This window comes from Streptococcus oralis, from assembly GCF_002386345.1.
In the GTDB taxonomy this organism is placed as follows: domain Bacteria; phylum Bacillota; class Bacilli; order Lactobacillales; family Streptococcaceae; genus Streptococcus; species Streptococcus oralis_S.
This window is the reverse complement of the sequence record NZ_CP023507.1, coordinates 57,672-114,431: the sequence shown is the minus strand read 5'-3', so window position 1 is coordinate 114,431 and position 56,760 is coordinate 57,672. Positions and strand designations below refer to the sequence as shown.

Genomic DNA, 56,760 nt, shown 5'->3' with positions numbered 1-56,760 from the left:
TATCTGTTTATTATCGGTAAATTTTGTTAAAATGCGAAGTGATTTTTGGACTTTTTCCTTTTCAAGGTAGTTCGTTGCGGTTGTAACATTTTGTTGATTTATAATATTCACTTGGCATATACTATCTTTTTTCATAATATTTTCTCCTAGCCTAATATAGTCCATAGTATGTCAAAACTGTTATTTTCAATCAGGATATATATCCCCAATCCTAAATAAACAACGGCAATAAACCATCTGCTATATTTTTCCAAAATTTCTCCAACAGAAGAGACTTGTGCCAATTTTTGGGCAGAAAAAACCAAGAGATAAATCATGACTAGAAAGGTAAGTAAAGCTACTATCAAATTTGCTAAATTTAAGGTAGTAAAATATGGAACAAAGACACCAATATTGTCAGCACCACAACTTGCAAAAGTAATCATAGCGACTAGAAATATCAGGTTTTTATTATCTTTGCGCAAACCTTCTTTGGCAATAGCTTCTCCATCAGAATCTCCTAAAAGCAAAACTTTGAGACCTAGGAAAATTGGAATCAAACCGAGTAAACCTAAAATCTCTTTACTAGGAATATAATTTAAGACAAATGCAAAAAGCAAACTTAGCAATATTAGACTAACAGAGCCTAGAAATTGTCCTAAATAGATGTTAATGATGTCTTTTCTGCTTTTTCTTTTGGCAAAAAATAACATTAGGATAATAAGTAAGTCTACGGCTGTCCCAGAATACAGGATTATTGAAGTAACAACATTTTGAATCATAAAACACCTCATTCAAATATATTTTTGAATGTATTCTAACATTAAACTTTGTAGATGTCAACTTAAAATCCACCAAAATATAGATAAGAAGTTAGTGTACCAAATATTAAAAAGCCCTGCCATCGAAATGATAGCAGGGCTTAACTTCAATATCCAGATAATATATTTATCTAAAAAAGGTACAGTTTTTATTGATTTGTAGTGCGATATAATGAGTTTCCAAAAATCAAAAATCGCTTAAAATCAATATTTTGACATCTATTGGCGTGTACTGAAACCCTTACTTAACCTCTGTAAGGATATAATTACGGTACCAGTATATCATAAATAATAACAAAATCTTGACTTTCCGAAACATAATGATTTTCCCGAAAGAAAGAGATCAACCTAAAAAATTACTTTCTTACTTATGTAATGTTTCTTTAATATAATATAGAAATAAAAAGTATGTAAATGAAAAGATTTATCACATTACTTTTAGTGTCTCTATCTACAATTTTATTAATTGCATGTTCTAACCAATCAAGCAATTCTTTAGATGGCGAATACCGTTGAATAAACGAGAGTAGAAATGAAGTTGCCTTTACCATTTCAGGTAACAAAGGAAATAGCAACAAAGGAGAGGCCGACACCTTTACAATTGATAAAGACAGTGCAACAATCGAACCGACTGGCTCTAATATCATAAACCGAAAAGAGAATTATACCTTCAAGGATGACGTATTCACTGTAGATATTTCAGGAACAAAGCAGGAGTATTACAAAAAGGATAGTGAAGAAATACAGCGACAAGTAAAACCCTCAAACTATTTGATATTCTTTATACAATAAAAACGCTTTTGTACTGACCCCAAAAGTTAGATTTTTTCTGTCTAACTTTTGGGGGTCAGTACACACCCGCATAGCGGGTATTTTTTTGTCTCGTACCTAGCAGAGTGAGACAGGCTAATAGTCACATAATAAAAAATTTACTTAAAGTCAGATTTTAAATACTGTAGAATAGTTCTTTCTAAAACTTACTCCCAAATTTTTTTGCTCGTATAATTCATCAGGGGTTTGGGGATTCCCCAAAATTCAAATCATCCCAAAAAGTACATACACTTTGTGTATACAAATTTTGGGATGATTTTGGGAGTGTGTGTATACAGACTCTGAGCTCGCAAAGTCATATTATGAGAAATCTTTCCTTCTCGATAAAATAATCCCAAAAATCAATTTGACTGTCATTTGTGTGTACAAATATTTTAAGAAGATATATAAAAAACGCTGCAAAATTTTTAACAGCGTTTCCTTATTTTAAAATTCTCATATGTCTTTCTTTTTTATGGTTAGCATCATAGTATTCCAGCATCGCATGATACAAACGAGCCTTCGTTTTATCTTGTTGTTTAATTCCATGAAGAAATAATTCTGCTCGCTTTAATTTCAATATGTATTCGCATATCTGATCAAAATCCTTATCCATATTACTTTTGAAAATAAACATCTTTTTCCTCCATCACATCAACTATTTTTTGCATCAAAATAGACATATCCATTTTGTTTTCATAGCTTATTCTCCCAACTACAGTTGCAAGACGGGCTATAGAATTGATATTCTTTCCGACTTGTTCCAACTCTTCTGTTAAAGGAACTAAACCTTCAAAAGAGACTTTTTGGATGTTCAAATCTGTTCGTATTAATTTTTGTCTAGCAAACTCAGAAAAATTACGAATATTTTCCTTCCTCATACAATCATTTAATTTTTTATTTTCTTCTTCCGTCAAAAAAACCTGTTTCAACACAGATTTTATTCTCATGTCCTATCACCTCGTTTTCTTATTTAGTCGTTTTACAAGTTCTTTCACTTGTTTACTTGTCTTCTTTTCATATTCTATCATCAGCTCAACGCAGTAGTGAAATATCCTTACATTATCCAAATCCTCACTTTGTTCTGCTATTCTTTCTAACTGACGTAAGTTATTGATAATTCTTCTAACTTGAAATATAAAGTCATGATAAGATTCAAAATCAAATTGAAGATAAATAGGCGAGCTCTTAAATAACATTTTTCTGGCATAAGAGGAAAAACTTAGATGATTTGTCATTTCAATCAAGTTATTCACTATTTCATTTTGCTCCTCAGTGATGTAACATTTCTTTAGAACAGTCCTATATCTACTCATTTATCATATACTTCTTTCGGGCATTTTCATGGGCAATAGCTTTGCACTCCAGCATACGTTCCTGCTTTAAATTCTCCATAGACTTAAATAAATACGCCAAAGGAGACGTCGCATCCTCAGGAATCCGTTCAATCATGCTAATGACTTCATCACTAGTTACATACCCACTAGCCAAATACTCGCCTATCTTCATCTTCTGAGCATGTGTTAAAGTGTAATTGTTAGGATACAAAAATCTATCATTGTACTTATAAGAAATGGATTCTAACAAAGAATAATATTTGGGTGGAATATAAGTTTCAGGCTTTCTAGAACTATTATCCAGTATATTCTCAATCTCTTTCTTATTCTTACTCTTGTTCTTAATCTCTTGCGTTACATTATCATTTTCATCCGTTACTGTAACGTTACAGTCTAAAACGAGTTGTGGCTCGCCTGTAATTAGTGCTTTTTGTTTTTGTCTATGACGAGCAACACGTTCCCTAGTTTGTTTTCTAATCTTTTCTAGTCCATCTATATTCTGATGTTTCTCCCATTTTGGAATGGTAATAGCGCCATCTATGATTTCTATCATGCCAAATTCTTCAAACATGCTGAGAGCTAATTTTACAGATGTAGCCTTTCGCCTAAACACTGTTGAAAGCATCTCTTCTGTGTAATAAACCTTGTTCCCTAGACTTAATATGCCACTATTATTTTGCTTTCCTGCAAGCACCAGAATTTTAAACCATATTACAATAAGAGTATCTCCTTCTGGCATTGATTCTATTAGCTGAATTTTTTCATCATCAAATATATCTGTTGTTATCTTGATCCACTGAACACCATTCATACGAGTACCTATCTTTCATATTGCTTCAACCATCGTGTTACTGCTCTTTTATCGTATAAAGTCACTCCATCAATCACCATGGTTGGCATTCCTTCTTTCGTCCATTTTTGGATTGTTGTCGTAGATACATCTAACCACCTAGACAAACCTGACATACGAACCATAGGTTTATAAAGTTCTTTATCTTCAAATACTCTTGCTACAGCATTTGAAATCATCTCATCATAGTGAGCACGTAATTGCTTCTCTAATTCTTTAGGAAGCTGGACAACTAAAGTAGTTTCCGACATAAATTCACACCTCATTTCTAAATTAAATAAGCTCCGAAAACTTAGATACGGAGAAAAAATGTCTATACACAAATACAAAACAAAAAAAGGAATCCTATACTATGTCAGCTTTTACATTGGCTTAGATGCTTATGGAAAGAAAAAAAGGCACTTAAAGAGAGGGTTCAAAACCAAAAAAGAGGCAAAATTGTACGAAGCTCGTTTAGAAGCTGGTGTCGTTGCCCCCACAGTAAGTACCGACAAACCTAACCCCAAAGTCACTTATAAAGAACTTTATCAAGAATGGTTTAATGCCTATGTTGGTACCGTTGAAGAAACAACTTCTTCCCAAACTAAGAATATCTATCGAATACATATTCTACCAATATTTGGCGATAAATTTATTGAGCAAATCAGTCCTTTAGACTGTCAAAACTTTATTACACAAAAATCTCAGACTTTCAAAAATATCAAACAGATAAAATCCTATACCTCAAAAATTTTTGATTTTGCAATCAACATGAACTACATTGATCGAAATCCAATGAAGAATGTTATCATGCCTAAAATCAAAAAAACTAGATCAGATAATTTTTGGTCTCTGGAGGAATTACATCATTTCCTTGATATAGTGAAAGAAACTGAGCCATTTAAACATTTTGCTTTATTTAGACTGCTTGCATTTAGTGGACTACGAAAAGGGGAGTTATACGCTTTAAAATGGGCTGATATTAACTTTGACAGCAATCTATTGAACATAGATAAAAGTCTAGGAAGAATTGACGGTAAAGCGATTGAAAAGAGCACAAAGAATGAATCTTCAGTTCGTATAATCTATCTTGATGATGAGACAATCGATATTATTAAGCAATGGAGAAATTTCTATCTGAAAGAACAATCTCAGCTTCCTCTTACAAAGCTGAATATTAGTGATGAATATATGTTCTCTTACATATCAAGTAATGACAAAATTGAACCTTTGCATGCTGATTACATTAATAACGTACTGAATCGAATTATTAAAAAGCATAAATTAAAACCAATTAGCCCACATGGGTTTAGACATACACATGCAACACTTATGTCTGAAATTGGAATCGATCCTTCTAATACATCAAAACGTCTCGGTCATGCAAGCAGTCAGGTGACATTAGATGTCTATACTCACACCACAAAAACTGGTGAGAAAAACTCTATTGACAAATTTGCAGACTATCTCAATAAAGCAAAATAAATCATGATTTTAAAAATTTAGAAGAGGTTATCAGAAGGTTATCACAAAGCTATTTGAGCTCAAAAATCGACAAAAAAGCACTTTGCAAAATTTTTGCAAAGTGCTTTGAAACGTTGATATAATCGTATTGATTAACGTTTTGAGAATTGTGATGCTTTACGAGCTTTCTTAAGACCTGGTTTCTTACGTTCAACTTTACGTGAGTCACGTGTAAGAAGTCCTGCGCGTTTCAATGAATCGCGGAAGTCTGGGTCTACTTGAAGAAGGGCACGAGCGATACCGTGACGGATAGCTCCTGATTGACCAGCGTATCCACCACCTACAACGTTAACGAAAACGTCGTATGAACCTACAGTTGAAGTAACTGCAAATGGTTGGTTGATAACAAGACGAAGGTCAGCGTGTGGGATGTACTCTTCAACATCTTTTTTGTTAACAGTGATTTTACCAGTTCCTGGAACAAGGCGAACGCGTGCAACAGCGTTTTTACGACGTCCAGTACCTGCATATTGTGCTTGTGACATACTTTATTGTTCCTTTCCTTAGATAAGTCCTGAAATATCAAGAACTTCTGGTTGTTGTGCAGCGTGAGTGTGCTCAGCTCCAACGAATACTTTCAATTTCATACCTTGAGCGCGGCCAAGAGTATTGTGTGGAAGCATACCTTTAACTGATTTTTCGATCAAACGTACTGCATTTTTAGAACGAAGTTCACCAGCAGAGATTTGTTTCAATCCACCTGGGTGGTTTGAGTGGGTGTAGTAGATCTTATCAGTTGCTTTTTTACCAGTCAATTTAACTTTTTCAGCATTGATAACGATTACGAAGTCACCTGTATCAGTGTGTGGTGTGAATGTTGGTTTGTTTTTTCCGCGAAGTACGCTAGCAACAACTGCTGAAAGGCGTCCAAGAGGTACATCAGTTGCGTCAACAACGTACCATTTGCGTTCTACTTGGCCTGGTTTAGCCATGAATGTAGTTTTGTTCATGATTTCTCCTATATGAATATCGTTTTTGTTTACAGGGCGGATGTTCCGGTCCGCGAGGTATTTGAAAGGTTCCGGGGCCTTACAAATGGGGTAAACAATACCGTCTACTATCATACCAAATTTTACTACTAAAAGTCAATAGATATGAAAAATATTTTTGCTGATTTCAGTGTTTAACATCTAGAAAAACCTCGCTTTTGCGAGGCTCTCCTATTTATAAGCTAAGGCACGTTTAAAGGTTTTCCAGATTCCCAAATCATCTGTTTGAAGGACTAGACTAGCATACATGCGCCCGATAAAGGCTGTTGCAGTGATTGCAAAAACAACCGTTATGGCAAGCGAAATCCAAGCTTCTAGACCACTTGCATACCCATTTATAGCTCTAAATGGCATAAAGAAGGTCGAGATGAAAGGAATAAAGGAACCAATTTTCAGAACTAAATTATCCCCAGCAGCACCTAGAGAAGTCACACCGACAAATCCTGCTATAATCAAGATCATCAATGGCGACAAGGCCTTTCCTGAATCCTCAGGGCGAGAAACCATAGAGCCTAGGAAGGCTGCTAAAACAACGTACATAAAGAGGCTAACCAAGACAAACAATAAGGTATTGAGCGAGAAGGCCTCTCCTATATGGTTTAAAATACCAGATTGTGCCAAGATTGGTAGGTCCTTAAAGAGCAGAATGGCAGCCAGCCCACCCACGACGTAAATGCCAATATGAGTCAAAATCACAAGAAGCAAAGCCAGCATGCGAGCGTAGAAATAATGACTAGCTCGGATACTAGAGAAGACCACCTCCATGATTTTGGTTCCTTTCTCGCTAGCTACTTCCTGAGCAGTGACACTAGCATAGGTAATCAAAATCATATAAAGGAAGAAACCAAGCCCTGCGGCCGCAATGGTTTGAACAATTTTTTTGTTTTCCTTAGATTCATCAATCTTCTCAGTAAAATCAACGGTTTGACTCAAGCGTTGTTCCTGTTCTTGAGACAAATTGGCTGCCGAACGATTGAGTTGATATTGCAGTTCGTTTAGCTTATTGGTTACTGCTAGTTTGATGCCTGTTTCAAGAGAAGTTTCACCGTGATAAACGGCCTTGAGGACGCTGTCCTCTTGGTCAATGGTTAGGTATCCCTTGATTTTCTCATCCTTGATAGCAGCTTGAGCACTGGCTTCATCCTTGTAATCAAAGTTGATACCATTGGTACCCTTGAGCCCTTCTTCCACAGATGGCACCGTTGTTACTACTGCTATCTTGCTATTCTTGGCCATAGAAGAGCCTTGGAGATAGCTAATTCCTCCAGTTAGAGCGATAAAAAAGAACGGCGAAATCACCATAAAGAAGAAACTCCACGACTTGACATGTCGAAGATAGGTTTCCTTCATTACAACCCACATATTTCTCATACTTCCACCCCTGATTCTAGTTTAAAGATTTCATCGATTGTTGGAGCTTGTTGGTCAAAGGTCGCGATGTATTGACCTTGAGTGAGGATTGGGAAGAGTTCCCTTCCAGCGCTCTCATCATCGAGGATCAATTTCCAACTGCCTTGCTTGGTCAAGCTCACCTGTTTGACGTGAGGAAGTTTTTCCAATTCTTCCTTGCTTCGTTCACTTGAAACAAAAAGACGTGTTTTCCCGTATTGATTGCGAACATCCTGAACAGGTCCATGCAAGACCACTCGGCCATCTCGAATCATCAGGATATCATCGCAAAGTTCCTCAACGTTGGTCATAACATGGTCAGAAAAGATAATGATTGCACCGCGCTCTTTCTCTTTCAAGATGACTTGTTTGAGTAACTCGGTATTAACTGGATCCAAACCACTAAAAGGCTCATCCAGGATGATCAAGTCTGGCTCATGGATCAGGGTGATGATCAACTGAATTTTCTGTTGATTCCCTTTAGAGAGGCTCTTGATTTTGTCGGTCAATTTGCCCTTCACTTCCAATTTTTCCATCCATTGAGGGAGTTTTTCCTTGACTTCCTTAGCATCCATGCTTTTTAGAGTCGCCAAGTAGCGAACTTGCTCAAGGACTGTCAGCTTGGGCATAAGGCTGCGTTCCTCAGGCAGATAACCAATCCGAGCATAGGTTTCCTGACGAATCTCCTGTCCATCCAGACTGATCTCTCCTTGATACTCTAAAAATTTCAACATACTGTGGAAAATCGTTGTTTTCCCAGCACCATTCTTCCCGACCAAGCCCAGAATCCTTCCTGGACTTGCCTGAAAATCGACACCAAACAAGACTTGCTTGGGACCGAAACTTTTCTCTAGATTTCTTACTTCTAACATTTTCCACCTCCGAGATATGTTGCACTTATTATACTCCTTTTTGATAGCCTTTACAACGATTTATGTCCATTTTATCGGATTATAAGTAGCAAAAGTATCCTATCTCTAATAAATTTAAGTGCTTCAGCGATAGCTTTAGTATAACTCATTAAAGACTTTCTGAGATGGCTTCCTCCTCAACTATCGCTTTTCTCTTCTGAACTGTCCTTTTGAAACTAAAAATCCACCCCGAGGGATGGATTTTAGACTATTAACGCACTTCTGCATTCACTTTTTCTTCGAGTGATGCTTGGATTTTTTCCATATAGCGTGCGACTTCTTCGTCTGTTAAGCTATCTTCTGGATTTTGGAAGGTCAAGCTATAGGCCATTGACTTCATGCCAACTCCCAGTTTTTCGCCTGAGAAGACGTCAAAGAGTTTGATATCTGTCAAACGTTTCACGCCTGCAGCTTGGATAGCGTCTACAACTTCTTGATGAGTGACTTCTGCCTTGAGGAGTAGAGCCATGTCACGACTGACTGCTGGGAATTTAGTGATTTCTACAAATGGAGCAGCTGGTTGAAGGGCAGCTTCGATGCCTGAAAGGTTGAGCTCAGCTACATACGTTTCTGGAATATCGTAGGCCTTGGCAGTGACTGGATGCACTTGGCCAAGGAAACCAAGAACTTGGTCGCCGAGTGAAATCACGGCTGTACGTCCTGGATGGAGACTTGCAATCTCAGCTGTTGCTGTATAAGTCACTTCTAGTCCCAAGCGAGTAAAGAGCGCTTCAAGGATTCCCTTAGCATAGAAGAAATCAACTGGAACTGCTGCCGTTTGGAAATCTTTTTCTGCAACCAAGCCTGTTAAGGCAAAGGCAAAACTGTTGATTTCGTTTGGTAATTCTTCTTTTGGATTGCCTGTTTGTTCAAAGACTTTTCCAATCTCGTAAAGAGCCAAGTTTTTGTTCTTACGAGCCACGTTGTAGGCAACGGTATCAAGGATACCTGAGACCATATTTTGACGGAGGACAGAACGGTCCACAGTCATTGGCCACATGAGTTCTGTAAGGTTACTTGGTTGAGCTGTAAACTCAACTGCTTTTTCAGGAGTTGTCAGAGCGTAGGTGATGATCTCTGTCAAACCTGCTCCTTCAGCGATGGTACGGACTTGACGGCGCAATTTTTGTGTCGCAGTCAATTCGCCAGCTGTACCATCATCTTTTGGAAGACTAGTTGGCAAGCGGTCATATCCATAGATACGAGCGATTTCTTCAAAGAGGTCCGCTTCGATGGTGATATCCCAACGACGACGGGGTACGCTGACTATAAAGCTTTCTGCATTGCCAGAAAGGCCAAAGCCAAGACGACGGAAGACATCTTCCACATCAGCATAGGAAAGTTCTGTACCAAGGACGCGGTTAACATCTGCAAGAGTAGAAGAAACTTCCACATCAGAAGTATCAAGCTCTCCTGCTGAAACGATGCCCTTACGCACTGTCGCACCTGCAAGATCAGCAATCATGCTCGCCGCAGCATCAAGGGCTTCGTTAACAGTTGCCACATTGATGCCTTTTTCAAAGCGAGAAGACGACTCAGAACGAAGGTTGAGGCGTCCGCTAGTCTTGCGGATGGATTTACCATTGAAAACAGCCGCTTCAAGGACCACACGACTAGATTTTTCAGAGATTTCTGTAGCTTGTCCGCCCATAACACCTGCAAGGGCAACTGGTTTGTCAGCAACAGTGATGACTAGGTCAGTTTCTGCAAGTTCACGTTCTTCACCGTCCAAGGTCACTAATTTTTCACCAGCACGCGCTTCACGTACGCGGATATCAGTCCCTTCAAAGGTATCCAAGTCAAAGGCATGCATGGGTTGACCAAAGTAGAGCAGGATATAGTTGGTTACGTCAACTACGTTATTGATCGGACGAATCCCTTCGTTCATAAGAAGGTTTTGCAACCATTGTGGACTTGGTGCGATGGTCACATTGTCCAAGATACGGGCTGCATAGTAAGGCGCCTTGTCGGTATCGATACTTACAGAAAGTGCATCTGCTGCAGCTTCATTTGTTTCTGTTAAACTGAATTCTTTGAAGTTAACTGCCTTGTCATAGATGGCTGCCACTTCATGAGCTACCCCACGCATAGATATAGCATCTGCACGATTTGGCGTGATAGAAAGTTCAATGATTTCATCATCCAAGTCTAGGTAAGAGAAAACTTCATCCCCAGGAACAGCATCTTGAGGCAAGATTTGAATACCATCTGCGAATTCCTTCGGTACAACCGAGTCAGAAATACCTAATTCACCAAGGGAACAGATCATTCCAAGTGACTCTAAGCCACGGATTTTCCCTTTTTTGATTTTGTAGTTGTCAGCGATACGAGCTCCCGGAAGTGCCACCATGACCTTGATACCAGCACGCACATTTGGGGCACCACAAACGATTTGACGAGCTTCTTCTTCGCCAACGTTAACCTGACAGACATGCAAGTGTGTTTCTGGCACATCTTCGCAAGACAAAACCTCACCGACGACAATTTTTGAGAGACCAGCAGCCGGTGATTCGACACCTTCGACCTCAATCCCTGTAGTTGACATTTTCTCAGCCAACTCTTGTGATGGCACATCAATGTCCACCAATTCTTTTAACCATTTATAAGATACAAGCATAATTCTGATTGTAAGATCCCACCAAGTAAGACCTTTTCAATTCCTTTCTTTTTCTTCGAGTCAGTCCTTACTATTCTCATCGAGAGAAAATGACTAGGACTGTATAGGACTGTGTTTCAGGTTTCAATCTTATTTAAACTGTTCTGAGAAGCGGACATCGCCTTGATAGAACCCACGGATATCATTGATTCCGTAGCGGAGCATGGCTACGCGCTCTTGTCCAAGACCAAAGGCAAATCCAGAATAAACAGTCGCATCGATACCACTCATTTCAAGGACACGTGGGTGAACCATACCGGCCCCCATAATCTCAATCCAACCTGTTTTCTTACATACGTTACAGCCTTCTCCACCACACTTGAAGCAGGAAACATCCACTTCAACAGACGGCTCTGTGAATGGGAAATAAGATGGACGCAAACGGATCTGACGTTCTTCACCGAACATCTTTTGGACGATCAACTGAAGGGTTCCTTGAAGGTCTGCCATAGAGATGTTTTTCCCAACAACCAAGCCTTCGATTTGGTGGAACTGGTGACTGTGGGTTGCATCGTCCGTATCACGACGGAACACACGTCCTGGTGAGATCATTTTCAAAGGACCTTTTAAAAAATCATGAGCATCCATAGCACGCGCCTGAACTGGAGACGTATGAGTACGGAGCAAGATTTCTTCAGTGATATAGAAAGTATCCTGCATATCGCGAGCTGGGTGATCTTTTGGAAGATTCATACGCTCAAAGTTGTAGTAGTCTTGCTCCACTTCAAAACCATCCACAACTTGGTACCCCATACCGATGAAAATATCTTCGATTTCTTCACTTGTTTGTGTGAGGACATGACGATGCCCAGTCGCAACTGGGCGACCTGGAAGTGTCACATCAATGCTCTCGCTAGCTAGTTGAGCTGCGACTTTCTTTTCTTCCAAGAGCTTAGCTGTTTCTTCAAAGGCTGCCGTCAAAACATCACGAGCTTCATTAACATGTTTCCCGATGATTGGACGCATCTCAGCAGAGACATCTTTCATCCCTTTAAGGATTTCCGTAAGCGACCCTTTTTTACCAAGGACAGAGACACGCAAGTCTTGCATCTCTTTTTCATTTTCAGCAGTAATCTGCTTCAAGCTAGCCAGCGTTTCTTCGCGAAGTGCTTTTAATTGTTCTTCAATAGTTGACATAATTCCTCCATCAGTCTCTCGTAGATAAAAAGAAAACCACATGCCAAAAACTCCACTCGGAGCGTTGACACGCGGTACCATCCGTTTTCATCTGACAAGTCAGACCTTCATTTCTAAATCCATGCGCAAGTGAATTCACCCAGCTTTCATATAGAGAGCTTGCAGTCACGGCTCTCCTCCCTGATATACTTCCCTTGAGTTACTAGTCTTGCGGATTTCTATTCAATTACTACTTAGTTTATCAGATTTTTACCATTCTTGCAAGACCTATCTCACTTCTGCTTGCCTTTAAATCGCCATTGGAAGCGAAGCTTGTCATAGAAAGGAAATTCGATAAACAAGACCCCCAAACCTACACAGAAACTGGCAAGAACATCTGATGGGTAGTGAACTCCCAGATAGACCCGAGATAGAAGCACACTGACTAGGTAGAAGCCAAGGACGATTTGCACAATTTTTCTCCAAACCGGATCTTTAATCCGTTGACTGAGAATGACAATCAGAGTACCTACCATCAAAGTTACAGCCAGAGAATGGCCACTTGGAAAAGAAAATCCCTTCTCCTCTACCAAGTGTAAAATAGCTGGCCGTGGGCGCTGGTAGATATTTTTAAAGGTCACGATTAAGAGACCGGCTAAGGCTAGATTACCCGCCATGAAGTAGCTTTCTATCTTCCACTGCTTACGATAAAAGATAAAGGCTGCGATGGCAACCCAGGTGATGATTACTGGGATATCAATCAAATGCGTAAGCGCACGGAATAGAACTGTCAAATAATCTGGCAAGTCCCCACGAAGAGCAGTCTGAATCGGTTGATCAAAAACGACCAGCGTTTCAGGATAGAACTTAACCATATAGCCAAGAAGGACGAAAAGTAAAAGGGCAAAACTGCCCTTCATTAAAAATGTTTGTTTATCTCTCATAATGTTTTAAGGTTGGTTTCAAGAGGACGTATAACAACCAGAATGAAACGGCAAAGATTACACCCTCAATCAAGTTAAAAGGTAATACCATAGTCATCAAGTAGTTAGAAAGTCCTATAATTTCTCTAATATCAAAGTTGGCAAACTGCGCGTATAAAGGAACCGCATAGACATAGTTGAGAACCAACATGGCAGAAGTCAATCCAAAAGTTCCCGCTAGAGATGCTAGTAGGAAACGAAGGGTGCTACGTTCCTTTTTCCAAATCAAACCAAAGACGATAACAAAAACTCCCAAAGCTACGATATTCATTGGCAAGCCAATGTAGGTATTCACTCCTTGGCTATTCAGAAGCAACTTCAAGAGTGAGCGCATCAAGAGAATTCCTAGAGCAGCTGGCAAATCCATCACCACCAAGCCTACAAGGACTGGCAAGATACTAAACTCGATCTTGAGGAAGGTTGCCGCTGGCAAGAGCGGAAAGTCAAAGTACATCAGCACAAATGAAATGGCTGATAAAATCGCAATGGTCGAAATTCGACGTGTGTTTGTCATAACAGGTTCCTCCAATTTTCTATAAAATCAGAAGAAGTTGGAAAGGATCCCTCTATCTATTCTCACTTTTTATATCCCAAAAGTTCCCTCTCACTCTTTTGAGCAAGCGGTTGCAATTCATCTATAAACTCATTAGAACAGACAAAGCCATTCTTTCGTCTTCTCCCATCCAGACTATACTGTCGGTTGTGGAATCGCACCACATCAGCTTGCGCTCGCGGACTTCTTTAACTAAGATATTTTGGATTAATCTAGGCGTCGCAGTCGAAGATAATACTTAAGTATATCGAGACAAGACAACGAAGAGAAAGCCAAAATAGCTAGTTAAAGTCACCGCCGGTCGGGAATCTCACCCAGCCCTGAAGACCTTTTAATCATAACAAAAAACGCTTGCAAGTGCAAGCATTTTGATTATTTCAATTTATCTGCTTCATAGGTGTGAACAAGCTCAAGACCTGCAAAATTCTGCTGACGGAGCGCTTCATAGACAATCATGCATACGGTATTGGAAACATTGAGGCTGCGAACATGCTCATCGTTCATAGGAATACGGAGAGCTTTCTCAGGATGTTCTCGCATAAAGTCCTCAGGCAAGCCCTTGTCTTCACGTCCAAAGAGAAAATAATGATCCCAACCACTTGCCAAATCTGCTTCAGAATAGACCTTTTCCGCAAATTTTGAAATCAGATAGAGTTTACCCTTCATCTGAGACATGAAATCTTCCAAACTGTCATAAAAATAAATCTCAAGCTTATCCCAGTAGTCCAAACCAGCCCGCTTCATCTTCCGATCATCAATCGGAAATCCCATCGGTTTGATGATGTGGAGGGGAGAATTGGTCGCAGCGCAAGTACGCGCAATGTTACCTGTATTTTGTGGAATCTGAGGTTCAAATAATACAATGTGATTTGTCATTACGGGTTTCCTTTTATCATTGCAAAAAAATAGCCACACTGCCCGGAGTCAAGCTCAGCAAACAGCGTGGTTAAGGCATCGTTAACTTACCTCACAACAGGTTTGAAGTAAATCAGCGAAACTACTTTCTTAGTATAACACTTTCAGAATCATTGTCAATAGAAATGACTTGATTTTTTTACTTTTTTTGATGATATTTTCATGTTTGGTCATTCCCTTTCTGAAAAGGTATAGTAAAAGAGCCAAATCACTTCAAATCGGAGACATCGTTATAGAAATTAAGCAAATGTATCTTCAAAACGTGAAAAAGGCCTTTCTTCCCTTAAAAATCGCCTTAGCAAGTGCATTTTTTGCTAAAAAAGGGTATGATAGTTACATCATGAAAAAGTAGGTTTTTTATATGAAAATTGTCCTCGTTGGTGGAGGGAAAGTTGGTTTCGCCCTCTGTCGTTCACTGGTTGCAGAAAACCATGACGTTGTCCTCATCGAACAAGATGAGGCTGTCCTCAATCACATTGTCAGTCGCTATGATATCATAGGTCTCCTTGGAAATGGTGCTGACTTTGCCATCTTGGAGCAAGCCGGTGTTCAAGAGTGCGATATCTTTATCGCCCTAACCGAACACGATGAAGTGAATATGATTTCAGCGGTACTTGCTAAAAAAATGGGGGCTAAAGAAACCATCGTTCGGGTTCGAAATCCAGAGTACTCCAACTCCTATTTTAAGGAAAAAAACATTCTTGGATTTTCTCTCATTGTCAATCCTGAGCTTCTAGCTGCCCGTGCTATTGGGAATATTGTCGACTTCCCAAGTGCCCTTTCGGTCGAACGTTTCGCTGGAGGTCGAGTTAGCTTGATGGAGTTTGTTGTCAAAGATGCTAGCGGTCTTTGCCAGATGCCCATTTCAGAATTTCGGAAAAAATTTGATGTGATTGTGTGTGCTTTGGAGCGCAACCATGAGTTGATCATTCCCGGTGGTGAAATGACCCTTCAAGATAAGGATCGCATCTTTGTTACAGGAAATCGGGTCGATATGATGCGCCTGCACAATCATTTTAAAGCTCGGACTGTTAAGAGCTTTCTGATTATCGGAGCAGGAAAAATTGCCTACTATCTTGTCGGTATATTGAAAGACAGCCGCATTGACACCAAGGTTATCGAAATCAATCCTGAAAGAGCCCGTTTCTTTAGTGAAAAATTCCCAAATCTCTATATCGTTCAGGGAGATGGGACAGCCAAAGATATCTTACTAGAAGAAAGTGCTCCTCACTACGATGCGGTCGCAACCTTAACTGGGGTTGACGAGGAAAACATCATCACCTCCATGTTCCTTGACCGTGTTGGCGTCCAGAAAAACATCACCAAGGTCAACCGGACCAGTCTTCTAGAAATTATCCATGCACCTGATTTTTCAAGTATCATCACCCCAAAAATCATTGCAGTGGATACCATTATGCACTTTATCCGAGGTCGGGTTAATGCCCAATATTCAGACCTTCAAGCCATGCACCATCTCGCAAACGGTCAAATTGAAACTCTCCAATTCCAAATCAAGGAAGCTAATAAAATGACTGCCAAACCTCTATCACAGTTGAAATTGAAAAAAGGGGTTCTCATCGCAGCCATTATCCGAAAAGGAAAAACAATCTTCCCTACTGGAGAGGATATGCTTGAGGTGGGAGACAAGTTACTCGTGACGACCTTATTGCCAAACATCACCAAAATCTATGATTTGATTGAGAGGTAAAAAATGAATAAAAGTATGATTCGTTACCTCCTCTCAAAACTTCTCTTGATTGAGGCTGTTCTTCTCCTAGTCCCTGTTAGTGTAGCGATCTATTACCAAGAATCCAATCAAGTATTTATCGCTCTCTTTTCTACGATTGGCATTTTAGTCCTTCTCGGTGGTCTAGGCGTTTTACGGAAACCGAAAAATCAACGGATTTATGCCAAGGAAGGGGTCTTAATTGTTGCCCTCTGTTGGATTTTATGGTCTTTCTTTGGCGGCCTCCCCTTTGTCTTTTCAGGACAAATCCCCAGCGTCATCGATGCCTTCTTTGAAATCAGTTCTGGATTTACGACTACAGGAGCAACTATTCTGAACGATGTTTCCGTTCTCACTCGTTCCCTCCTCTTCTGGCGAAGTTTCACCCACTTGATCGGAGGGATGGGGGTACTCGTCTTTGCACTTGCCATTATGGATAATGCCAAGAATAGTCACTTGGAGGTGATGAAGGCTGAGGTCCCTGGACCTGTCTTTGGCAAGGTCGTATCCAAGCTAAAAAACACTGCCCAGATTCTCTATCTGCTTTATCTGGCTCTCTTCTCCCTTTTTGTGGTTATCTACTATCTAGCAGGCATGCCTCTCTATGATAGTTTTGTCATCGCTATGGGAACGGCAGGAACTGGGGGCTTTACCGTCTATAACGACGGAATTGCCCACTATGGTAGCTCGCTCATCACCTATCTAGTTAGTATCGGAGTTCTGGTTTTTGGAGTTAACTTCAATCTCTACTACTACCTCATGCTCCGTCGGGTTAAGGCTTTCTTGGGAGATGAAGAACTACGAGCATATATCATCATTGTCCTAGTTTCTACAGGCTTGATTACGCTTAATACACTCCACCTCTATCAAGGTGTCTCTAAGAGTGTTGAAATGGCCTTCTTCCAGGTTTCCAATATCATCACGACAACAGGTTTTGGTTACGGAGATATTACCAACTGGCCCCTCTTCTCCCAATTTATCCTCCTCTTCCTCATGGGAATCGGTGGATCAGCTGGCTCAACTGCAGGTGGTCTTAAGGTGATCAGAGGACTTATCCTCTCTAAAATCGCAAAAAATCAGATTTTGTCCACCTTATCCCCTCACCGTGTTTTGACTCTACACGTCAATAAAACTGTGATTGATAAGGATACCCAGCACAAGATTCTTAAATATTTTGCTATCTATATGATGATTATTCTCTCCCTCATCTTTATCGTCAGTCTTGATAGCAATGATTTTCTAGTCGTGACCAGTGCGGTCTTCAGCTGTTTTAACAATATCGGACCTATTCTAGGTACAACCTCGAGTTTTGCCATCTTTAGTCCCATCTCTAAAATCCTACTCTCCTTTGCAATGATTGCAGGTCGTTTAGAGATATACCCAATTTTGCTACTCTTTATGAAACGTACCTGGTCTAAACGTTAATGATAATACAATTCCCCTTTTACAAGCTAGTAGAAGGGGAATTTTTCTATTAAAAATGAGAAGACCTTTCGGCCCTCTCCTAGTCTGTTTATTTTTTAAGAGCTTCTTTGTATCGAGCAACTTCTGCTTGATTGGCCCAAACATAGTGACCTGGACGAATTTCTACCATAGATGGCTTGTCTGTCTCATAGTCATGTTGGTCAGGATCGTAAACTTTCAAGACCTTCTTGCGTTCCAAGATTGGATCTGGAATCGGTACAGCAGATAGAAGCGCTTGAGTGTATGGGTGGACAGGATTGTTAAACAACTCCTCTGTCTCCGCCACTTCGACGATAACTCCCTTATAGATAACCGCGATACGATCTGAGATAAAGCGAACAACTGACAAGTCATGGGCGATAAAGAGATAGGTCAAGCCCAACTCTTTTTGGAACTTCTTGAGCAAGTTCAAGACTTGCGCACGCACTGATACGTCCAAGGCTGAAATTGGCTCATCCGCAATAACGAAATCAGGTTCCATCACAAGAGCACGGGCAATCCCGATACGCTGGCGTTGACCACCAGAAAACTCGTGTGGGTAACGGGTCAAGTGTTCTTTCAAAAGTCCAACTTCATGAATCATCTTTTGAACTTTTTCTTTTCGATCTTCTTCATCTTTAAACAAGTGATAGTTGTAAAGACCTTCAGAGATGATATAGTCAACTGTTGCACGCTCATTCAAGCTGGCTGCAGGGTCCTGGAAAATCATCTGGATGCGACGGATCAAGTCTGATGATTCCTTATGAGATTTTTTCCCATTAATTTTATGACCATCAAAGATGATTTCACCTTTACTAGTATTATTTAGACCAATAATGGCACGACCAATGGTTGTTTTCCCACTACCAGACTCACCAACAAGAGAGAAGGTTTCTCCCTTGTTGATAAAGAAGTTAGCGTTTTTAACTGCGACAAACTTCTTACTTCCTTCACCGAAGGAAATTTCTAAATCTTTAATTTCTACTAATTTTTCAGACATTTCCTTCCTCCTAGTCTTCTAGATGAGCAAAGCCCATTTTATCACGAATCTTGTCATGCAAATCTGCAATGACCCCAGGTTTTTCAACTTTAGGAGCATTCTCATGAAGCAACCAAGTCTTAGCCCAGTGGGTATCCGTGACTGAAAACTGAGGTGCTTTCTGTTCAAAGTCAATTTGCATCGCATAATCTGAACGAAGGGCAAAGGCATCACCTTTCAACTCAGTATAAAGAGACGGTGGTGTTCCTGGGATAGAGTACAATTCCCCTTTATCATCAGCAAGCTGAGGCAAGCTAGACAAGAGACTCCAAGTATATGGATGACGTGGGTCGTAGAAAACTTCCTCAACAGTTCCATATTCTACAATTTCACCAGCATACATAACCGCTACCTTATCGGCAATACTTGCTACCACACCAAGGTCATGGGTGATAAAGATAATGGTAAAGTGGTACTCATTTTGCAAAGTTTTAAGCAAATCAATGATTTGCGCTTGAATGGTTACATCAAGAGCCGTTGTTGGCTCGTCACAGATCAAGATATCTGGACGACAGGCAAGGGCAATCGCAATAACGATACGTTGGCGCATCCCTCCAGAATATTGGAAAGGATACTCTTCAAAACGTTTTTCAGCGTCTGGAATTCCGACCTTGTTCATATAGTCGATTGCCATCTCTTTGGCTTCCTTAGCTGTTTTCCCTTGGTGTTTAACGATCACTTCAGTAATTTGACTACCGATTGTATTGATTGGGTCCAAACTTGTCATTGGGTCTTGGAAGATGGTCGCAATTTTAGCACCACGAATCTTCTCCCATTCCTTGTTAGAAGTAAGAGCAGTCAAGTCTTGTCCACGATAGTCGATGCTTCCTTGGGCAATACGTCCATTGTCTTCTAACATCCCTGTAAAGGTTTTTGTTAAAACAGATTTCCCTGAACCAGATTCTCCAACGAGTGCAAGCACTTCGCCCTCAATCAACTCCAGAGATACTCCACGAATAGCTGTCAAAATTTTGTCACGAACATCAAATTCCACGACAATATCTTGAGCAGTCAAAATTACATTTTTTTCTTTTGTCATGTCTACTCCTATCTATGTGTACGTGGATCACTAGCATCCGCTAGGTTTTGACCAACTACGAAAAGTGACAAGGATACCAAGACCAAAGTTGTCAATGGAATCCAGAAGAGGTATGCATTTGTCGTTACGTTCTGTGAATAATCTGAAATCAATCGTCCTAAACTTGGTACTGTAATTGGCAATCCAAGTCCAAAGAATGACAGAAAGGCTTCATACGAGATAAAGGCTGGAAGCATTTGTGATGTAGTCGTAACAATAACAGATACCAATTGTGGCATGATATTTTTAATGACAATTTTGTATGTTGGAGTTCCGAGTGTGCGTGAAGCAAGGTTGTACTCCAAATCACGGTAACGCATGATTTGAATACGTATCATATAAGCAATACCAATCCATGTAGTCACACTCATGGCAAAAATCAAATTCCAGAAACCTGCACCGATAGAGTAAGTCAAAACAATAACAATCAAAAGTGATGGGATGTTATTGATAACGTTGTAAACTTCCATCATGATGCGGTCAACTGATTTTGAAATACCCCAGATACCCCCGACAATAACACCAATTACAAGGTTGATAAAAGTGGCAATTACAGAGATAAGAATTGAATTACGCGCACCAAACCAAACCCCGTCAAACAAGGATTTACCATTGCTATCTGTACCAAACCAATGTTCGGCATTCGGTTTGATATAACGAGCACTAAAATCATTTACTTTACTTACATCGTTAAAATCAAAATCTGAGAACATTGGGTAGATGAAACTCATCAAAACGATTGAAATCAAAATACCAAGCATGATGATAGTTGATTTCTTTTTCAAAAATTGTCTAAAAACAGAACCCCAATATGAGTAGGCGGGAGCATCAATTGCTTCAGAGGCAAAGTCATCGCGTTTTACAAACTGAAATTTATCATTATTCATTGTAGACATTATTTGCCTCCTTTCTCTGTCAACTTAATACGTGGGTCAATAATTGTCATCCAAATATCCCCAATTAAGTAAGAGAAGATTGAGACGCAAGTAAAGATGAAAACTAGACCAACTACCATGTTATTATTTGACGCTTTTACAGAGTCAATCAACATTTTACCCATACCTGGGAAGGCGAAAACTGTTTCAGTAAGAGTAGCTCCACCAATAACACCGATAATAGAACCTGGAATACCTGAAACAAGCGGTACCATGGCATTTTTAAAGATGTGTTTGTTTGAAATTTCTTTCTCAGAAAGACCTTTTGCACGAGCAAAACGAACAAAGTCTTGTGATTGTAAGTCAATCATGTAACGGCGAATCCAGATAGCTAAACCAGGTGCACCAAGTAAACCAAGAATAACTGCAGGTAGTACATATGAACGCCAGTCTCCAGCACCCAAGATAGGGAATGAATCCGGGAATCCAATTGAAGAACCAATCAAACGAATGATATAGACAAGAGCGATAGTTGGAAGAGCAAGTAAGAATGTTAAAGCTCCTGTAGAGAAACTATCAATCCAAGTATTCTTGTAACGAGCCATTGCAGAACCAAGTGGAACCGCGATTGCATACGAAATTGCAAGGCCAATCAAACCAGCAATAGCAGAACTGGTAATCATAGATGGATACTGATAGTTGCTTTCAGTAGCTGTATATGGATCATCTTTACCGTAGTTCGCTACTTCACGCGCATCAGCTTGACTTGGAGATTTATAAGTTCTTGAGTAGATATTGACTGATGATGTTTTCTTACCAGTTGGGAATTGAACTTCAGAAGTCTTGGTTTGTCCTTGTCCTTGTGTGATAACTTGAAGCACAGGAGTATTGGCATAAGTTGGATAAGAATCTCCTAAGTTTAAGTTCACAAAGTTTTGATGAACAAATGGGAATTGACTGTTGAAGTACAAGAGGTATTTATGTTTAGTCCCTGAACCTACCAAAGACCATCCAATAGCTGGATCGTTTTCAAATCGCAAATAACGCTCTAAATTAGGATTTTCTGGATCTTGAATCTTGTTTGTATGGTCAATATCAAGCAAGTTTGCATAGAATTTGAACACACGCTCAAAAATAGGAATTTCACGAGTCGCATAGAATTGTCCGCTCTCTGTGAATACACCCAACGTCCAACCATTTCCTAGTTGGTTGATGTATTTTTCATAGATCGCCTTATTTGTATCATTGGCATCTACTGTTACAGATGAATCCATCGTGCTAGCTCTTTCTTGCAACTCTTTGGTATCGTAGTACTCGATATAGCCCATCCGCTCATAAACGGTATTTTCATAATTGTCCCGTTTATCTGGCGTCGTTGCAATCTTGTTATAGTTGGTATCCTGCTTGAAAATCAATTTCCGAGGAACCATCGTATAAATAATTGTGTAAGTCAAAGTTGTCACCAAGAAAATAGACAACAATGAACGTAATACACGCATAAAAACATATTTTTTCATATTATTTCCTTTAAAATCCCAAAAGAACCTTCTCCTTTTGGAGAGAAAGTTCTGATGAGCATTATTTATTTCACGTGGCTCGCTAATTCTTTTTGAGCTTTTTCATTTGATTCAGCTTTTTCTTTGAGCCATTTTTCACGAGCTTTTTGGTATTCTTCTTTTGTAAGAGGTTTTTCACCAACTTCAGTGTACTTCAAGTAACCTGAGGTTTCTCCTTTAAGACCCGCAACTGAGTATGAAGAAGTAAATGGAATAACTTTAGATACAAATGATACAGCAGTTTCTTTCGGACCTGCCATTACAGGAATTGTCAAACCGTTGTCTGTTAACCAAGCTTGTGCAAGGGCATATTTTTCATAACGTTTTTGAACGTCTTGATTTTCTTTGTTTGCTTCATCAAGTAATTTTTCATAGTCAGACAAACCAAGTTTTTGGATAACTGATGCATCAGTATCTTTATCGATACCCATAATCAAACGAGTATTACCGCCTTTAATCGTGAACTGGTCTAAGAAAGTTGATGGATCTTGGTAATCAGGATTCCATCCAGTTAAGGTATGAATATCCCAGTCTTGTTCTTTAGCTGTTGGAGCACTAAATGAAAGTGGTAAAGCTTCTGCTTGGGTCATTTGTTGAAGATCGATGACAACATTGTCAGCTCCAAGTACGTTTTCAATAGACTGTTTAAGTGATTGAACACGGTTTACAACTGCTGTAGACTCTTGGATTGTTAGAGCATCCAAGTGAATTGGGAATTCTACCCCTTCTGCTTTCAAGCTTTCTTTTGCTTTTGCAAAGGCAGCTTTAGCTTTTTCTTCGTTGTAGAGACCATTTTGCGAATCAGCAAGCGATACGTTTGACCATGTGCTTGAGTTTGTCTTCGCAAGACTTTCTTCTACAAGTTTACCAAACTGTTTGTCCCCAACTTGAAGATCATATGGTGAGAAAGTATTACGGATTGCAACTGCAGCACCATCTGTACCATTTGTCTGAGCTGAGTAAGAATTACGGTCTACCGCAAAGTTAAGGGCTTGACGGAATTCTTTGTTTAGCAAAGCTTTTCTTGTAGATTCTTTTTGGCTATCTGTTGTTTTTGAGGTATGGTTATAAGTTGTACGACCATAGTTCACACTTACAGTAGCGATAGCTGATCCTGGTTCGTTAAAGAAGATATTATCTTTGAACTCAGACGCATATTTTTCGTATGTTGAGCTAGTAGGATAAATACGAGCTTTACTGTATTGTCCTTCTGAGAATCCTTTGGCAACAACATCTTGGTCTTTCCCATCCCAGTATGTAAATTTAATGTTTTGAATTTTAACAGCGTCTTTATCCCAATAAGCATCGTTCTTAGCCATCTCAATTGATGATTTAGCTGTGATTGATTTCAAAACAAATGGTCCATTATACAAAATAGATGATGGATCTGTAGGTGCACCAAAGCCTTCCCCTTTTGATTTAAGGAAATCTTCGTTGATTGGCATCATCACGCCATTTGTTGTTTTGTCATTCCAGAAAGTCTCTGGCTGATTCAATGTATATTCAAGAGTGTTATCGTCAACTGCTTTTACACCAACCGTTGAAAAATCGTTTGATTCACCGTTAATGTAAGCACTAAGTCCTTTGATTGAAGAACTAATAACAGACAACCCTTTTGATTTTCCTTCTACCGCATGTTTCAACCCTGTGACAAAATCCTGAGCTTTAACTGGAGCGTATTCTTCTCCTTCAGCAGTAACCCACTTAGCATCCTTACGGATTTTATAAGTATAAGTCAAACCGTCTTGTGAAACTGTCCATGACTCAGCAATTGATGGTACAAGGTTGCCATATTTATCGTTAGCAAGCAAACCATCTACCGCATTTGTCGTCACAAAAGAAGTAGAATCAACGTTGTTAACAACGTAATCCAATGTTTCAGGATCAACTGAATAAACGTATTTATAATCTGATGCTAATTTTGTATTGCTTGAGCCTGCATTTGAATTTGTATTTGAACATGCTGCAAGCACTCCTGCTGCAAGCATGGTTACACCTGCTACTGCAAGAATCCGACTTTTTTTCATATTTATAAACTCCTCGTTTTAAATTGTGGATATTGAAGATTATACCATAGTTTTTTTAAAAAGTAAACGAATTTTCAGAATATTTTGTCGCATGTTTTTTTAAACATTTGAATCTTATGTTTTCAGAAAAGAAAACTATTGACGAGAAACAATTTTCAAGGTATAATAATAAAAGTTAAGGCGGTATAGCCAAGTGGTAAGGCACGGCTCTGCAAAAGCTTGATCGTCGGTTCAAATCCGTCTACCGCCTTTCAATACCTGAATGAACAGGAATTAACCAAATGAAAAGCTCGTAAAACCGGGCTTTTTTAGTATTCCTAATAAGTGGGGATAACTGTACCTACCATATAGATTTACAAAAAGCAGTGACTCAAGTCACTGCTTTATTCTGTTTCTTCTTCAGGTTCTAGTTCTGTGATTTGAACTTTTACCTTGGTAACACGTCCATTTTTCACCTTATCATTGGTCAGGACGATTTGTTTGTTTTGACTGACCAGTTCATAACTGATTTTTTCAGTTGTTGGAATCGTACCAACACCCGTCAAATAATAACCAGCGATGGTATCCACATCATCGCTTTCTAGTTCAACACCAAAGTAGCCATTGAAGTCGTTAAGATTCATGGTTCCCTGTGCAATATAGGTGTCCTCACCGATTTGATGAACTTCGATTTCTGCCCTATCCGTCTCGTCATCAATCTCACCGACAATCTCCTCCAGCAGGTCTTCCAGTGTGACCAGTCCAGCCATACCACCATATTCATCGAGCAAAATGGCCATTTGGTTTTGGGTATTTCGAAGCTCTTTAAGGAGGTCGTCCACAAAAATAGTTTCAGGAACAAAGAGTGGATCTTGTAAGATCTTCTTCCAGACAATATTTTCAAAGCCATCTGCATAGGCGGCGTTTAGCAAACGCTTGGTATGAATCAAACCAATCACATTGTCCTTATCCCCATCGTAAACAGGGATACGTGAGAAATTTTGCTTTAGAATACTTTGGATAATCGTTTGACTGTCATCCTGAATATCTACCATAAAGGCATCTGTACGAGGCACCATTAGCTCACGAGCCATTAGTTCATCTAGAGAAAAGATCCCCTGTAGCATTTCAATTTCATCTGCATCCAGTGTTTCTTCGCTCTTAGTCAACATGTACTCAATTTCATCTCGAGTCATTTTTTCATCCGCATCATCAAAGGTCATTGGCGTTAAACGACTCAAGAGATTGGTTGAAGCAGATAACAACCAGACAAAGGGACTGACAATCTTTCCAAGACCAATAATAATTGGTGCTGTTCGAATTGCCAAAGCATCTTTCAGATTGAGGGCAATCCGTTTAGGATAGAGTTCCCCAAAAACAATAGAAATATAGGTCAAAAACGCTAAAGATAGAAAACTTGCAATAGCGTAAGCTGTTTCACTATTTCCTATCCAAGATGCAATTACTTGTCCAAGTGTATCTGCCAATTTTGCCCCTGATAAGATCGTGATTAAGGTGATACCGACTTGAATGGTTGATAAAAAGTGGTTAGGATTTTCAAGTACCTTTAACAAACGAATGTAACGTTTGTCTCCCTCTTCTGCCTTTTGCTCCACTCGGGAACGGTTTAGTGACACCATCGCCATTTCAGTGGCTGAGAAAAAAGCATTTAACAGGGTCAAGATAAATAACAATACAAACTGTAGCAACAAATTCTGACTGCTCGGGTCTTCCATAGTCCTTCTCCTAAAATAGTATCTTGTGTTCCATTATATCATAAATTGGCTTAGGAATCACATTATTTTCTAATTTATACAATCACTCCCTTATCAATGACGGACAAGGGAGCAATTTTTATTCCTTTTTTCTAGTTTGTCACCGTGACCTGACCTGTTCGGTAATCAAGTTGGATACCCTTTTGAACATTTGGAATCAGAACGTTGAATTCCAATTCGCCATCTGAAGACTTGGCTTCGATTTGTGAAGCGGATGGAACTAGATCCTCATTCGTAGCATAGTGGAGAGTTACCCGATAACGGACTCTCTTATTCTGGTCTAAGGCTTTTCTGACCAAACTCTCATAGTAGTTCTGACCTGTCGAATCTTCAGCCTGAGCCTGATTGGCCCAAGCTGTCTGGACTGCAATGTTCTTGGGATTGCTGGTAGAGGCATCAAAACCATCCAAACCACCTATCAAGGCATAGCCCAGCAGGTGCCCTCTATCAACTGCATGTGTATAGGCTCCCTTTAGATTCTTAACCTGATGCCATCCTGGTGGCGTCCAGGAGGTTGAGCCATTGCCTGTTTCTTCACGATTCTTATACTGCCGAGTCGCTTTAGATAAGATGGCATTTGCAACAGTTGGAACTGTTTCTTTTCCCACTGTCTTTGTTTTATTATCCGCATAGGGTTTGCTGGAAACCTTGGCATCTAGATTGGTTTTATTGCCATTGACAACAAAGGCCCCTGCTCCATTCCACTCGAGATTACCCTTGATTTGGTTTTTGATTGACTCAGTTAAGACACTTTCAGCTAGCTCCTGACTGGGAGCTTCTGAAGCTTGTTTTTTCTGACTAACCTTGGTTCTAGGGGTGTTTGGCGCTGTCTGCATCTGCTTGATATAGTAGCTTCCAGCAGCCAAGAGTAAGAATAGAAGTAACCCTATCAGAGCTTGTCTTGTTTTTTTGTCCATTTTTCTCCTTATTTCTTTAGAAAAAGACTGGTCTCCCAGTCTAATTTCCTGTAAATTTGCTAATCAATTCCTGCCACTTTGCTGGAGACAAGATTGCCCATGGATCCTGTCCCTTTCCTAGGATGCCATAACCAACCATCAAGCCGATTCCTAAAGCCAGAAAGCCTAGCAATAGTACGATAAAAATCAACAGTAAACGACGGAGTACATAGCGTAAGTTTTTATTCTTCTTCATCATTTGCCTCGATTCGCTGAATCTTCGCTCCTAGCTGAGCCAATTTCTCATGGAAACGGTAGTAACCTCTATCAAGGTGGACTAACTTACCAACAACTGTTTCTCCCTGCGCCACCAGACCTGTCAAAATCAAAGCAGCACTAGCGCGAAGGTCCGTTGATAAAACTTCTGCCCCCTGTAAAGCCTGTCCCCCAACAATACGAGCTGTGTCACGGATAATCTCTGAGTGCAAGCCCATACGGCGCATTTCTTCCAAGTGTTGGAAGCGATTCTCAAACACCGTTTCCACCATAGTGGATTCCCCTTTTGCGACTGTCATCAGGGCTGTAAATTGTGCCTGCATATCTGTGGGAAATCCTGGGTGCGGTAAAGTTTTTACATGAACAGCCTTGAGATTTTCAAGTCGAGAACGAATACGGATGCCTTCTGATTCCTCTGTCACTTCAACACCCATTTCAAGTAGTTTTGAAATCAAGGGGCGATTGTGTTCCCAGACTGCATCACGAACGAGGACATCTCCACCTGTCATAGCTGCAGCCACCATAAAGGTTCCTGCTTCGATACGGTCCTGTACCACATTATGAGTTGTTCCATGGAGTTCCTCAACACCAGTCACTGTGATTGTTTCGGTACCAGCTCCCTTGACCTTGGCTCCCATTTCATTAAGGAGAATAGCGAGGTCAACAATTTCCGGCTCACGCGCAGCATTTTCTATCACTGTCACACCGTCAGCTAGAGTTGCCGCCATCATGAGGTTTTGTGTTGCACCGACACTAGGGAAGTCCATGTAGATATGAGCGCCATGCAGGCGTTCTGCCTTGGCTTCGATGTAACCAGCTGTCTGGGTGATCTTTGCCCCCATAGCTTCCAAACCTTTGAGGTGGAGGTCAATGGGACGACTCCCGATGGTACATCCCCCTGGCATAGAAACTTTGGCATGGCCTACACGAGCAAGGATTGGTCCCAAGACAACGATGGATGCACGCATCTTGCTGACATACTTGTATGGAGCTTCCTCCGTGATATCACCAGTCGCATCAACCTCAACAACATGAGCTTCCTCATCAAAGTCCACCTTGGCATTCAGACCTCGAACCACTTGATTCATGGTGAAAACATCTGACAAGATCGGGACATTCTGCAAGACTGTCTTACCCTTGCTTGCTAGAATAGTCGCTGCCAACAAGGGCAAGACTGTATTCTTTGCTCCCTCGATTGTCACACTCCCGACCAGACGATTATCTCCGCCTTGAACCACAATTTTTTCCATAGCTGTTTCCTTTACTTTTGATTTTATAATAGTCCTCTAAGTGCTTCTTGCCACAGTTGGTACAAACTGATAAAGAATGAACTCAAGATGTAGCCCATCACAATACTAAAGAAGCCTACCAACAAACGAACCTTTTTTGTGTTAGTAGCGGTCACTTTTAAAACCTTTTCCCATCTCACAAGATCCTTCAAAAGGTAAAAACTCAAATAAATAAAGAGTATATGACTACTTAGAGTGAATAATAATTGAACCATTTGACTATTATACCATCTTATCCGCTTGCGCGCTAGTTTTCGATTTTTCTACGAATTAGGGATTGTTTTTAAGGTAATCAATCGCATCCTGCAAGGTCTTAACCGGAACGATTTTCATCTCTGTTTTGATCGTTTTAGCAGCTTCTAGGGCTGTTTCATAGTTGCTTTTCGCATTGGGATCTGCTTTTTTTGCTTCCTCGGTGACTGGATTATCAGGAGCAAAAAAGATATTGGCTCCCTGACGAGAGGCTGCAACCACTTTTTTGTCAATTCCACCGATATCGCCAACATTTCCGTCTCGATCAATGGTTCCCGTTCCTGCAACAATTCGGCCATTACGAAGACCTGGGTCTGCTATCTGAGTGTAGATGGCTAGACTAAACATGAGACCGGCACTTGGTCCGCCGATACCAGCTGTTGAAAAGCGAATTGGAACATCACTGGTCACTTCCGTACGGTCAATCAAGCCAATCCCAATCCCGTTTTTCCCGTTTTCGAGAGTGATAATTTTACCTTCTGCAGACTTGACTTTTCCGTCTTCCTCATAGGTTACCTTGACCGTGTCTCCTAATTGTTGAGAATTGACATAGTCGACCAAGTCTTTTGAACTGTCAAATGTTTTGTCATTAACAGCCGTCACGGTGTCTGCTATGTTCAGAATGCCCTTAAAAGTTGAATTGTCCGTCACGGTCAAGACATAAACTCCCAGATACTTGAGTTCGATATCCTTTCCAGCCGTCTTCAATCCTTGATACTTGGCCATGTTTTGGGACGTTTGCATGTAGAACTGATTGATCCGCATAAACTCTGCATCCGTAGAGCCACCTGTAGTTTCCTTGGCACTTCTAATATCCGTGAAAGGTGTTAACCAAGCATATACAAGATGCGACAGGGTTGCGTGTCGAATACCGACTGTTACAAACTGGTAAGCTCCTGCTTCTGTGTCTTCTGTTTCATTGACTTTTAAAACTTGACGAATATCTTCCGCTCCACCTGGAACTTCTATGTAGTAGGGTAAAGGTACTACAAAGGCTAAAAAAGTCACTACTAGTGCTAGGATGACATATAAGGGCCATCTAGTTTTTTTCTTCATGTTCTAATTCCTCCACAACACTGTTTGGGACATATTGCTGAATCTCCTGACCAAACTTCAGAAGTTCTCTCATGGCTGAAGAGCTAATATAAAGATGCTCTGGGCGACTATATAGGTAAATGGTTTCGATTTCTGGAGCCAGTTGATGATTGTAGTAGTCAAAGCTAGCCTCGTATTGCAAGTCGGTGGCATTTCGCAAGCCACGGACAAGGGTCTTAGCACCCAGTCTTCTTGCAACATCGACAACCAGTTGGTCATGAGAAGCCAGCACCTCTATATTATCTAAATGCGCCACCGCTTTTTCGACTGCTCGTTTACGGTTTTCAACAGGGAGAAAGCCTTGTTTGTGGGGATTGTAGAACACCCCGACATAGAGCTTATCAAAGAGTTTGCTGGCACGTTCAATGATATCCAGATGTCCATTTGTCATCGGATCAAATGAACCTGTAAATAATCCAATTTTATCTGACATAGACCGTCACCTTACTAATCCCATATATTTTTTCCTTCCAGATGCCTAAGCAGGCGATTTCTTCTGGTAGTTCTACAGACTTATCGGTTTCACAGACAACCATGATCTCTTCGGAGAAAAGGTTTCTTTCTGCCATTTTTTCGATATCTGCAACGATTTGTTCCTTGGCATAGGGAGGATCTAAAAAGACCAGGTCAAAGGGACCATTCACTTGCTCCAAGGCCCGTTCAGCCTCCATCTTTAAGAGCTGAAATTTGGAAACTTCCTTGGTCATTTGGATATTTTCAGCGATGATAGCTTGTGCCTTTCGATCCCGTTCCACTAAGACAGCATGGAACATCCCACGCGAGACTGCCTCAATGGATAAGCCACCACTGCCAGCATAGAGATCCAAGACACGACCACCCTCAAAATAGGGACCTATCATGTTAAAGATAGCTCCACGCACCTTATCCGATGTCGGCCTCGTCGTCTTGCCTTCTAACGTCTTGAGGGGGCGCCCTCCGTAGATTCCTGATACGATTTTCATACCGTTTATTATACCAAATTATAGGCAAAAAGAGAAAGAAAACCGAACCTTGCGGTTCGATTCTCTACAAAATATTTTCGTACGTATCGCGAACTTCTTGAGGCCAAACACTGGTCTGAACCTCTCCGATGTGTTTCTTACGAAGAAGGAACATGGCCATCCGAGACTGTCCGATCCCTCCACCGATTGTCAGTGGGAAAAGGCCGTTAAGCAAGGCTTTATGCCATTCCAATTCTAGACGATCTTCGTCTCCTGTAAGAGCCACTTGGCGACGAAGGGTATCCTCATCTACCCGAATCCCCATTGAGGAAAGTTCAAAGGCACAACCAAGAGATTCGTTCCAAACGAGAATATCGCCATTCAACCCCTTGTAGCCATTTTCAGACTCTGTTGTCCAGTCATCGTAGTCAGGTGCACGGCCATCATGAGGTTTTCCGTCAGGCAACTCGCCACCGATACCAATCAAGAAGACTGCACCGAACTCTTTACAGATTGCATTTTCACGCTCTTTCGGTGTTAAATCTGGATAGCGTTCCACCAACTCTTCTGTATGGATAAAGGTGATTTGTTTTGGCAAGATGGATTCGATATCGTAGCGGGCTTCTACGGCTAGCTCTGTTAGACGAATAGCCTTGTAAATCTTCTCAACGGTTTCTTTGAGATAGGCGATATTGCGTTGACCATTTGGGATAACCTTCTCCCAGTCCCACTGGTCCACATAAACTGAGTGGGTCGCGTCGAGCGAATCTTCGTCTGGACGAAGGGCCTTCATGTGAACAAACAGACCCTCACCTTCACCGAAACCAAAACGAGCCAAGGTGTGACGTTTCCATTTGGCAAGTGAGTGAACGACTTCATAAGTTTCATCTGGAATCTGCAAAACCTTGACAGATACTGGATTTTCGACACCTGACAGGTTGTCCTGCATCCCATCCCCGACCTTGCTCAAGATAGGACCTTGAACTTCAACAACTTCTAACTTATCTTTCAAATACTGGGTAAAAGTGTTTTTGACAAAGGAAATTTCTTCTTGTTGATGAATAAAACTTTTCTTCATAAACAGCTCCTCAAAAATTAGTTAAAAGCATTATACACCTATTTCCAAGAAAAGAAAAGAGTAAATAAGAAAAAGTCAGTGCTCTTTTGAACACTGGCTCTGTCATTCATTAATCGTTTCGACCAAAGATACGTAAGATGCTAAGGAAGAGGTTGATAAAGTCTAGATAGATACTGAGAGCCATTGAAATGACCCAACCTGTCGCTACTTGCCCTCGTGACTGTTCATAAACATAGCGAATCTTTTGGTTATCCCAAGCAATCAAACCTGAGAAAACCAAGACCATGGCAATACTAATCATGTAGTCAAAGAAGCTATTGGCTAAAAATAGATTCACAACCATGGCAATGATGAGACCAACAAGCGCCGCCATCAAAGCTCGGCCCATTCCACTCAAATCTTTCTTGGTGAAAATTCCGATTGCCGCCATGACAAAGAAGAGAAGGGCACTGGATACAAAGGCTGATAAGACGGTCCCAGGTGTATAGAAGGCTACGACAAAACTCAGCGTAAAGCCATTTAAAACAGAATAAACTAAAAATACTGGGAGAGCTGCTGGACTATTTTTGGCAGCCATGCTACTTGCAACAAAGACTAGAGCAAGTTCTGCAAAAGTTGCAATAATCAGCCAGAGACGGCCATGCATTAAAAAGTAGACCAATTGGGACTGAAAGACTGTCAACATCAAAGCTGACACGAGAGCTGATAGACCAATCCCAAGTCCCACAAAAGCATAAACCTTAGCGTAAAATTGATTGAGACCTGAACGTTCTTGAATAATCGTTTGATTCATTCTGATTCTCCTTTTTCTATAAATATGTCTTGATTATAACAAAGTTTTTATAAATTAGCTGAAATAAAACATCAAAATACCTGCGGCAACCGCCACATTGAGACTTTCCGCTCGACCTTTCATGCCTATATGAACCAGCTGATCAGCACTCTCAGCCATGACAGAACTAATCCCCTGCCCTTCATTTCCCATGACTAAAACAAAGTTCTCTAGTGAAGAAAGCTCACGATAATCCTTTGAATCTCTCGATAAGGTCGTTGCTAGAATGGGCAAATCGCTCTTCTTTGCCTCTTCTACAAAGCTGGTAAGAGGCATACGATAGATAGGCAAGTGAAAATGACTTCCTTGCATGGAACGTAGAGTCTTAAGACTGTAGATATCTGCTGACTTGTCTGAAACAATAACCCCTGTAAAACCTGCAGCATCCGCCGTCCGAATCATGGTGCCCACATTACCAGGATCTTGAACATCCTCTAAAAATAGATACTTGCCCTGATGGAGATCAGGCAGTCCCACTTCTTCTTTTTGAATCACTGCAACAATCCCTTGAGGAGTTTGCGTATCTGCCAAATCTAGCAAAATCTCCTCTGAAACCCAGATAGTTTGAGGAAAAGCAGCTAGCTGATCTCGATAACTTTCTAGGGCAAAGACCTTTTCAATCGTCACTCCTGCTTGAACAGCTTCTTCAAACAAGTGCCAGCCCTCAATCAAATAAGCAGACTTTCGATATTTTTTTTGATGCAATTTCTTGGCATTTTTTACCACAGAATTGGCTTTTGAGGTTATAATAGTCATAGAAATATTATAACACAATCAAAGGGGTTTGGTATGCAAAAGGTTAGAATGATTGCCCAAGGCAGGGTGCAGGGTGTTGGTTTTCGCTGGGGTGTTTATACTTTAGCTCTTGAAATCGGTGGCATCACTGGTCGTGTCTGGAATAACGATGATGGCACAGTGGAAATTCTTGCTCAGGCAGACTCCTCTGCAACTATGGCAAAATTTATCCAAGAAATCCGAAAAGGTCCGACACCTTTTTCAAAAGTTACCTATCTAGATGTACAAATGAGCAACTTTTCATCCTATTCGGACTTCAAAGTCGCAAATTAGGTCTCTAGAACTATTGTATATTTTACAAAAAAACAGTAGAATAGAGAGGTATAATTTTTAAAGAAGGAATGAAAACATTGAAATCTATTAAACGTTTTGCCCTCTCTGCTATGGGAGTGGCTATGCTACTCGTCTTGTCAGGCTGTGTCCAAGTAGACAAAGCAACAGGACAACCCACAGGATTGATTTGGAATACCATCGGAGCACCTATGGCTGAAGCCATCAAGTACTTCGCTACTGATAAAGGTCTAGGCTTTGGTGTGGCTATCATTATCGTAACCATTATCGTGCGCTTGATTATCTTGCCACTTGGTATCTACCAATCATGGAAGGCAACACTTCACTCTGAGAAGATGAATGCCCTCAAACACGTGCTTGAACCACATCAAACACGTCTCAAAGAGGCAACAACTCAGGAAGAAAAACTAGAGGCTCAACAAGCTCTCTGGGATGCTCAGAAAGAACACGGCATCAGCATGTTCGGTGGAGTAGGATGTTTCCCTATCCTCATTCAAATGCCTTTCTTCTCTGCTATCTACTTTGCAGCCCAGTACACTGATGGTGTAGCTAGCTCTACCTTCTTGGGTATCAATCTTGGTTCACCAAGTATGATCCTTGTCGCCTTCGCTGGTATCCTCTACTATCTCCAGTCACTTCTCTCACTTCATGGAGTAGAAGACGAGATGCAAAGAGAACAGCTCAAGAAAATGATTTACATGAGCCCACTCATGATTGTCGTCTTCTCCTTCTTCGCACCAGCAAGTGTGACGCTTTACTGGGTTGTCGGTGGTTTCATGATGATTCTCCAACAGTTCATCGTTAACTATGTTGTTCGTCCAAAACTTCGCAAAAAAGTTCGTGAAGAATTTGCCAAAAATCCACCAAAAGCAAGTTCATTTTCAACTGGAGGCGGACGCAAAGATGTCACTCCAAACCAAGCAACTGCGATCATGACCAATAAGAAACATAAAAAACGCAATGCTGGTAAACAACATTCTAGAAAATAAGAAAAAGGCTTAGCTGAAAGGCTAGGCTTTTTATGCATCACAAAAGCCCGATGTCTCCATCAGGCTTCTTTTTTATCCATGAACACGTTTCATGTAATCTTGGTAACTTTCTGTATCCATCAATTCCTTGGCATTCTTGACACGGTCTGCTGTTGGAGGTTTGACCCCTTCAAGCGAATAAGGAATCCCAAGTTCACGCCACTTGAATTCTCCCATCGTATGATAAGGTAGGATTTCAAACTTGTCAACGTTTTTGAGGGTTTTTACGAACTTCCCAAGTTCGATCAAATCTTCATCACGGTCTGTCAATCCTGGTACGAGAACGTGGCGAATCCAAACAGGCTTCCCGATATCTGATAGGTACTGGGCACAGGCCAAGATGTTTTTATTGGTTTGGCTTGTGACAATCTTATGCTGTTCTTCGTTGATTTCCTTGATATCCAGGAGAACCAAGTCTGTCACCGCCATGAGTTTATTAAACTTTTCGAGATAACGTGGTTTGTTACGGAATGGAAGGGCACAGGTGTCCAAGGTACAGTGGATTCCTTTTTCCTTGGCCTTGGTAAAGAGGGCAATTAGGAAATCAATCTGTAAGAGAGCTTCTCCTCCACTAACAGTGATTCCTCCTTTGTCTCCCCAGAATCCACGGTAGCGAAGGGCTTCTGACAAAACATCGTCTACTGTCCGTCTTCGTGATTTATTGGTCTCCATAGCCCATGTATCGGGGTTATGGCAGTACTGGCAACGCATCTGACAACCTTGCAAAAAGACAATAAACCGAATCCCAGGGCCATCTACTGCCCCAAAACTCTCTGTCGAATGCACCATTCCTGTCACTTGTCCATAGTCAATTGTTTCTTCAGACATATCGTCACCTTCCTTGAAACCGTTTTATAGTTTTATTATATCACGAGTAAGGTGAAAAACAAGGTTTTTTTGTCTATTTTTTAGAAAGCAATCTGTTTTTCACTTTCATTTTCAATTTCTTTTACTGATCCGATTCAAAATCAAAACCATACAAGGTTGCGAAATAGTCCTCAGGACGCTCTGCACGGCGGATTTGACGGGCTTTGCCTTCTTCGGTATAGAGGATTTCTGCCGATCGTAGTTTAGCATTGTACTGGTAACCCATGGAGAATCCATGTGCACCTGTATCATGAATCACTAGCAAATCACCGATTTCTGTATGAGGTAGTTCGCGATTCACTGCAAATTTATCATTGTTTTCACAGAGTGAACCAACCACATCTACCACCTCCACTGGTCCATCTGTATGAGTCAGATTGGTGATATGGTGGTAGGCTCCATACATGGCTGGGCGCATGAGGTTGACTGCTGATGCATCCACACCCAGATAGGTACGATAGGTTTTTTTCTTATGAGTGACTCTTGTGACGAGAGCTCCGTGAGGGGCTAACATAAAGCGGCCCAATTCGGTGAAAATCTTAACCTGACCAAGACCTGCTGGCGTAAGGACTTCCTCATAAACCTTACGCACCCCTTCACCAATCACAGCGATATCATTTGGCTCCTGGTCTGGGCGATAGTTGACACCAATACCGCCGGAAAGATTGATAAAGTCTAGTGAAATGCCCAACTTTTCCTTGATTTCAACAGCCAATTCAAAAAGCTGACGAGCCAACTCTGGGTAGTAGAGATGGGTGACAGTATTGGATGCTAGGAAAGAGTGAATCCCAAAAGTCTTGGCTCCTTTTTCCTTCAAAATCGCAAAGGCTTCAAAAAGCTGGTCCTTGGTCATCCCAAACTTGGCTTCTCCTGGATTGTCCATAATGTCGGTACCCAGTTCAAAAACACCTCCAGGATTGTAACGACAAGAGATAATTTCTGGAATGCCTGCCGCTCGCTCTAGATGTTCAATGTCTTCAAAAGCATCCAAGTTAATGGTCGCACCTAACTCACGCGCATAGGCATATTCCTTGTCAGGCGCGTTGTTAGAAGAGAACATGATCTCAGAACCGGGGAAATCCAGTTTATGGCTCATCAAGAGCTCTACATAACTAGAGCAGTCCACACCGCACCCTTCCTCTTGGAGGATTTTCAAGATGGCTGGGGTTGGAGTGGCCTTGACTGCAAAATATTCCTTAAAGCCCTTGTTCCAGGAAAAGGCCTTGTTGACGGCTCTTGCTTTTTCACGAATCCCCTTCTCGTCATATAAGTGAAAGGGAGTCGGGAACTCTGCAACAATTGTTTCTAAATCTTCACGGCTGATAAATGGTGTTTTCATAAGCATCCTTCTATTCTGTTTGCAAAGAAAGGCTGGGACAAGCGTTCCAACCTTTAGTTCTATCTCTTATTTGTCTTCGTCAAAGATATTTCCAATCTCGACATCGATGGATTGGTTCTTAACATCAATATTAGTTACTTTCAAGAGTGACTTGTAATCAAACTGCTTTTCACGTTCTTCTTGGGCATTGTCTGCAAAGACTGCGACACCAGCTAGTTCAGAATCGAATTCACGCAAGAGACTAATCATCCCGTTGACAGTTCCGCCGCCTTTCAAGAAGTCATCCACAATCAAGACACGACTGCCTGCCTTGAGACTGCGTTTTGAAAGGAACATTTTCTCAATGCGGTCACCACTGGAACCTGAAACATAGTTGACGCTGACCGTTGAACCTTCGGTAATTTTCAAGTCACGACGCACAATGACAAATGGAACGTTGAGGACATTGGCAACTGCATTTGCGAGTGGAACCCCTTTAGTTGCTACTGTCATAACGGCATCGATTTTTTGGTCCATAAAGCTCTTGGCAATGATACGCCCAATATTTTTCAAAATGGCAGGCGTACTAAGCAAATCAGACAGGTAAATGTAGCCACCTGGCAAGATACGGTCGCTTTCTGAAAGTTTGTCACGCAAGTCTGCGATCATTTCTTTGGCTTCATGACTAGAAATTGATGGTGTAAAGATAACGCCACCACCTGCTCCAGTCACAGTCTGAATATGGCCGATTTCGATTTCCTCAAAGGCACGCTTGATAATCACGATGTCCTCTGAAATCGATGATTTAGCAGATTCGTACTTTTCTGCAAAGGTATTGAGACTTGTTAGTTTGTATGGATTATTAATCAAATAGTTGGAAATGACAACCATCCGATCACTTCTTCTTAATTTCATTTTTATTTACCATTCCATTTAATTTTGATATTTTATCCATTATACCACATTCACATAAAAAAACGAACATTATTGCGTAAAAAATGCTCGTTTTTCTTAAATTATTAATCTAAATCTGGTTTATAGAAGGAACGATTGTCCATGGCGAAGATTTTGTTGGTCATCTCTCCTTTATCCACCAAAGCTAGAGCTGTTGACATCATCATCATGCTGGCATCTAGATTGTCAATCATATGGATAATCTCTGCCTCCATGATACGTGGACGGACTGGACTTCCATACTCCAGCAAGCCATGGTGACTGAGGATGACATGGCGCAGTAGCACCACTTCTTCTCTAGTATCATCGATACCTAGTTCCATGACTGTCTTGGTAATTTCACTATCGATGAGAGCGATATGCCCAAGGAGATTGCCTCGAACTGTGTACTCCGTCTGGTCTGGTCCCGTCAACTCAATAACCTTGGCCAAGTCGTGTAGCATAATCCCAGCATAGAGCAGGCTCTTGTTGAGCTGAGGATAGATATCGCTAATGGCATCTGCCAAACGCACCATGGTTGCCGTGTGAAAAGCCAAACCCGTTTCAAAGGCATGGTGGTTGGTCTTGGCAGCCGGATAGGAGTAGAATTCCTTATCATACTTGGTGTAGAGACTACGAACGATACGCTGCCAGACAGGATTTTCAATCTTGAAAATCATTTGCGACATGTAGTCACGAATTTCCTTGACATCAACCGGCGACTTGACCTTGAAATCAGCTGGATCATTGGGTTCCCCAGGCTGAGGCAAGCGGAGAGTGATTTGATTGACTTGAGGTGTATTATTATAAACTTCTCGACGTCCCTGCATGTGGACGACTTTCCCTGCGGTAAAGGCCTCAACGTTATGAGGTTGGGCATCCCAGAGCTTCCCTTCAATCTCGCCGCTATCGTCTTGGAAGGTAAAGGCTAAGTAGTTTTTCCCAGCACGCGTCTGTCTCAGGTCAGCTGACTTGATCAGGTAAAAGCCTTCAAACAGCTCATCTTTTTTCATGTGACTAATCTTCATATTCTTCCTCATTTTCTTGGAAATGGAGTAGATCAAGCGCAGGCTCATCTTCTGATAACTCAATGTGACGGAGCGTCCGCTCGATAGCTGTGGTACGACGGTTTAATAATTCATCAATATTGCCAGAGGCATGTTGGAGATGCTTTTGTGCTTTGACCAGAATGCCACCAAACTTGCCAAACTCGGTCTTGACGCTGGCAAGAGTCTTGCTGATATGGTCGGCACTCTTTTGGATATTGAGAGTTTTGAAGCCAACCGATAGGGAGTTGAGCAGGGCTGATAGGGTACTTGGTCCTGCAACGATAATCTGCTCTTCCCGTCTCAAATCATCAAAGAAGACAGGATTGCGGACGATTTCTGAGTAAAGTCCTTCTGTTGGAACAAACAAGACTCCAAAATTGGTCGTCCGAGGCGGCGCTATATACTTGCTCTTGATATCCTTGGCGAAACGCTTAACACTTGCTAGGAGAGATTTACGACAGCGTTCAATCTCGTCCTTATCACCTGCTTCATAGGCTTCTTCTAAGCGGTAATAATCTGCCAGTGGAAACTTGGAGTCAATCGGCAAATAGACATATTCCTGGTCGCCTTGGCCAGGTAACTTGATGGCGTACTCTACTCGCTCGCTAGAGTTTTCAACCGTTGCATATTCTCGTTCGTACTGGGCTGGTGTCATGATGTCTTCGATGATTTGCCCCAGTTGCAATTCTCCTAGAATCCCTCGCGTCTTGGTTCCAGAGAGAACCTTATTAAGTGCACCAACATCACGGGCAACTGTCTGCATCTCTCCAAGACCACGATTGACAGACTCCAGTTGCTTGGAAACTGTCTCGAAGGAAGCCTGCAAACGCGTTTGCAAGGTCTTTTCCAACTTTTCCTCGACAGTTTGACGCATTTGTTCCAAACGTTGCTCATTTGATTCCTGCAAAGCTTGGAGACGTTGGTCGGTCTTGTCTCTGGTTTGGAGGAGATTATCTGTCATTTCTTGACGGACTTGCGTCAGGCCTTGGTGCAACTCCATTCGCACTTCTTGCAAACGGTCGCTGACAACCACTTCCAAATCTTTTTGATCCAGCTGACTGGCTTGTCTGGCTTGTTCAAAACGATAATCCAGTTGATCTGAAAGATTGTCTGCTTGATCCTCCAAGCTCTTTGCTAGGTACTTATCTTGCTTATCCTGCCTTTGCCAAATCAGAAAGAGTCCAGCTAGGTTGGCAATTAATAATAGTAATAATACAGTCTCCATCCTACCTCCTGTCCTTGCTATGCAACACGACGACATAGCCATCTGGGCAAGTTACCGCAACTTCCCTATCTATATATTCGTTAGAAGCGTACACTTTTTTAAAGAAAAAATTTTCCTCAGTCAATTCGTACTTGGCACCAAGAATAGTCAGCTGGCTATCCCGAACTGGCATAAAAGCAAGATAGTCATAGTCCGAACGGGGCTCTAGCTGACTGGTCCCTTCTGGACAATAGGCAATCAAGTTTTGCCCATCCTCAATCGCTATCTGGCGCATATAGGGTGCCAACTTGGGATTGCTAGGCAGAAAGACATTGGCCAGCATGTGGTCGATCCGACCACCAAGAGCACCGAAAATAGTGACCTGAGCCTGGGGATTTTGCTCAAAGATGGTTAAAAGAGCCAATTCCAGATCCGTATCATCCTTTTCTGGCTGGGCTTGAACAAAATGTTGGGCACATTTTTGAATCAACTGACGTTCGTCTGCGGTTACCGAATCAAAATCCCCAACTGCTAGAGTGAGAGGCAGATCTTCTTCCAAGACCCAGAGTGAGCCTCGATCCACACCGACAAAGCAATCAAAATCCGTCCGATAATGACCACGGTCTCCGCCTGCAAAAACGGCAACCCTAGTCCAGTTGTTTTCTGAGAGTTTGCACTCGTTCATTGACATCTCCCTTAAAGACATAGGACCCTGCTACAAAGACTGTAGCACCAGCTTCTTTGGCTTGAGCAATGGTCTGGTCAGCAATACCGCCATCGACTTCAATTTCAAAGTTCAAACCTTTTTCCTGACGAAGGGCAACCAACTCACGAACCTTGTCCATGGTTTCAGGCAGAAAAGCTTGACCACCAAAGCCAGGATTAACCGTCATGACCAAGACTTGATCAACTAGATGAAGGACGTGCTTAATCGCCTCGACAGGCGTACCAGGATTGATAACAACCGAAGGTTTGACACCAAGAGAGCGAATCTTTTGAAGAGCACCATGGATATGAGGTGTTGCTTCAACATGAATGCTGATGATATCTGCACCTGCACGCGCAAAGTCTTCTAGATGATGCTCTGGATTAGCTACCATCAAGTGGCAGTCAAAGACCATCTTGCTATGAGGACGAAGAGCCTCTACCACACCTGCACCAAAGCTGATCTGAGGTACAAAGTGACCATCCATGATATCGATATGGGCGTATTCTGCCCCAGTTGCTTCAAGGCGTTTAATTTCACGTTCAAAGTTGGCATAATCTGCTGCCAGAATTGACGGAGCAATCTTGTATTGAGACATAGGTTTCTCCTTATTTTGGTATTTTTTTGCTGACTTTTTTATAGGTTTCTCTGCGATTTTCAATTTCACTGAGAAATTGCAGGTAGTTGTCAAAACGGAAGCTTGCAATGATACCCTCTTCGACAGCTGGTTTGACCGCACAAGACGGCTCATGGGTATGGGTACAGCTACGGAATTTACAGTCTCGACTGACACTAGCAATCTCTGGAAAGGCCTGATTGAGGTCTTCAGCCGTTGACACTTCATAATCCAGTGATGAAAATCCTGGTGTGTCCGCGATTTTACCCCCATTGAGGTTGTAAAAACTAACCGCTCGAGTGGTGTGACGACCACGACCCAGACTGTCTGAGATTTCTCCTGTTTCAAGATTGAGGTCCGGTGCGATTTTATTGAGGAGGGTTGATTTTCCAACACCAGTCTGCCCCATAAAGACCGTCACTTTCCCTGTCAACAGAGGTAAGAGCTCTTCCTTACTGGTCACAAAGTCATAACCAATAGTACGATAGGTCTGCTCGTAAAAATCCAGTTCTCCCCTATCCTCCAGCAAGTCCATTTTGGAAATATAGACGATAGGATGGATGCCCTTGTGTTCCAGAAGAACCAAGAACCGATCCAGCAAATTGCTATTAAAATCAGGTTCCTTGACGGACATGATCACCACGGCTTGGTCAATATTGACAATAGGCGGACGGACCAGACTGTTTTTCCGTTCATGAATCTTAAGGATATAACCTTCAGAATTTTCCTCGGCAGAAAAGTCTACCCAATCCCCAACATAGGGCGTGTGGCCTTTTTTACGAAAATTCCCGCGCGCACGTGTCTGATAGACTTGGCCATCACTCTCCACATAATAGAAGCCCGCCAAGGCTTTAATGATTTGTCCCTGCATCTTAGAGTCCTTGCCCTTTAAGCGCATCAGCTAGACCGGCAAACTCTTCCAAGCTAAGTGCTTCCCCACGCACACTTGGTGACAAACCTGCCTGATCCAAAGCCTTGGTCAGCTTATCCTTGACTTCCTCAGTCTTTCCAAAGTAGCCTGTTAAGTTATTCCATAAGGTCTTGCGACGATGAGTGAAGCTAGCCTTGGAAACCTTAAAGAAGAAGTTCTCATCTTTTACTGCTACAGCAGGCCCTGGACGGCGCACCATTTTTAAAATGGCTGAGTCCACGTTTGGGGCTGGCACAAAGACCGTACGAGGCACGATGAAGGCAACCTTAGCAGTCATATAATATTGCACCGCAATCGACAAACTACCGTAAGCCTTAGTATTTGGCTGTGCGGAGATACGGTCCGCCACTTCTTTTTGCATCATGACGACAAACTCGCTAAAAGGAATGCCACTCTCGATCAAGTGCATGAGAATAGGCGTCGTAATGTAGTAAGGCAAGTTGGCTACTACTTTAATCGGCAATTCAGGATTTTTGAAATTCTGGATATGTTGCGCCAAATCGACCTTAAGAATGTCCTCATTGACTACAGTAACATTGTCAAAATCACGTAAAGTATCTGCTAGGATTGGTACTAAACGGTGGTCAATCTCAAAGGCCATGACTTGAGCCGCACGCTCAGCCAAAAACTCCGTCAAAGCACCAATACCTGGCCCGATTTCGATAACATTAACCTGGTCATCAATTTCAGCCGTATCCACGATTTTTTGAAGGATATTGGTATCCGTCAAGAAATTTTGCCCGAAGGACTTTTTAAAGGTAAAGCCGTGACGCTCCAGCACTGCCTTGGTCACGCTGTAATCTGCAATTCTCATTTATTCTCTTTTCTAATATAATATGCTTCCGGAGTATAATGATAGAGCAAAACAAATAAGGGAGTCTCAGTAATTCCTTCCAACATCTCTTTTAAGACCGCATCTGGATGGATAATCTCTCGTGTTTTGGTAAAATAAACACCTTGTTCCCTATTTCGATTACGGAGTTCCCAAGCGACATTATTTCCTTGAACAGACGGCAAATAACGTTCCTTTTCTAGAAAGTCAAAAAATTCTTTCACCGTCATATCTTCAGGAATCTCAAATTCTGTCTCATGAGGCAATACATCGTCCCCCATACACACAGACTCTCTATCAACTCGTATTTTCATCTTGCTCTTTCCTTATAAATTTCCATTTAAATATTATCAAAATGAATCTCTTGAAATAAATCTAGGTACCTCTATTGTAACACATTCCCTTTGTATTTTTGGGCTATCTAACTATTATCATAACTTTCCATAGTCTCTTCCACTTCTGCCAAGGTTATCCCAAATAACTCTAAGCGCTTGAGGAGTTGCTTGCCGTTGGAATAGCCGATGCGGAGCTGTTCGCCTAGATACTCTCTGCGCCTACGACTGTCTGCTCCCGCCAAGAAACCTAGGCGAATCAAGTCACCACGACTGATGTCAAACTCGTTCTCGTTTTCAAATTGCTCTGTCACCTGAGCCAGCGCTGTTTTCATATCTTCATAGCTGGCGTGTTCGATTCCCAGAGAACGTCCCTTGGTCTTGGATTTGGGAACAGCCTCATCTCGTTTGAGAAAGGCATGTTGTACCGTTGGAATGGCCGTCATAATCATGCGCCGAATGCGTTCCCCATTAAAATCTGGATCTGTAAAGACAATGACTCCATGCAATTCATGCAGACGCTGAATCCGCTCTATATCTTGGCCATTTATTGCGGAACCTCGTGTTTCATAGGTCTCTACATCAAAATAACGTTTGAGATTAGCTGTATCATCCCGTCCTTCGACTACGATGACTTGGGAAATTTTTTCTTTCATCACTTGCTGTCCAATCCAAAGATACGCTCTGCATTTGCAGTTGTTACTGCGGCTAACTCCTCAGTCGTCATACCACGCAAATCCGCGATAAAATCTACCACATAGCGTGTGTAGGCTGTTTTGTTTTCACGGCCACGTTTAGGAACAGGAGCCAGGTAAGGGGCATCTGTTTCTACCAAAATCTTTTCCAAGGGAAGTTCTCTGGCAGCTTCTTGGATATCCGTCGCTTTCTTAAAGGTCACCACTCCTGAGAAGGAAATGGTCATGCCAAGCTCCACAAACTTTTCAGCCCACTCCAAAGAGCCTGAAAATGAATGCATAATCCCACCACGAGGACCAACTCCCTCGCTCTTGATGATCTCATAAGTATCTTCTAGCGCATCACGAGTGTGGACCACAAAGGGCAAATTCAAGTCCTTAGACAGCTGAATCTGACGACGAAAAACCTGCTCCTGCACTTTCTTAGATGCTGTCATCCAATGGTAGTCCAGACCAATCTCCCCCAAGGCAACAACCTTGGGATGTTTTAGTTTTTCAAGCAAGTAAGCTTCGACCTCGTCTGTGTAAGTCCCTGCTTCCGTCGGATGCCATCCAATAGTTGCGTAGAGTTGCTCATACTCATCTGCTAACTCTAGGGCACGTTCAATGGTCGGCTTGTCAAAACCAACAATGTTCATCCGAGTCACACCCATCTCAGCAGCCAAGGCAAGTTCTTCCTCCTCACGTCCTGCAAATTCCTCTACATTTAAATGTGTATGCGTATCAAAAATCATCTCTTCTAACCTCATTTTCTTCCATCTATTATACCAAAAATAGCATCCCTCGGCTTGTAAAAATATTCTAATACCAATCATTCTCCCTTGACTGCCTTTTTTCAAAGCAGTATAATAACACTTATTGAAATTTTCATCAAAGGAAAAGAAAATGTTTAGAAAATTAAAATATACCTTTATCGGTCGACCACTCAAGTCTCTCACAGATGGTGAAGGGGGATTACTTGGAAAAATGCAGGCACTTGCAATGTTATCCAGTGATGCCCTGTCTTCTATTGCCTATGGACCTGAACAAGTCATTCTCGTTTTAGTCAGTCTCTCTCCTCTCGCCATTTGGTGGAGCCTCCCTATCGGTATTTTTGTCCTCTTACTCCTCGCTAGTTTGACCGTTTCCTATCGTCAAATTATTCACGCCTATCCTCAAGGTGGTGGGGCTTATATGGTCACTCGGGAAAATCTCTCTCCTGAACTAGGCTTGATTTCAGGGGGCAGCCTCCTTGTTGACTATATGCTGACAGTAGCCGTATCCGTTGCGTCTGGAGCTGATGCTATTACTGCAGCCATCCCTGCCCTCCATCCCTATAATCTTCATATCTCTATTTTCCTAGTCTGTCTGCTCATGCTCTTGAATTTAAGAGGTTTGAAAGAATCTGCCAGCTCTCTGATGATTCCCGTCTACCTCTTTATCTTCAGTACCGTCTTTCTCTTGCTTTATGGGTTCTTTCAACTATTTACAGGGTCCCTAAACTACCAGGCGACTTCAACCATTGGGCAAACCGTTCCGAGCCTTTCCATCGTTCTCCTATTGAGAGCCTTTACCAGTGGCTCTGCCTCTCTGACAGGGGTTGAGGCTATTTCAAATGCGGTACCATTTTTCAAAACTCCGAAAGAAAAGAATGCTGCTCAGACCCTGACCATCATGTCGCTCATTTTAGGATTTCTTTTTGCGGGCATTACCTTCCTAAACTACTGGATGGGTATCACTCCTCAAAATGGAGAAACCATCCTCTCGCAAATGGCCAAGGGCATTCTTGGTGATTCATTCTTTGGTCATGCTAGCTACTATCTCTTCCAGTTCTCAACAGCCTTGATTCTAGCTGTAGCTGCAAATACTGGCTTTTCAGCCTTCCCTATGCTGGCTTACAATATGGCTAAAAACAAGTACATGCCCCATCTCTTTATGGAAAAGGGGGATCGCCTTGGCTACTCCAACGGTATCTTAACTCTGGCTTTTGGAGCTATGATCCTTCTTCTCATTTTTAACGGGAATACTGAACGCTTGATTCCTCTTTATACTATCGGGGTCTTCGTTCCCTTTGCCCTTTCTCAGACTGGGATGATTCGTCATTGGAAAAAGGAAAAAGGAGCAAACTTCTTAAAACCTGCCTTTGCTAATATCCTTGGGGCCATCATTTGTTATGCTATCGTTCTCATTTTACTCCTCTTCAGACTGGGTGATATCTGGCCATTCTTCCCAATTATCCTAGTCTTAACCTTCCTCTTTTTGTCCATTCACAGCCATTACCAAAAAGTGGCAAAACAACTGCGACTCTACGAAGGAATTGAAAAACGTACCTACGATGGCAATCTGGTTCTTGTCCTAGTAGGAAATGTTACTCGAGTAAGTGTCGGAGCCATTAGCTACGCTCAAAGTATCGGTGACGAAGTGTTGGCCATGCACATTTCTACTAAAGAAACGGCCGAAAAAGACCAAGAAATCCTTCAGGAATTTGCCGATTACTTCCCAAATATCACTCTGAAGAATATCAATACCAGCTACCGCGACATCATCACTCCTAGCGTTAAGTATGTCAAACGAATCGCCCAAGAAGCTAAGCAAAAAAACTACACCGTTACAGTCCTTGTCCCACAGTTTATCCCTAACAAGCCTTGGCAAAATATCCTGCACAATCAAATGAGCCTCAAACTAAAATACGCTCTCAGATGGCATGAAGACGTCGTTGTCGCTAGCTACTCTTATCACTTAAAAGAATAAACAAAAACTCAAAATCAGTAACTTATATCTGGTTTTGAGTTTTTTGTATGTGACCTTTTAAACGAGTCCTCCATGAATTTCATCTGAAATGACCGATTTCAAGGACAATGCACCCTTTAAGATAAAAAGAAAAGCCAGTAGACTCGAGTTCCTACTGACTTCTTTGTTGAATTCGTTTGGATTAAGCAGCCAAAACTTTGCGTCCTTTACGACGACGAGCTGCCAATACGCGACGACCGTTTTTAGTTGACATACGGTTACGGAATCCGTGTTTGCGCGCACGACGAAGTTTACTTGGTTGATAAGTACGTTTCACGATGAATACCTCCTCATAGATTTTGTATTCGTTTAGCCGGCTATAAAGTGATCAGTTACTAAACATACTTTACTATTCTATCTGATTCTTACCTATTTGTCAATAGCTCTAAGGAAATGTTTCCTGCTTTTCCCTATGAAACCCTTATCTACGATACTGGCTCAAGAAACGTGTCATCTTTTCTTGGATTTGCGCCAATTCGTCCACACGAGGAAGGTAAACGATACGGAAATGGTCAGGTTCCTTCCAGTTAAAACCACGACCATGAACCAAGAGAACCTTTTCCTGCTTCAAGAAATCAAGAACGAACTGTTCATCATCATCGATGCGGTACATATTGCGGTCAATTTTAGGGAAGATATAAAGACCCGCCTTCGGCTTAACCGCAGACAAACCTGGGATATCTTGGATAGCATTGTAAATGAAGTTTCTTTGCTCGTAAATCCGTCCACCAGGAAGGAGCAATTCATCCACTGACTGGTGCCCACCTAGTGAAGTTTGTACGACTTGCTGGGCCAAAACGTTAGAGCAAAGACGCATATTGGATAGCATATTGAGCCCTTCGATATAGCCCTTGACATGGTGCTTAGGACCAGACAAGACCATCCATCCTACACGGAAACCAGCGATACGGTGAGATTTTGACAAACCATTCATACTGACACAGAAAACATCAGGTGCCAAGCTCGCCACAGGCGTATGCACATGCCCATCCATCACCATGCGATCATAAATCTCATCTGCAAAGATGATCAAATCGTTCTGACGAGCAATCTCAATAATCTCCAACAAGAGTTCCTTAGGATAAAGGGCTCCAGTTGGGTTATTTGGATTGATAAGGACGATTGCCTTGGTATTGGAAGTAATTTTTGACTTAATATCGTCAATATCTGGGTACCATTCTGCAGCTTCATCACAGATATAGTGAACGGCATTTCCCCCAGCTAGGCTGACCGCGGCTGTCCAGAGAGGATAGTCTGGCATAGGCACCAAGACCTCATCGCCATTATCCAAAAGCCCTTGCATGGACATAACAATCAGCTCACTGACACCATTTCCGAGGTAGATATCATCAATGTCTACATTAGGGAATTTCTTCAATTGGCAATACTGCATGATGGCCTTGCGGGCTGAGAAAATCCCTTTGGAGTCAGAATATCCCTCACTATCACGCGCATTCATAATCAAGTCATGAATGACCTCATCCGGCGCTGTAAAGCCAAATTCTGCTGGATTCCCTGTATTCAGACGTAAAATCTTTTCTCCGTTTGCTCGCATCCGCATAGCTTCTTCCAAAACAGGACCACGGATATCATAGGCAACGTGCTCTAACTTACTAGACTTGTTATATTCTTTCATCTTGTTTCCTCAATTCATAGAGATAGTAACATTATACCACTAGAAAGGGATTGCGACAAGTTTCCTGAAATGAGCAAGCAAAGAAAAAAACTCACAACGACTAGGTTCTCACCGTCTAAACAACTAGAATACAGAAGTATTTTCTCACATACCAAAAGACAAACCTAGAAAGATCAGCGCTAAAAAGGAGTCATACAAGAGATTAAACATGAGAAAGAGCCCCCACGTGACCAAATAGTCCAAACGACCACTTCTCTTTGCAATCACCAATAAAATGATGTGGTAGACCAAGTGAAAGAGAAGAAATCCAATAAAACCTGGATAGAGAACGGGCATGACTCTTTCCAGCCGCCAAAGCATCACTACTTCACCTACAAGTGACGCAAGGATAATTCCATGATAAAGAAAACTTATTTTTTTAAAAGTCTGAACAAAATCTTTCATACTTTCTCATCCCCTTTACTGTGTTTCCTACTAGCTCGTTTTCTTTTATTTTAACATATCTCCACCAAATTGAATCTCCAATAATATTTATTGAAATATGATTTTTACTTTACTTCTTTAGTGAAAAGGATTACAATAACAGTAAGAAAATTTCAGGAGGTTTCATTATGGCACAACGTTACCAAAATGTTATGGTCGCAATTGATGGTTCTAAAGAAGCGGACTTGGCTTTCGTCAAAGGTGTTTACACTGCTCTACGCAACGAATCCAAGCTCACCATTGCCCATGTTATCGACACACGCGCTCTTCAAAGCGTGTCTACCTTTGATGCTGAAGTTTACGAAGAGCTCCAAGTCGATGCTGAAAGTCTGATGAAGGAGTACGAAAAGCGCGCAAGAGATGCTGGTGTGACCGATATTCACATCGTCATCGAAATGGGAAATCCAAAAACCCTCCTTGCCCGTACTATTCCAGACGCAGAAAATGTCGACCTGATTCTCGTTGGTGCAACAGGGCTCAATGCCTTTGAACGCCTCTTGGTTGGCTCTTCATCTGAGTATATTCTTCGCCATGCAAAAGTCGATTTGCTGGTCGTGAGAGAAAGTGAAAAAACATTGTAATCATTAAAAAAGGAGCCTCTGGCTCCTTTTTGTTTGTCCTGGTTGGGTCAGAAAAAGGCTTTAAACAATTGTTTAAAGCCTCTATCTTATTTAGAAAGTAGTCAATCTCAAAAGATTGAATTATTTGTAACTGTATGCCCAGTAGTATACACCGTTTCCATCAACTACTGCTGCTACAGCTCCTTCAGTGACATTCGGATCGAGAAGCAAGTCTCTCAAACCACTGTTTGCCCATTTCTTAACGACAACAGCAGCATCTTCATCACGACGTCCTACAAAGCCTGTGCTATCGTATTGACGTGAAATTTCATTTACTTTCGGAAGTGCTTGATTTTGATAAATGTCTTCAGACCAAGTCAATTCTTTCAATCCTTGAGCTTTACGAGTCTCATTGATTTTAGCGAAAGCTTCTTTCGCTTTTGAAACATAGTCATAGTTTGTATCATTTGTTGCTTCAACACGGTAAACAAACTTCACATAACCAAATTCTACATCACTGTATTTCTTGTCTTCGACACCACTCTTGAGATTTGCAATCAAGACATAGTCCTTAGCGTATGGGTTTTCTTTAGTCTTCTCAAAGATTTCTGGATCTTCGATTTCCCACTCAACTTTAGCATCCCAACCAGAGTTATCAAGGAACTTAGGATTCATTTTTTCGATGACATAGTTTTTGAACTCTTCAACATTCTTGAATGGCAATGCTTGACCTGCTTTAGCAGTCGTTACCAAGTTAGTTGAGTAAAGTTTCACGCTTGAGTTCTTGTCACTGTACATGTACTCGTCATCAGCAGTGTTTTCGTGAAGTTTTGGATCACGAGCTGGATCGTTTGGATCAGTCATCCCTTGAAGTTTCCATTTTCCTCCAAGCCACTTCCAGTATGCTGAGTAACCTGTACGCTCTGAATTAGATGATACATAATAGTAATGTGCACTACCGTCGAAGTAGTAGTTTTTATCATTCTTGAGGACTGCATCACCTGGTTTACCTGGTGGGTAAACCAATTTTGGAGTTTGTCCATTTGGTGCCCAAGCCAAGTGTTCCAATCCTTCAGCTGGTTTTTCAACATAATCAGGGATTTGGTTTTCACTTGGTTCATCAGTCGTTACCAAACCTGGTGTTGTTGGGATAGCTGGAGTTGCTGGTGTTTCTGGTTTTGGTTCTGCTGGTGTTTCTGTTGATGGCTTGAATGGATCAAATTCACTATCAGCACCATTAATTGGTGGGTTTTCTGGTAGGTCAACACTTGGAGTTGCTGGTTGCTCTGGTTTTGGCTCAGCTGGTGTTGTTGGCTCTTCAGGTTTATCACTAGGAGCTGGTGTTGGAGCCTCTGGTTCTGCTGGTGTTGGAGCAGGAACTTCAGGTTGACTTGGTTGTGCTGGCTCAACCGGAGTTGTTGGTTGTTCTGGTTTTGGTTCAGCAGGAGTTGCTGGTTGTGCTGGTGTTGGCTCAGCTGGTTGTGCTGGTTGTGCTGGTGTTGTATCAGCAGAATCTTTCACCAATACCCACTTACCATTTTGGTAGTAGTAATAATCACCATTGTCCAATACATAGTAATGGTATCCATTTTCGTAACGATAGTGCGGATCGTTTTCCAAGTTGTTAGTAGATGAGTTGTTGTTACTATTGTTTGTCAAAGGTTTCCACTGACCGTTACGATAAATACGGTAGCTACCGTCGTTCATGCGGTAGTAGTGATTGCCATTCCAGTAAATATAGTTTTCATCGCTAGCAAGGTTGTTGTAACTATTCCAATAGTTATAACCATAGTAGTTGCTACTGTTGTCATAGCCATAGTAGTTATTCCAATTATTGTAACCGTAGTTGTAACTTGGGTAATAGCTACCATATCCATAATTATAGCTTGGGTAGTAGCTATTGTAGCCATAGTTATAGCTTGGGTAATAACTGTTGTAGCCATAACTTCTTACAGTATAGTTTGATGTGCGGCTACGATTTGCAGTAGTACGGTTAGAAGTACGATTGCTTGAACGGCGGCTAGTTCTTGTATAGTAGCTATTATTCCCATTCCAGTTGTAAGCAGCGTGAGCTTCACTTGGTGCAAAAGTTGGAAGCATTGTTACAGCTGTTAAAACAGAAGCTGTCAAATAGGTATATTTTTTCTTCATTTCAACCTCTTAATTCTTTAATTTCTAAACTTGAAAATTAAAATAATAAAAATAATAATAAAAATTTGGAAAGCAATTGTGCACAATTTTATAACTAACCCTCAAAACTAGAGTGAATTCTTCACATCAACTTGTTAACAGGCCTGAAATAAACAAGTTGACTTTCTGTCTTTAAAAAGAGCATATTATAGCAGCGTGAGGATTTTATATTTATTCGCTTTCTGAATTCATTCTAACACATCAACTTTCAAATATCAAATAATTTGACTCATCTTTTTTTGATATTTTTTTAAAAGGAAAGCTAGATAAATTGGGGTAAAATGCCACTCTGCATTATTTTTTGTAAACTAAAATATTTTTCTTTTCTTTTTCAAAAAAAATTTCAAACGTTTTCTAATTCAAAATAAGTATAAATATGCTAATAATAATTAGTGATATATATGTAATTGTTCGGATTTCGGTTCAAAAAATCCCCGAATTTTTCATCCAGGGAAAAGAATTTTCTCTTATTTTTTATTTTTTCTTTCTTTATGTCGCTCATAAGCTTTAAACTGACGTTGTAGTTCCTGTCGGATGACAGGTTCTGGAGCATATTTTTCTTCCCAGTCATCTGGTTTTAAAATCTTGTGTGTAACTGGGTCAAAATGAGCTTTTCCGTCTGGGAAAACCTTCCCCATATTTGCTTCATGAACAATATCAAAAATGCGTTCTGGGTCTACTCCCATCAAAACAAAACTACCGTATGTAAAATACAGTGTGTCAATCAAAGCATCCACTTGACCGACCAAGTTTTGCTTAGCAGGCGTCTTTTTCTCCACTTTCTCTGCCGCCTTATCAAGTGCCTCATGCATGCTTGCAAGGGAGTTTTGGAATTCTTCCTCCGAAGAACTTGCTGCACGAACAAACTCCACTAATTCTTCAATTTTAAAGTCTGCGCGGTGGGTTGCACCTTCAGCATCCCATGCCTGTGGCTCTTCTTGAGTTCGTTCATCCATCATGTGGTGGAAGGTTTTGACCTTATTAAAGTGGTAGTCTCGACTGACAAACACTTTTTCTGAAGCCAAAACACCAAAGTGCTCGAGCGCCTTGTGGATACCATCTTGTTGATTACTTGCCGTAATATGCTTGGCAACTTCTTTGACACTGCTACTGCCATTTCCCATAGCAACCGACATACCAACACCCGCTAACATTTCCAGATCGTTGTCTGAATCACCAAAGGCCATGACTTGGTTGAGATCAAAGCCATATTCTTTCCCGACTCGGCGAATGCCTTCTAGTTTGGAATTTCCTTGGTTAATGATATCTGCTGCAAAAGGATTGCTTCGAGTTAATTTCAAATCTTCAAAATCACTTGCTGCCTTCTCAGATTCTTCTGGCGTCATCAGCATCAAAACTTGATAAATGGGTTGATTAATCAAGTTAAGCAAGTCGTCTTCCTTTTGAGGAACTGCCTTGCTGACCATTCGATTAAAGGAACGGCTAACGGTTCTTGTCAGAACAGTCGGAATAAAACGACTAACCAGTTGGGAAAAGGAGCCGAGACCAAATGACATAATCTTCGAACCAACAACGGCATGCTCGGTTCCAAGAGCGATTTCTTTACGCTCCTTTTTAGCATAAGCAATCAGTTGACGTAGGCTTGACTTAGCGATTGGGCTTGCAAAGAGTACCTTTTCTTTATTAAAAATGTATTGGCCATTGTAGGTCACCGCAAAGTCTAGGTCCAAGTCTTCCATCAATTCCTTGACAAAAAACGGCCCTCGTCCTGTCGCTACTCCAACAAGCACTCCTTGCTCTTTGACAATCTTAATCGCGTCCTTAGTGGATTTCAAAACACTCTTGCGATCGTTGACTAGCGTTCCATCGATATCAAAAAAAACAGCCTTGACTTCCATCCTGTCCCATTCTCCCCTTTTGTGTTACAATGATTATACCACATTTCAGAAAGAGTGACTAAATCATGCCTAAGAAAATCCTTGTTTTACATACAGGTGGGACTATTTCCATGCAAGCAGACGCCACTGGTGCCGTTGTAACTAGTCAGGACAATCCCATGAACCATGTTTCCAATCCACTTGAAGGAATTGAGGTTCATACCCTAGACTTTTTTAATCTGCCAAGCCCTCATATCAAACCCAATCATATGCTTGCACTCTATCATAAGATTAAAGAGGAAGCTGATAACTATGATGGAGTTGTCATCACACATGGTACAGATACCTTAGAAGAAACAGCTTACTTCCTTGATACCATGAAAATTCCGCCCATCCCCATCGTTCTAACAGGGGCCATGCGTAGTTCAAACGAACTTGGTAGCGACGGTGTATATAACTATCTGAGCGCTTTGCGAGTTGCCAGCGATGACAAAGCAGCCGACAAGGGTGTACTGGTCGTCATGAACGACGAGATCCACGCAGCCAAGTATGTTACCAAAACTCATACGACCAACGTCAGCACCTTTCAAACCCCAACACATGGACCACTTGGCCTCATCATGAAGCAAGAAATCCTCTACTTCAAAACGGCTGAGCCTCGTGTCCGGTTTAATCTTGAGCATATTCAAGGTCTGGTTCCCATCATCTCAGCCTATGCCGGTATGACAGACGAGCTGATTGATATGTTAGACTTAGAACAGCTGGATGGCTTAGTCATTCAGGCCTTTGGAGCAGGCAATATTCCCAAAGAAACAGCTCAAAAGTTGGAAAATCTCCTCCAAAAAGGAATCCCAGTCGCCTTGGTCTCACGTTGTTTTAATGGTATTGCTGAACCTGTCTACGCCTACCAAGGTGGAGGGGTGCAGTTGCAACGAGCTGGTGTTTTCTTTGTCAAAGAACTCAACGCTCAAAAAGCGCGCCTCAAATTATTAATTGCCCTTAATGCTGGACTAAAAGGACAAGCTTTGAAAGACTATATGGAAGGATAAACCTCTTCTCTAGAAAGCAAATCAGGAAATCTTCACGATTCCCTGATTTTTTCTATTTACGTTTTCGTGTAGAGCGGCGTTCTGTCAAACCATGAGGTAGGAGAACTTCACGTTCTTCCAACTCTTCCTTATGCATAATCTTAGTCAACATACGCATGCTGATAGCACCTAGGTCATAAAGAGGTTGGGCAATAGTCGTCAAGTTTGGACGAGTGAATCGTGCAATCTGAGAGTCATCTGTCGTAATGATTTCAAACTCTTCCGGCACAGATACGCCATGGTCAGCCAAACCATTCAACACACCTGCTGCCAATTCATCACCTGTTACAACTGCGGCTGTAGCTTGTGATGAAATCAAGCGTTCTGCCAAGGCATAACCATCGTCATAGCTGTATTTTGATTCAAAGACCAATCCCTCGCTATAAGAATGTCCTGCTTTTTTCAAGGCTTCCTTGTAACCAATCAAACGAACCTTGCCATTGATATCATCGACGAGTGGTCCACTCACAAAAGCAATCTTTTCGTTTTCTTTTAGAAGGTAGCTTACAGCATCAATCGTTGCTTGTTTGTAGTCGATATTTACACTTGGAAGTTGGTGTTCTACATCCACAGTACCAGCAAGAACAACCGGTGTCCGTGAACGAGAAAACTCTGAACGAATCTTTTCAGTCAAGTGATAGCCCATAAAGATAATCCCATCGACTTGTTTTGAAAAGAGAGTGTTGACTACTGAAACTTCCTTTTCATCATCCTCATCACTATTTGCAAGGACAATGTTATACTTGTACATTTCAGCAATGTCGTCAATTCCCTTAGCAAGCGTTGAGAAATAACCATTGGTAATGTTAGGAATCACAACTCCGACTGTCGTTGTTTTCTTGCTAGCCAAACCACGTGCTACCGCATTTGGACGATAGTCCAAGCGATCAATCACTTCTAGGACTTTTTTTCGAGTGTTCTCTTTAACATTCTTGTTGCCATTAACGACACGGCTAACTGTTGCCATCGAAACTCCTGCTTCACGGGCGACGTCATAAATCGTTACTGTATCATCTGTGTTCATTCCGTTTCCTTTCTATAATGAAAATTTCGCTTTCACGCATCTACTTACTCCATTTTATCACTTATTGTAAACACTTTCAAGTATTTTTTAGAGAAACTTTGAAAAAATTTCACAGTTTATTCCCATTTTGAAAAAGCAAGTAGGATTTCTTGATTTTTAAGACATTTTGCTGTATGATAAGGAAAATAAAGGGGGGAGGAAAACATGGCTTTTACAAATACACAGAGACGTTCCGCTAGTTTTGGTGTCGTGACCAGCTTACCTGATGATGTCATTGACTCTTTATGGTATATTATCGATCATTTCCTGAAAAATGTCTTTGAATTAGAAGAAGAACTTGAGTTTCAACTGCTCAACAATAAGGGGACCATCACCTTCCATTTTTCTAGCCAGCACCTTCCGACTAGCATTGATTTTGATTTCAATCATCCTTTCGATCCCCTTTACCCTCCTAGGGTCCTTGTTTTAGATACGGACGGTAAAGAAACCATCCTCCTTCCAGAAGAAAATGACCTATTTTAAAAACTCTAGCTTCTCGGCGCAAACTGCTGAGGAACTAGAGTTTTCTTTTTCTAATAAATGGATCGACTGACAACTAGACCGTTT

General features: G+C 41.4%; 60 protein-coding genes, 1 tRNA gene, 1 pseudogene and 1 riboswitch (2 of these 63 running past the window's edge). Of the genes and pseudogenes, 12 read left to right on the top strand and 50 right to left on the bottom strand.

Annotated elements, in window-relative coordinates; all coding sequences use genetic code 11:
* Together cadX and CO686_RS00635 are read right to left on the bottom strand one after the other, a co-directional pair.
* Positions 1–135 carry the start of a Cd(II)/Zn(II)-sensing metalloregulatory transcriptional regulator CadX gene (gene cadX / locus CO686_RS00640; protein ID WP_096753373.1) on the bottom strand. It extends 204 nt beyond the left edge of the window, so 135 of the gene's 339 nt are visible here — the first part of the coding sequence; the start codon lies at positions 133–135; its stop codon lies off the left edge, out of view.
* An 11-nt stretch (positions 136–146) separates the two neighbouring features.
* Complete coding sequence (locus CO686_RS00635) at positions 147–761, bottom strand: CadD family cadmium resistance transporter (protein WP_000615750.1); 615 nt, start codon at positions 759–761, stop codon at positions 147–149.
* A gap of 28 nt (positions 762–789) precedes the next feature.
* On the opposite strand from CO686_RS00635, the gene CO686_RS10530 reads away from it, so the two are divergent.
* Both CO686_RS10530 and CO686_RS10580 read left to right on the top strand, forming a co-directional pair.
* A complete protein-coding gene (locus tag CO686_RS10530; RefSeq protein WP_002914036.1) occupies positions 790–963 on the top strand; it encodes a hypothetical protein in 174 nt (57 codons plus the stop codon).
* Positions 964–1,214: 251 nt separating this feature from the next.
* Positions 1,215–1,592, top strand: a pseudogene (locus CO686_RS10580) (hypothetical protein).
* 460 nt (positions 1,593–2,052) lie between these two features.
* On the opposite strand, the gene CO686_RS00620 reads toward CO686_RS10580, so the two are convergent.
* From CO686_RS00620 to CO686_RS00600, 4 genes are all read right to left on the bottom strand, one after another.
* Complete coding sequence (locus tag CO686_RS00620) at positions 2,053–2,247, bottom strand: hypothetical protein (RefSeq protein WP_000469564.1); 195 nt, start codon at positions 2,245–2,247, stop codon at positions 2,053–2,055.
* Complete coding sequence (locus tag CO686_RS00615; protein ID WP_001220782.1) at positions 2,228–2,560, bottom strand: hypothetical protein; 333 nt, start codon at positions 2,558–2,560, stop codon at positions 2,228–2,230. Before CO686_RS00615 ends, CO686_RS00620 begins: the two co-directional genes overlap by 20 nt.
* A gap of 358 nt (positions 2,561–2,918) precedes the next feature.
* Positions 2,919–3,758: a phage replisome organizer N-terminal domain-containing protein gene (locus CO686_RS00605; protein WP_001014727.1), complete on the bottom strand. Its 840-nt coding sequence runs from the start codon at positions 3,756–3,758 to the stop codon at positions 2,919–2,921.
* An 8-nt stretch (positions 3,759–3,766) separates the two neighbouring features.
* Complete coding sequence (locus CO686_RS00600; RefSeq protein WP_000005472.1) at positions 3,767–4,048, bottom strand: hypothetical protein; 282 nt, start codon at positions 4,046–4,048, stop codon at positions 3,767–3,769.
* 58 nt (positions 4,049–4,106) lie between these two features.
* Here CO686_RS00600 and CO686_RS00595 point away from each other — a divergent pair, with 58 nt between their 5' ends.
* Positions 4,107–5,261, top strand: a complete 1,155-nt coding sequence (locus CO686_RS00595; protein WP_096753372.1) for a site-specific integrase — start codon at positions 4,107–4,109, stop codon at positions 5,259–5,261.
* 131 nt (positions 5,262–5,392) lie between these two features.
* Here CO686_RS00595 and rpsI read toward each other — a convergent pair whose 3' ends face one another.
* From rpsI to CO686_RS00550, 9 genes are all read right to left on the bottom strand, one after another.
* Complete coding sequence (rpsI, locus tag CO686_RS00590; protein ID WP_000075973.1) at positions 5,393–5,785, bottom strand: 30S ribosomal protein S9; 393 nt, start codon at positions 5,783–5,785, stop codon at positions 5,393–5,395.
* A gap of 18 nt (positions 5,786–5,803) precedes the next feature.
* A complete protein-coding gene (gene rplM / locus CO686_RS00585; protein WP_001044624.1) occupies positions 5,804–6,250 on the bottom strand; it encodes a 50S ribosomal protein L13 in 447 nt (148 codons plus the stop codon).
* Between the two features lie 210 nt (positions 6,251–6,460).
* The gene (locus CO686_RS00580; protein WP_001245389.1) at positions 6,461–7,660 is read right to left on the bottom strand and encodes an ABC transporter permease; all 1,200 of its coding nucleotides are present in this window, start codon (positions 7,658–7,660) and stop codon (positions 6,461–6,463) included.
* Positions 7,657–8,550, bottom strand: coding sequence for an ABC transporter ATP-binding protein (locus CO686_RS00575; RefSeq protein ID WP_096753371.1), 894 nt, complete (start codon positions 8,548–8,550; stop codon positions 7,657–7,659). Before CO686_RS00575 ends, CO686_RS00580 begins: the two co-directional genes overlap by 4 nt.
* Before the next feature lie 250 nt (positions 8,551–8,800).
* Positions 8,801–11,206 (bottom strand): phenylalanine--tRNA ligase subunit beta, encoded by a 2,406-nt coding sequence (gene pheT, locus CO686_RS00570; RefSeq protein WP_096753370.1) that lies wholly within the window; start codon positions 11,204–11,206, stop codon positions 8,801–8,803.
* Between the two features lie 129 nt (positions 11,207–11,335).
* Complete coding sequence (pheS, locus tag CO686_RS00565; RefSeq protein ID WP_096753796.1) at positions 11,336–12,382, bottom strand: phenylalanine--tRNA ligase subunit alpha; 1,047 nt, start codon at positions 12,380–12,382, stop codon at positions 11,336–11,338.
* A 272-nt stretch (positions 12,383–12,654) separates the two neighbouring features.
* Positions 12,655–13,305 (bottom strand): phosphatase PAP2 family protein, encoded by a 651-nt coding sequence (locus tag CO686_RS00560; RefSeq protein ID WP_049550076.1) that lies wholly within the window; start codon positions 13,303–13,305, stop codon positions 12,655–12,657.
* Complete coding sequence (locus tag CO686_RS00555; protein ID WP_096753369.1) at positions 13,295–13,858, bottom strand: ECF transporter S component; 564 nt, start codon at positions 13,856–13,858, stop codon at positions 13,295–13,297. Before CO686_RS00555 ends, CO686_RS00560 begins: the two co-directional genes overlap by 11 nt.
* 153 nt (positions 13,859–14,011) lie before the next feature.
* A riboswitch (FMN riboswitch) is annotated at positions 14,012–14,229 on the bottom strand.
* Between the two features lie 40 nt (positions 14,230–14,269).
* The gene (locus CO686_RS00550; RefSeq protein ID WP_000181365.1) at positions 14,270–14,773 is read right to left on the bottom strand and encodes a tRNA (cytidine(34)-2'-O)-methyltransferase; all 504 of its coding nucleotides are present in this window, start codon (positions 14,771–14,773) and stop codon (positions 14,270–14,272) included.
* A gap of 400 nt (positions 14,774–15,173) precedes the next feature.
* On the opposite strand from CO686_RS00550, the gene trkA reads away from it, so the two are divergent.
* Both trkA and CO686_RS00535 read left to right on the top strand, forming a co-directional pair.
* Positions 15,174–16,520 carry a Trk system potassium transporter TrkA gene (gene trkA / locus CO686_RS00540; RefSeq protein ID WP_096753368.1) on the top strand — a complete coding sequence of 449 codons (1,347 nt, stop codon included), beginning with the start codon at positions 15,174–15,176 and terminating at the stop codon, positions 16,518–16,520.
* Positions 16,521–16,523: 3 nt separating this feature from the next.
* Positions 16,524–17,963 (top strand): TrkH family potassium uptake protein, encoded by a 1,440-nt coding sequence (locus tag CO686_RS00535; RefSeq protein WP_001043426.1) that lies wholly within the window; start codon positions 16,524–16,526, stop codon positions 17,961–17,963.
* Positions 17,964–18,051: 88 nt separating this feature from the next.
* On the opposite strand, the gene CO686_RS00530 is transcribed toward CO686_RS00535, so the two are convergent.
* The 5 genes from CO686_RS00530 to CO686_RS00510 form a co-directional block, all read right to left on the bottom strand.
* The gene (locus CO686_RS00530; protein ID WP_001291311.1) at positions 18,052–18,981 is read right to left on the bottom strand and encodes an ATP-binding cassette domain-containing protein; all 930 of its coding nucleotides are present in this window, start codon (positions 18,979–18,981) and stop codon (positions 18,052–18,054) included.
* Between the two features lie 10 nt (positions 18,982–18,991).
* The gene (locus CO686_RS00525) at positions 18,992–20,059 is read right to left on the bottom strand and encodes an ABC transporter ATP-binding protein (protein ID WP_096753367.1); all 1,068 of its coding nucleotides are present in this window, start codon (positions 20,057–20,059) and stop codon (positions 18,992–18,994) included.
* A gap of 8 nt (positions 20,060–20,067) precedes the next feature.
* Entirely contained in the window at positions 20,068–20,994 is a 927-nt protein-coding gene (gene oppC / locus CO686_RS00520; RefSeq protein WP_049550072.1) for an oligopeptide ABC transporter permease OppC, read from the bottom strand.
* Positions 20,994–22,490 carry an ABC transporter permease gene (locus CO686_RS00515; protein ID WP_096753366.1) on the bottom strand — a complete coding sequence of 499 codons (1,497 nt, stop codon included), beginning with the start codon at positions 22,488–22,490 and terminating at the stop codon, positions 20,994–20,996. Before CO686_RS00515 ends, oppC begins: the two co-directional genes overlap by 1 nt.
* Before the next feature lie 65 nt (positions 22,491–22,555).
* Complete coding sequence (locus CO686_RS00510) at positions 22,556–24,556, bottom strand: peptide ABC transporter substrate-binding protein (protein ID WP_096753365.1); 2,001 nt, start codon at positions 24,554–24,556, stop codon at positions 22,556–22,558.
* A gap of 179 nt (positions 24,557–24,735) precedes the next feature.
* On the opposite strand from CO686_RS00510, the gene CO686_RS00505 reads away from it, so the two are divergent.
* A tRNA-Cys gene (locus CO686_RS00505) sits at positions 24,736–24,806 on the top strand.
* A gap of 133 nt (positions 24,807–24,939) precedes the next feature.
* Here CO686_RS00505 and CO686_RS00500 read toward each other — a convergent pair.
* The 11 genes from CO686_RS00500 to CO686_RS00450 form a co-directional block, all read right to left on the bottom strand.
* Positions 24,940–26,271, bottom strand: a complete 1,332-nt coding sequence (locus CO686_RS00500) for a hemolysin family protein (RefSeq protein WP_096753364.1) — start codon at positions 26,269–26,271, stop codon at positions 24,940–24,942.
* 131 nt (positions 26,272–26,402) lie between these two features.
* Positions 26,403–27,227 (bottom strand): DNA/RNA non-specific endonuclease, encoded by an 825-nt coding sequence (locus CO686_RS00495; protein ID WP_096753363.1) that lies wholly within the window; start codon positions 27,225–27,227, stop codon positions 26,403–26,405.
* Positions 27,228–27,267: 40 nt separating this feature from the next.
* The gene (locus CO686_RS00490; RefSeq protein ID WP_000739701.1) at positions 27,268–27,462 is read right to left on the bottom strand and encodes a DNA-directed RNA polymerase subunit beta; all 195 of its coding nucleotides are present in this window, start codon (positions 27,460–27,462) and stop codon (positions 27,268–27,270) included.
* Complete coding sequence (gene murA, locus CO686_RS00485) at positions 27,449–28,732, bottom strand: UDP-N-acetylglucosamine 1-carboxyvinyltransferase (protein WP_096753362.1); 1,284 nt, start codon at positions 28,730–28,732, stop codon at positions 27,449–27,451. The genes CO686_RS00490 and murA overlap by 14 nt, the downstream gene beginning before the upstream one ends.
* Before the next feature lie 23 nt (positions 28,733–28,755).
* Positions 28,756–28,986, bottom strand: a complete 231-nt coding sequence (locus tag CO686_RS00480) for a DUF1146 family protein (protein ID WP_002892633.1) — start codon at positions 28,984–28,986, stop codon at positions 28,756–28,758.
* A 55-nt stretch (positions 28,987–29,041) separates the two neighbouring features.
* A complete protein-coding gene (locus tag CO686_RS00475) occupies positions 29,042–30,079 on the bottom strand; it encodes a SepM family pheromone-processing serine protease (protein WP_096753361.1) in 1,038 nt (345 codons plus the stop codon).
* Complete coding sequence (gene coaD, locus CO686_RS00470; protein WP_096753360.1) at positions 30,063–30,551, bottom strand: pantetheine-phosphate adenylyltransferase; 489 nt, start codon at positions 30,549–30,551, stop codon at positions 30,063–30,065. The genes CO686_RS00475 and coaD overlap by 17 nt, the downstream gene beginning before the upstream one ends.
* Positions 30,541–31,080, bottom strand: coding sequence for a 16S rRNA (guanine(966)-N(2))-methyltransferase RsmD (gene rsmD, locus CO686_RS00465; RefSeq protein ID WP_096753359.1), 540 nt, complete (start codon positions 31,078–31,080; stop codon positions 30,541–30,543). Before rsmD ends, coaD begins: the two co-directional genes overlap by 11 nt.
* A 64-nt stretch (positions 31,081–31,144) precedes the next feature.
* The gene (gene asnA / locus CO686_RS00460) at positions 31,145–32,137 is read right to left on the bottom strand and encodes an aspartate--ammonia ligase (protein ID WP_000747998.1); all 993 of its coding nucleotides are present in this window, start codon (positions 32,135–32,137) and stop codon (positions 31,145–31,147) included.
* Positions 32,138–32,246: 109 nt separating this feature from the next.
* On the bottom strand, positions 32,247–32,930 hold the full coding sequence (locus CO686_RS00455) for a Bax inhibitor-1/YccA family protein (RefSeq protein WP_049550064.1): 684 nt from the start codon (positions 32,928–32,930) through the stop codon (positions 32,247–32,249).
* A 54-nt stretch (positions 32,931–32,984) separates the two neighbouring features.
* Positions 32,985–33,725, bottom strand: a complete 741-nt coding sequence (locus CO686_RS00450) for a TrmH family RNA methyltransferase (RefSeq protein WP_049550063.1) — start codon at positions 33,723–33,725, stop codon at positions 32,985–32,987.
* Between the two features lie 33 nt (positions 33,726–33,758).
* Between CO686_RS00450 and CO686_RS00445 the strand changes: the two genes are divergently transcribed.
* The gene (locus tag CO686_RS00445) at positions 33,759–34,037 is read left to right on the top strand and encodes an acylphosphatase (RefSeq protein WP_001174620.1); all 279 of its coding nucleotides are present in this window, start codon (positions 33,759–33,761) and stop codon (positions 34,035–34,037) included.
* A 77-nt stretch (positions 34,038–34,114) separates the two neighbouring features.
* Entirely contained in the window at positions 34,115–35,044 is a 930-nt protein-coding gene (yidC, locus tag CO686_RS00440; RefSeq protein WP_049501603.1) for a membrane protein insertase YidC, read from the top strand.
* A 72-nt stretch (positions 35,045–35,116) separates the two neighbouring features.
* On the opposite strand, the gene pflA is transcribed toward yidC, so the two are convergent.
* The 12 genes from pflA to CO686_RS00380 all read right to left on the bottom strand — a co-directional run bounded on the left by pflA (position 35,117) and on the right by CO686_RS00380 (position 45,300).
* Entirely contained in the window at positions 35,117–35,911 is a 795-nt protein-coding gene (gene pflA, locus CO686_RS00435) for a pyruvate formate-lyase-activating protein (protein WP_049550062.1), read from the bottom strand.
* A gap of 121 nt (positions 35,912–36,032) precedes the next feature.
* Positions 36,033–37,289, bottom strand: coding sequence for a diaminopimelate decarboxylase (locus tag CO686_RS00430; RefSeq protein WP_096753358.1), 1,257 nt, complete (start codon positions 37,287–37,289; stop codon positions 36,033–36,035).
* Between the two features lie 66 nt (positions 37,290–37,355).
* Positions 37,356–38,183 carry a pur operon repressor gene (gene purR / locus CO686_RS00425; RefSeq protein WP_002874197.1) on the bottom strand — a complete coding sequence of 276 codons (828 nt, stop codon included), beginning with the start codon at positions 38,181–38,183 and terminating at the stop codon, positions 37,356–37,358.
* Between the two features lie 104 nt (positions 38,184–38,287).
* A complete protein-coding gene (locus CO686_RS00420; RefSeq protein ID WP_096753357.1) occupies positions 38,288–39,229 on the bottom strand; it encodes a 3'-5' exoribonuclease YhaM family protein in 942 nt (313 codons plus the stop codon).
* The gene (locus CO686_RS00415) at positions 39,219–40,475 is read right to left on the bottom strand and encodes a DNA recombination protein RmuC (protein ID WP_172844162.1); all 1,257 of its coding nucleotides are present in this window, start codon (positions 40,473–40,475) and stop codon (positions 39,219–39,221) included. The genes CO686_RS00420 and CO686_RS00415 overlap by 11 nt, the downstream gene beginning before the upstream one ends.
* Position 40,476: 1 nt before the next feature.
* Positions 40,477–41,139: a thiamine diphosphokinase gene (locus CO686_RS00410; RefSeq protein ID WP_084921562.1), complete on the bottom strand. Its 663-nt coding sequence runs from the start codon at positions 41,137–41,139 to the stop codon at positions 40,477–40,479.
* On the bottom strand, positions 41,102–41,758 hold the full coding sequence (gene rpe, locus CO686_RS00405) for a ribulose-phosphate 3-epimerase (RefSeq protein ID WP_096753355.1): 657 nt from the start codon (positions 41,756–41,758) through the stop codon (positions 41,102–41,104). The genes CO686_RS00410 and rpe overlap by 38 nt, the downstream gene beginning before the upstream one ends.
* Positions 41,759–41,768: 10 nt before the next feature.
* The gene (rsgA, locus tag CO686_RS00400; RefSeq protein WP_096753795.1) at positions 41,769–42,647 is read right to left on the bottom strand and encodes a ribosome small subunit-dependent GTPase A; all 879 of its coding nucleotides are present in this window, start codon (positions 42,645–42,647) and stop codon (positions 41,769–41,771) included.
* A gap of 1 nt (position 42,648) precedes the next feature.
* Positions 42,649–43,521 carry a 16S rRNA (adenine(1518)-N(6)/adenine(1519)-N(6))-dimethyltransferase RsmA gene (gene rsmA, locus CO686_RS00395; RefSeq protein WP_096753354.1) on the bottom strand — a complete coding sequence of 291 codons (873 nt, stop codon included), beginning with the start codon at positions 43,519–43,521 and terminating at the stop codon, positions 42,649–42,651.
* Positions 43,518–43,853, bottom strand: coding sequence for a hypothetical protein (locus CO686_RS00390; protein ID WP_070534910.1), 336 nt, complete (start codon positions 43,851–43,853; stop codon positions 43,518–43,520). Before CO686_RS00390 ends, rsmA begins: the two co-directional genes overlap by 4 nt.
* A 107-nt stretch (positions 43,854–43,960) precedes the next feature.
* Positions 43,961–44,527, bottom strand: coding sequence for a ribonuclease M5 (rnmV, locus tag CO686_RS00385; protein WP_070534913.1), 567 nt, complete (start codon positions 44,525–44,527; stop codon positions 43,961–43,963).
* Positions 44,527–45,300 (bottom strand): TatD family hydrolase, encoded by a 774-nt coding sequence (locus CO686_RS00380; protein WP_070534915.1) that lies wholly within the window; start codon positions 45,298–45,300, stop codon positions 44,527–44,529. Before CO686_RS00380 ends, rnmV begins: the two co-directional genes overlap by 1 nt.
* Positions 45,301–45,451: 151 nt before the next feature.
* Between CO686_RS00380 and CO686_RS00375 the strand changes: the two genes are divergently transcribed.
* Positions 45,452–47,296, top strand: a complete 1,845-nt coding sequence (locus tag CO686_RS00375) for an APC family permease (protein WP_096753353.1) — start codon at positions 45,452–45,454, stop codon at positions 47,294–47,296.
* Positions 47,297–47,477: 181 nt separating this feature from the next.
* Here the strand turns inward: CO686_RS00375 and rpmH are convergent, their stop codons facing one another.
* The 3 genes from rpmH to CO686_RS00360 form a co-directional block, all read right to left on the bottom strand.
* Positions 47,478–47,612 (bottom strand): 50S ribosomal protein L34, encoded by a 135-nt coding sequence (gene rpmH / locus CO686_RS00370; protein WP_000831905.1) that lies wholly within the window; start codon positions 47,610–47,612, stop codon positions 47,478–47,480.
* A gap of 144 nt (positions 47,613–47,756) precedes the next feature.
* Complete coding sequence (locus tag CO686_RS00365) at positions 47,757–48,971, bottom strand: pyridoxal phosphate-dependent aminotransferase (RefSeq protein ID WP_000666454.1); 1,215 nt, start codon at positions 48,969–48,971, stop codon at positions 47,757–47,759.
* A 144-nt stretch (positions 48,972–49,115) separates the two neighbouring features.
* Positions 49,116–49,415 carry a hypothetical protein gene (locus tag CO686_RS00360; protein ID WP_096753352.1) on the bottom strand — a complete coding sequence of 100 codons (300 nt, stop codon included), beginning with the start codon at positions 49,413–49,415 and terminating at the stop codon, positions 49,116–49,118.
* A gap of 167 nt (positions 49,416–49,582) precedes the next feature.
* Here CO686_RS00360 and CO686_RS00355 point away from each other — a divergent pair, with 167 nt between their 5' ends.
* The gene (locus CO686_RS00355) at positions 49,583–50,035 is read left to right on the top strand and encodes a universal stress protein (protein WP_000079162.1); all 453 of its coding nucleotides are present in this window, start codon (positions 49,583–49,585) and stop codon (positions 50,033–50,035) included.
* 120 nt (positions 50,036–50,155) lie between these two features.
* Here the strand turns inward: CO686_RS00355 and CO686_RS00350 are convergent, their stop codons facing one another.
* Complete coding sequence (locus tag CO686_RS00350) at positions 50,156–52,165, bottom strand: CAP domain-containing protein (protein WP_000731511.1); 2,010 nt, start codon at positions 52,163–52,165, stop codon at positions 50,156–50,158.
* Between the two features lie 506 nt (positions 52,166–52,671).
* Entirely contained in the window at positions 52,672–54,063 is a 1,392-nt protein-coding gene (locus CO686_RS00345; protein ID WP_000453123.1) for a Cof-type HAD-IIB family hydrolase, read from the bottom strand.
* A gap of 65 nt (positions 54,064–54,128) precedes the next feature.
* On the opposite strand from CO686_RS00345, the gene CO686_RS00340 reads away from it, so the two are divergent.
* Entirely contained in the window at positions 54,129–55,091 is a 963-nt protein-coding gene (locus tag CO686_RS00340) for an asparaginase (protein ID WP_049500580.1), read from the top strand.
* Positions 55,092–55,143: 52 nt separating this feature from the next.
* Here CO686_RS00340 and ccpA read toward each other — a convergent pair whose 3' ends face one another.
* Positions 55,144–56,154, bottom strand: a complete 1,011-nt coding sequence (gene ccpA, locus CO686_RS00335) for a catabolite control protein A (protein ID WP_001090635.1) — start codon at positions 56,152–56,154, stop codon at positions 55,144–55,146.
* Between the two features lie 204 nt (positions 56,155–56,358).
* On the opposite strand from ccpA, the gene CO686_RS00330 reads away from it, so the two are divergent.
* Complete coding sequence (locus CO686_RS00330) at positions 56,359–56,676, top strand: DUF960 domain-containing protein (RefSeq protein WP_000886047.1); 318 nt, start codon at positions 56,359–56,361, stop codon at positions 56,674–56,676.
* 50 nt (positions 56,677–56,726) lie between these two features.
* Here the strand turns inward: CO686_RS00330 and CO686_RS00325 are convergent, their stop codons facing one another.
* Positions 56,727–56,760, bottom strand: partial view of a hypothetical protein gene (locus CO686_RS00325; protein ID WP_049500583.1) — the 3' portion only. It continues 1,250 nt past the right edge of the window; only the last 34 of its 1,284 coding nucleotides appear in the window; the start codon falls outside the window, past its right edge — the gene reads right to left on this strand; it ends in the stop codon at positions 56,727–56,729.

Excerpts from the sequence above, each read along its gene's own strand:
- CO686_RS00635 (WP_000615750.1), bottom strand. The coding sequence starts at position 761 with ATGATTCAAAATGTTGTTACTTCAATAATCCTGTATTCTGGGACAGCC.
- CO686_RS10530 (WP_002914036.1), top strand. The coding sequence starts at position 790 with ATGTATTCTAACATTAAACTTTGTAGATGTCAACTTAAAATCCACCAA.
- CO686_RS00620 (WP_000469564.1), bottom strand. The coding sequence starts at position 2,247 with ATGTTTATTTTCAAAAGTAATATGGATAAGGATTTTGATCAGATATGC.
- CO686_RS00615 (WP_001220782.1), bottom strand. The coding sequence starts at position 2,560 with ATGAGAATAAAATCTGTGTTGAAACAGGTTTTTTTGACGGAAGAAGAA.
- CO686_RS00605 (WP_001014727.1), bottom strand. The coding sequence starts at position 3,758 with ATGAATGGTGTTCAGTGGATCAAGATAACAACAGATATATTTGATGAT.
- CO686_RS00600 (WP_000005472.1), bottom strand. The coding sequence starts at position 4,048 with ATGTCGGAAACTACTTTAGTTGTCCAGCTTCCTAAAGAATTAGAGAAG.
- CO686_RS00595 (WP_096753372.1), top strand. The coding sequence starts at position 4,107 with ATGTCTATACACAAATACAAAACAAAAAAAGGAATCCTATACTATGTC.
- rpsI (WP_000075973.1), bottom strand. The coding sequence starts at position 5,785 with ATGTCACAAGCACAATATGCAGGTACTGGACGTCGTAAAAACGCTGTT.
- rplM (WP_001044624.1), bottom strand. The coding sequence starts at position 6,250 with ATGAACAAAACTACATTCATGGCTAAACCAGGCCAAGTAGAACGCAAA.
- CO686_RS00580 (WP_001245389.1), bottom strand. The coding sequence starts at position 7,660 with ATGAGAAATATGTGGGTTGTAATGAAGGAAACCTATCTTCGACATGTC.
- CO686_RS00575 (WP_096753371.1), bottom strand. The coding sequence starts at position 8,550 with ATGTTAGAAGTAAGAAATCTAGAGAAAAGTTTCGGTCCCAAGCAAGTC.
- pheT (WP_096753370.1), bottom strand. The coding sequence starts at position 11,206 with ATGCTTGTATCTTATAAATGGTTAAAAGAATTGGTGGACATTGATGTG.
- pheS (WP_096753796.1), bottom strand. The coding sequence starts at position 12,382 with ATGTCAACTATTGAAGAACAATTAAAAGCACTTCGCGAAGAAACGCTG.
- CO686_RS00560 (WP_049550076.1), bottom strand. The coding sequence starts at position 13,305 with ATGAGAGATAAACAAACATTTTTAATGAAGGGCAGTTTTGCCCTTTTA.
- CO686_RS00555 (WP_096753369.1), bottom strand. The coding sequence starts at position 13,858 with ATGACAAACACACGTCGAATTTCGACCATTGCGATTTTATCAGCCATT.
- CO686_RS00550 (WP_000181365.1), bottom strand. The coding sequence starts at position 14,773 with ATGACAAATCACATTGTATTATTTGAACCTCAGATTCCACAAAATACA.
- trkA (WP_096753368.1), top strand. The coding sequence starts at position 15,174 with ATGAAAATTGTCCTCGTTGGTGGAGGGAAAGTTGGTTTCGCCCTCTGT.
- CO686_RS00535 (WP_001043426.1), top strand. The coding sequence starts at position 16,524 with ATGAATAAAAGTATGATTCGTTACCTCCTCTCAAAACTTCTCTTGATT.
- CO686_RS00530 (WP_001291311.1), bottom strand. The coding sequence starts at position 18,981 with ATGTCTGAAAAATTAGTAGAAATTAAAGATTTAGAAATTTCCTTCGGT.
- CO686_RS00525 (WP_096753367.1), bottom strand. The coding sequence starts at position 20,059 with ATGACAAAAGAAAAAAATGTAATTTTGACTGCTCAAGATATTGTCGTG.
- oppC (WP_049550072.1), bottom strand. The coding sequence starts at position 20,994 with ATGTCTACAATGAATAATGATAAATTTCAGTTTGTAAAACGCGATGAC.
- CO686_RS00515 (WP_096753366.1), bottom strand. The coding sequence starts at position 22,490 with ATGAAAAAATATGTTTTTATGCGTGTATTACGTTCATTGTTGTCTATT.
- CO686_RS00510 (WP_096753365.1), bottom strand. The coding sequence starts at position 24,556 with ATGAAAAAAAGTCGGATTCTTGCAGTAGCAGGTGTAACCATGCTTGCA.
- CO686_RS00500 (WP_096753364.1), bottom strand. The coding sequence starts at position 26,271 with ATGGAAGACCCGAGCAGTCAGAATTTGTTGCTACAGTTTGTATTGTTA.
- CO686_RS00495 (WP_096753363.1), bottom strand. The coding sequence starts at position 27,227 with ATGGACAAAAAAACAAGACAAGCTCTGATAGGGTTACTTCTATTCTTA.
- CO686_RS00490 (WP_000739701.1), bottom strand. The coding sequence starts at position 27,462 with ATGAAGAAGAATAAAAACTTACGCTATGTACTCCGTCGTTTACTGTTG.
- murA (WP_096753362.1), bottom strand. The coding sequence starts at position 28,732 with ATGGAAAAAATTGTGGTTCAAGGCGGAGATAATCGTCTGGTCGGGAGT.
- CO686_RS00480 (WP_002892633.1), bottom strand. The coding sequence starts at position 28,986 with ATGGTTCAATTATTATTCACTCTAAGTAGTCATATACTCTTTATTTAT.
- CO686_RS00475 (WP_096753361.1), bottom strand. The coding sequence starts at position 30,079 with ATGAAGAAAAAAACTAGATGGCCCTTATATGTCATCCTAGCACTAGTA.
- coaD (WP_096753360.1), bottom strand. The coding sequence starts at position 30,551 with ATGTCAGATAAAATTGGATTATTTACAGGTTCATTTGATCCGATGACA.
- rsmD (WP_096753359.1), bottom strand. The coding sequence starts at position 31,080 with ATGAAAATCGTATCAGGAATCTACGGAGGGCGCCCCCTCAAGACGTTA.
- asnA (WP_000747998.1), bottom strand. The coding sequence starts at position 32,137 with ATGAAGAAAAGTTTTATTCATCAACAAGAAGAAATTTCCTTTGTCAAA.
- CO686_RS00455 (WP_049550064.1), bottom strand. The coding sequence starts at position 32,930 with ATGAATCAAACGATTATTCAAGAACGTTCAGGTCTCAATCAATTTTAC.
- CO686_RS00450 (WP_049550063.1), bottom strand. The coding sequence starts at position 33,725 with ATGACTATTATAACCTCAAAAGCCAATTCTGTGGTAAAAAATGCCAAG.
- CO686_RS00445 (WP_001174620.1), top strand. The coding sequence starts at position 33,759 with ATGCAAAAGGTTAGAATGATTGCCCAAGGCAGGGTGCAGGGTGTTGGT.
- pflA (WP_049550062.1), bottom strand. The coding sequence starts at position 35,911 with ATGTCTGAAGAAACAATTGACTATGGACAAGTGACAGGAATGGTGCAT.
- CO686_RS00430 (WP_096753358.1), bottom strand. The coding sequence starts at position 37,289 with ATGAAAACACCATTTATCAGCCGTGAAGATTTAGAAACAATTGTTGCA.
- purR (WP_002874197.1), bottom strand. The coding sequence starts at position 38,183 with ATGAAATTAAGAAGAAGTGATCGGATGGTTGTCATTTCCAACTATTTG.
- CO686_RS00420 (WP_096753357.1), bottom strand. The coding sequence starts at position 39,229 with ATGAAGATTAGTCACATGAAAAAAGATGAGCTGTTTGAAGGCTTTTAC.
- CO686_RS00415 (WP_172844162.1), bottom strand. The coding sequence starts at position 40,475 with ATGGAGACTGTATTATTACTATTATTAATTGCCAACCTAGCTGGACTC.
- CO686_RS00410 (WP_084921562.1), bottom strand. The coding sequence starts at position 41,139 with ATGAACGAGTGCAAACTCTCAGAAAACAACTGGACTAGGGTTGCCGTT.
- rpe (WP_096753355.1), bottom strand. The coding sequence starts at position 41,758 with ATGTCTCAATACAAGATTGCTCCGTCAATTCTGGCAGCAGATTATGCC.
- rsgA (WP_096753795.1), bottom strand. The coding sequence starts at position 42,647 with ATGCAGGGACAAATCATTAAAGCCTTGGCGGGCTTCTATTATGTGGAG.
- rsmA (WP_096753354.1), bottom strand. The coding sequence starts at position 43,521 with ATGAGAATTGCAGATTACAGCGTGACCAAGGCAGTGCTGGAGCGTCAC.
- CO686_RS00390 (WP_070534910.1), bottom strand. The coding sequence starts at position 43,853 with ATGAAAATACGAGTTGATAGAGAGTCTGTGTGTATGGGGGACGATGTA.
- rnmV (WP_070534913.1), bottom strand. The coding sequence starts at position 44,527 with ATGAAAGAAAAAATTTCCCAAGTCATCGTAGTCGAAGGACGGGATGAT.
- CO686_RS00380 (WP_070534915.1), bottom strand. The coding sequence starts at position 45,300 with ATGATTTTTGATACGCATACACATTTAAATGTAGAGGAATTTGCAGGA.
- CO686_RS00375 (WP_096753353.1), top strand. The coding sequence starts at position 45,452 with ATGTTTAGAAAATTAAAATATACCTTTATCGGTCGACCACTCAAGTCT.
- CO686_RS00365 (WP_000666454.1), bottom strand. The coding sequence starts at position 48,971 with ATGAAAGAATATAACAAGTCTAGTAAGTTAGAGCACGTTGCCTATGAT.
- CO686_RS00360 (WP_096753352.1), bottom strand. The coding sequence starts at position 49,415 with ATGAAAGATTTTGTTCAGACTTTTAAAAAAATAAGTTTTCTTTATCAT.
- CO686_RS00355 (WP_000079162.1), top strand. The coding sequence starts at position 49,583 with ATGGCACAACGTTACCAAAATGTTATGGTCGCAATTGATGGTTCTAAA.
- CO686_RS00350 (WP_000731511.1), bottom strand. The coding sequence starts at position 52,165 with ATGAAGAAAAAATATACCTATTTGACAGCTTCTGTTTTAACAGCTGTA.
- CO686_RS00345 (WP_000453123.1), bottom strand. The coding sequence starts at position 54,063 with ATGGAAGTCAAGGCTGTTTTTTTTGATATCGATGGAACGCTAGTCAAC.
- CO686_RS00340 (WP_049500580.1), top strand. The coding sequence starts at position 54,129 with ATGCCTAAGAAAATCCTTGTTTTACATACAGGTGGGACTATTTCCATG.
- ccpA (WP_001090635.1), bottom strand. The coding sequence starts at position 56,154 with ATGAACACAGATGATACAGTAACGATTTATGACGTCGCCCGTGAAGCA.
- CO686_RS00330 (WP_000886047.1), top strand. The coding sequence starts at position 56,359 with ATGGCTTTTACAAATACACAGAGACGTTCCGCTAGTTTTGGTGTCGTG.